The sequence below is a fragment of the Bifidobacterium sp. LH_417 genome (assembly GCF_056357035.1).
This window is the reverse complement of sequence record NZ_JBKEVI010000010.1, coordinates 57672-102570: the sequence shown is the minus strand read 5'-3', so window position 1 is coordinate 102570 and position 44899 is coordinate 57672. Positions and strand designations below refer to the sequence as shown.

The following is a 44899-nucleotide window of genomic DNA, read 5'->3' as shown; positions in this document are numbered from 1 at the left end:
AAACGCGCATGGAGGGGACGCAAGACCCGCCGTCCGTCAGGATGGAAGGCAGACCCCCGCGAAGTGCGAACCAAGCAGCCGGGCGACCGGCGTCAGACTTGGAGCGGACGGCCGCAAGACCGTCCTGCAAACTAGAACAAACTAGCTTGCAACGGCAACCTCCCCCAAACGCGTTGGTTCCGTGCCAAGCTTGGCACGCATATGATGCTGACGGAGCGTTGGCGGCGGAAGCATGCCAGCCTTGGCACGGAACCAACGCGTAAGAGGGGCCATCCGGCACCACCGTGCCAAATTTGGCACGGAATCAACGGCGAGAGCCTTCCAACGAGGGGAGCGTGCCAAGCTTGGCACGGATGCGACGGTAAGACGCCTTTCAACGAAGGAAGCATGCCAGCCTTGGCACGCAAGCAACACAACCGGCACAGAACCAACGGAGACGGCACGGAGCCAACGGACGGGTACGAAACCGACGGAGACGGGTACGAAACCGACAGAGGTGGTACAGAACCGACGATTCCGATCATCACGCCGGTATGGCGCCGCAGCCGGGTCACCCATGTCAAATCAGCGCCGTCAATCCCACCCGTTACGGTATGGCGCCGCAGCCGTATCTCCCGCCGAGCCACCAGACATATCACCCAGTCGTATCACCCGCCGAACCGCCAGCCGTATCGCCCGGAATGAGGTCCCACGGCATACGACGGAAAAGTACGGCGAAGGCGAACAGGATGATGAAGCCGATCATGGAGGTGCGCAGCAGCCCGTTGCCGGCCATCAACGAACCGGATGCGGCGGCGGCCACGGCCGAGGCGCCGTCCGAAGCCAACGCCCCGGAAGCACCATCCGTCCCGGAGACTCCAGAGACTCCAGAGACTCCAGAAACTCCAGAAACCCCGGACATATCCGCCGATCCGGCCGCCACGAACCCGGTGATCGCCATGACCGTCAGCACGCCGAGCACCACCGTGCGCACCGCATAGAACGCCACGCGAAGGCCGCCATGCCGCGGCACCGTCTCGATGGTCATATGCGTGAACATGCCACCGAGCGTGGCTCCGCGGTGCGCGAGCGGCACGAGCAGCTCGAACACGAGGAACGCGAGCGCCGCCGCGGTCGGCGCGATCGCGTTCATCCAGCCGATGCCCACCGTGATGCGCCCGCCGAACAGCGCGAAATCGCCGTTCGCGAGCGGCGTGGCGAGCGCGTGGAACAGCAGCACGACGGCCATCGTGAGCGGGAAGTACGCGGCCACAACGAGCATCATGTCGATGACGAACGTGACGGCGCGGTGCAGCGCTCCCGGCCGCGTATTCACCTCGTCGCGGCCCGGAAGCGCGGCGGCCGGCACCCATGCGCCGAACAGTTTCGCGATGCCGAGGCCGACAATCGCGCCGAGCGTGTTCGTCATCAGATCGTTGACGTCGAACTGGCGGTAGGCGCACGGGTAGAGTCCCCAGAATCCGGTGAGCTGCGATGATTCGATGAACAGCGACATGGCGAACCCGCCGCCGACCACCGCCCACCAGCGCCAGCGCAGCCAGCGGGCGAGCACGAAACCGAGCGGCACGAAGAACACGACGTTCATCACGAGCTGGAGCAGCCCGTAAAGGCCTCCGTACTGGAGGTCCTCGAGGAAGCGCAGCGGGTTGAGCTGCGGCGCGTAGTCGCCCACGTGCGCCGCGCAGAAGGCGTCCGGATCGTCGGGCATCGGGTAGAGCGTGAACGCGATAAGACCGGTGAAGTACAGCACGCTCAGATAGGACGCGCCGACCGACAGCGCGCGCAGGCGATGGTATCGGTGGTAGAGGCCGGCGAGAATCGGCAAGGTGAGTACAAGCGCGACCAGCGGCCACAGCAGCAGCGCGATTGCGAACGACGTGGAGAAATAACCCAAATAGCCAAGCATCGCGCCCCACTATAGCGGTTCCGCTTCCTCGAACGATGGGAACCGCCCGGCCACACGCGCGGGATGACAACGGTTTCACCCCATCGTTATCATGGGCGGCAGCGGCATGATTTCCCGTATGCGAGACGCACAACCGACGCCCACGTGGACCGAGACTGCCGCGACGACAACCGAGACGCGAGGAGCAGTATGAGCGCGAAACGGAATGATTTCAATCACAGGCCCACTATCTATGATGTGGCCGAGCGCGCCGGAACCTCGTATGCGACGGTCTCCCGCTATCTCAACGGGCGCAGCGGCGTGGCCGCGAGCACGGCAAAACGCATCGAGCAGGCGATCAAGGATGTCGACTACACGCCGAGCGCGGCCGCGCGGTCGCTCGCGCAGCAGCGCACGCATCTCATCGCATTGATCATCCACGCGCGGTCCGAGGACATCATCACCGATCCGAACATCATGCAGATCATCGCCAGCGCGAATGCGCGCGTCACGCGTGAGGGATGGCAGATGGTCACGTTGATGAGCGAGAACGACGGCGAGTCACGCGCCAATATCGAACGGCTGGTGTCCGGCGGATTCGCGGACGGCTACCTGCTGTACACGATGGAGGAGGATGACCCGCTTCTCCCGCTGTTCGAACGCCGCTCGATGCACGCGGTGATCTCCGGCACCGGATACCGTCAACAGCCACCGTTCGTGTCGGTGGATGTCGATAACGTCGCCGCGATGAGCGAGCTCATCCGGTACGTGTTGACGGGGGAGACGCACTCCGCCGGCGGTGACGCGGATGATGCGGACACCACGGACACCACCACTGCCGGCGACGCGACGGCGGCATTGCGCCGCACACGCCCCGCCTACATCTGCGGCCCGTTGAACATGCCGGGCGCGCCGGAGCGTCTCGCCGCGTTCCGAGCCGTCACCGGCGAGCTGCTGCCGGACAGCGCCGACTCCCTGCCCGTCCACTACGCGGCGGATTGGAAGACGACGAGCGCCGCCGCGGCCGTCCGCGCATGGGCGGAGGACGGCACGTTGGCGACGCGTGACGCGATCATCTGCGCGAACGATACGCTCGCTTTGGGTGCGATCGAAGAGCTGCACCGGTTGGGGTACGACGTGCCCGGCGACGTGGCGGTGTCCGGGTTCGACAATAGTTCGGCGGCCACATCGATCACGCCGCGACTGACCACGGTGGATCAGCATATGGAGCGTCGCGGATGGGTGATGGCGGGACTGGTCATCGACCAGATCCGCGACACCGACAAGAACGGTGACGGGAACGGTGACGGGAACGCAAGCGCGGATGACGCGGGGAACCCGGATGATGCGGGCGCTGCACCGTCGAAGACCGTGATGCTCGCCACCGATCTGGTAATCCGCGAATCCGCGTGAGCCTCGCGCGTGACAATCACAGACAGTCCGCAACCATCACGGTTCCCTCCGCAACCGTCACGGTTCCCTCCTTGGTTTTGCTCGTTGTTCCGTGACCAACCAAGGAGGGAACCGTGATCACGAAGGAGGCCGGGCCCCGGAGGAATGGGACCCGGCCTGATGTGAAGGAGCTTCAGGAGAAGTCTGGAGGGGGAGCGGCGCCGAGGCACCGCTCCGGTTGGACTGGATGGGCGTGACCGGCGTCAGCCTTGCTTGACGGTGAAGCCCTGATCGCTGCCGTACTTGGCGAGCGCCTTCTGGAAGGCCGCGAGACCCTTCTCCAGCGTGGTGGACTTGTCCGTGTAGGCCTTGCCGACGTAGTCGCCGTAGATGCTGTTGGCTTGGCCGGCGTAGGGGAGGAACTGGAAGGATTCGGTCACCTGGTTGGCGGCCTCCGCGAGGACCTCGTTGTAGGCCTGGTCGCCGAAGTAGGCGCGCACCTCATCGGAGCCCTTGAGGAAGTCGGCGTCCTTGAGCGTGGCCTTGTCGGCCGGGAAGGCGCCGCCGTCGGTGCGGATCTTGATGCCTTCCTTGCTGTGGTTCGCGAAGTCGATGAACTTGAACGCGGCGTCCTGGTTCTTGGAGGCGGCGGTCACGGCCAGCGCGGAGCCGCCGTTCTCGCCGTTGGACGGCTTGGAGGCGTCCCAGTTCGGCTGGAGGGCGACGCGCATGTTGCCCTTGGCTGCCGCGGAGTTGGAGACCAGGTTGGCGGGCATCCACGCGCCTTCGAAGATGGTGGCGATGGTGCCGTCGCCGATGCCGCGGTTCCACTCGTCGGCCCACGTGGCGACCTTCGTGTTGATGAGGTCCTCGTCGATCATCTTCTGCCAGAAGTCGGCGACGGTCTTCACCTGCGGATCGGACGTGAAGTTGATGGTGACGTTCTCGCCCTTGGACTCGTACGGCTTGGCGCCGGCCTGCCACAGGAACGCGGTCATCACCTTGATGTCGCCGGCGTCGGCGGTGATGTAGTAGTCGTCGCCGAGGGCACGGATCTTCTTGGCGTCCTGATAGTACTCGTCCCACGTCTTCGGGGCCTCGGTGATGCCGGCCTTGTCGAACGTGGCCTTGTTGTAGAACATGGCCTGCGGACCGGAGTCCATCGGCAGCGCGTACACGCCGTCGTTGAGGCTCACCGAGTTCCAGGTGCCCGGCGTGTAGAACGTGTCGTAGCCGGAGGTCTTGTCCTTGATGTTCGCAAGCTGGCTCTGCTCGCCGATCACGAACTGCGGGACGGTCATGTATTCGAGCTGGACGACGTCGGGGATGCCGCTGCCGGCCTGAATCGCGTTGTTGAGCGAGGTGACGGTGGTGTCCGCCTTGCCGGTGTTGTTGAACTTGATCGTGATGTTCGGGTACTTCTTCTCGAACGCCTTGATGACCGGCTTGAGCGTGGGCTCCCATGCCCACAGGTTGAGCGTGACGTCGCCGTTCGCGTCGCCCGCGGCGCCTTGGCTCGACGATCCGCCGCATGCGGCCACGGATACGAGCATCGCCGCGGCTCCGACCACCGCCACGGTCTTCTTCAGTGAGAACTTCATGGGTTCCGTCCCTTCCTTGGGTGCTGCCGCACGTCGCTCCATCATCGGCGTGTGACCGGTTACGCTTCGATAGTATACACTGGTGTGTGACCGGTCACAACCTGTGTGTCGTTTCACCGGCGAGACGAACGACGGCCACGAAGGACGGAAGACCTATGACGACGAAGCAGCCACCTACGATGTCCACTATGACAACCGCACCGAAGAAACCCACCATCCGCGACGTGGCACGCCTCGCCGGCGTCTCCTACGGCACGGTCTCGCGCTATCTCAACGGCAACGAGCATGTCTCCCAGGACGCCGCCGAACGCATCGCCGCGGCCATCGAGCAGTCGCACTACACCCCGAACAAGGCCGCCCGCTCGCTCGCGCGACAGCGCACGCAGACCGTGGCGCTCATCATCCAGGTCGAGTCGAACGAGACGATGGTGCAGGCCAGCGTCTCCGAGGCGATGGTCGGCGCCAACCAGGTGCTCGGCGACGCCGGATACCAGATGGTCACCATCATCGCCAATTCCGACGAGTCGACGAGACGCATCACCCAGCTCGTCAACAGCGATTTCGCCGACGGCTACCTGCTGTTCTCGTTGAGCGAGGACGACAGTCTCGCCAACGCGTTCCTGGACGTCCGACGCCCGGTCGTGCGCTCCGAGGCGAGCGACCGCGGCGACCTGCCATACCCGGCCATCGACTTCGCCAACAGGGACGGCCAGCGCGCGATCACACGGTACCTGCTCGACAACGGCAGAACGCGTCTCGCCTACGTGTGCGGACCTGGATACTCGCCTACGTCCGGCAACCGTCTGGACGGCTTCCGGGATGCGGTGGGCGACGCCTACGACGAACGCCGCGTCTACTACGCGGATGATTGGGAGATCACCAGCGGCGAGATGGCGGCTGTGGCGTTCCAGCCGCAACTCGACCGGATCGACGGCATCGTATGCGCCAACGACAGCATCGCCATCGGCGTGATCAACCAGCTCGCCCGGTTCGGGTACACGACTCCCGACGACATCGCCGTCACCGGATTCGACGATTCGCCGCTCGCCCTGCTCGTCAACCCGAAACTCACCACGGTCCGGCAGGATTCGCAGCTGCACGGCCGCGCGATGGCCGAGGCGTTGCTGCACATGCTGCACGGCGCCGCCATCGAGCCTCACCACGTGGAACTCCTCCCCACGTCCATCGTCAAACGTCAGTCCGCCTGACCCCGCCGCCAAACAGCTCCGGATACGACGAAGGCCCGCCGAAGCGGGCCTTGCACGATGCGCTCGATGGCGATCAGTCGTCGCCGAGCGTCACATGAACGCCGCCGACGAGCGAGCTGACGACGTTGTAGATCGCGGCGACCACCACGGCGAGGATCGTGAGCAGCACGATCTCGACGATGGAGAAGATCGTCACGGCGGACAGCACGGTGGGCAGGGAGAACACCTGCGCCAGGTTGAAGCCGTCCGCGTTGAGGCCGGTGGAGGCGACGATCTGCGTGATCTGGTCGAACACGCCGACCGCGTTGAGCAGCAGCCAGACAAGGGCCGCGGCGACGATCTGGATGAGCGCTCCGGCGATGGACATCATGAACGACACCTTCGCCACGCTCCACACGTTGAGACGCGTGAGAGACAGGTTCATACGACGGGCGCGCGGCGTGCCGCGGCGCACGGCCGGACGGACCTTGATGCCGCCGGACGCCTTCGCCTTGGATTCGGCGTGCTCGCGGGCCTGGGATTCGTCGATCAGCGGCTTGTTGGACACGGAACGGGCCACGCGCGGCGCATGCCCGTCCGCCGGGGCGACGGCGGGGGCTTCGGCCGGGGCGGCCTCGCCTTCGGGCCGCTCAGGCAGCTTCACTTCCGGCACGGGCTCCTCGTGCAGCTCTTCTTGGTTGTCGCTCATGTTGCTCCTTCACGATTCGCTGAATCTCTAGAGAGACTAGCAATCTTCGCAGACGATTACGCCTGCTCCGGTTCGTTGTTCACAGTCTCCGCGCCGGTCTCAGCCACGGCGGGGGCTTCGGCGACGGCACCCGTCGCATCCGCGACGGTCTCCGGCTGGTCCTCGTCGTCCTTCTCCTCGTTGCGCGCGATGGAGATGATCTCGTCGCCCTTGTCGGGCTTGGCGAGGGTGACGCCCTGCGTGTTGCGGCCGGTGCGCTTGACCTCGGCCACGGCGGAGCGGATCACCTTGCCGGACTTCATGATGGCGAGCACCTGGTCGTCCTCGGAGACGACGACCGCACCGACCAGCGAGCCGCGGCCCTCGGCCAGCTGGACGGCCTTGATGCCGAGGCCGTTGCGGCCCTGGAGACGGTACTCGGAGATCGCGGAACGCTTGGCGAAGCCCTCGTTCGTGACGACGAGCAGGTCCTTGTCGGTCTCGGAGGGCACCACGTCCATGGCGAGCAGCTCGTCGCCGTCGCGGAACTTCATGCCCTGCACACCGGCGGTCTGGCGGCCCATCGGGCGCAGCTGGCCGTCGTCGGCGGCGAACTTGAGGCTCATGCCGAGCTTGGAGACGAGGATGATGTCGTCCTCGGCGTTGCACAGCGCGGCGCCGATCAGCTCGTCGGCCGCCTCGCCGTTCTCGTCGGCCATGAGGCGCACGGCGATGAGTCCGCCCTGACGCGGCGAATCGTATTCGGACAGCGCGGTCTTCTTCACCTTGCCGGAACGCGTCGCGAGCACCAGGTACTTGGCGACCTCGTAGTTCGGGATGGACAGCACGGCCTGGATGCTCTCGTCAGGGCCGAACTGCAGCAGGTTCGCCACGTGCTGGCCCTTCGAGTCGCGCGAGCCTTCGGGCAGCTCGTACGCCTTGAGGCGGTACACACGGCCCTTGTTCGTGAAGAACAGCAGCCAGTTGTGCGTCGAGGTGAGGAAGAAGTGGTCCACCACGTCGTCCTCGCGCAGCTTGGCGCCCTTGATGCCCTTGCCGCCGCGGTGCTGCGCGCGGTATTCGTCGGCCTTGGTGCGCTTGACGAAGCCGGAGTGCGTGACGGTGACGACCACGTTCTCCTCGGGGATCAGGTCCTCCTCGGTCATGTCGCCGGAGAACGGCAGGATGCGCGTGCGGCGGTCGTCGCCGTACTTGGCGACGATCTCGTCGAGCTCGTCGCCGACGATCTTGCGCTGGCGTTCCGGCTTGGCGAGGATGTCCGCATAGTCGGCGATCTTCCTCATGAGCTCGTTGTGCTCGTCGAGGATCTTCTGCCGTTCGAGGGCGGCGAGACGGCGCAGCTGCATCGCGAGGATCGCGTCGGCCTGCACCTGGTCCACGTCGAGCAGCTCCATCAGGCCGGTGCGCGCGGCGTCGGCGTCGGGGGAGCGGCGGATCAGGGCCACGACCTCGTCGATCATGTCGAGGGCCTTGAGATAGCCCTGCAGGATGTGGTCGCGCTCCTCGGCCTCGCGCTTGAGGTACGCGGTGCGGCGGGCGATCACGTCGAGCTGGTGGGCGACCCAGTGACGCACGAACGCGTCGAGGGAGAGGGTGCGCGGCACGCCGTCGACGAGCGCGAGCATGTTCGCGCCGAACGTCTGCTGCAGCTGGGAGTGCTTGTACAGGTTGTTGAGGACGACCTTCGGCACGGCGTCGCGCTTGAGCACGAGCACGAGGCGCTGGCCGGTGCGGCCGGACGTCTCGTCGCGCATGTCGGCGATGCCCTGGATCTTGCCGTCGCGCACGGCCTCGCGGATGGAGACGACGAGACGGTCCGGGTTCACCTGGTACGGCAGCTCGGTGACGACCAGGCACATGCGGCCCTTGATCTCCTCGGTGTTCACGACGGCGCGCATCGTGATGAGGCCGCGGCCGGTGCGGTACGCCTGCTCGATGCCCTTGTGGCCGAGGATCGTGGCACCGGTGGGGAAGTCGGGGCCCTTGATGCGGGCGATGAGCGCGTCGAGCAGCTCCTCGCGGCTCGCGTCCGGATGGTCGAGCGCCCAGTGCACGCCGTCCGCCACCTCGCGCATGTTGTGCGGCGGGATGTTCGTCGCCATGCCGACGGCGATGCCGGACGAGCCGTTGCACAGCAGGTTCGGGAAGCGCGCGGGCAGCACGGTCGGCTCCTGCGTCTTGCCGTCGTAGTTGGGCACGAAGTCGACGGTCTCCTTGTCGATGTCGCGCACCATCTCCATCGAGAGCGGGGCCATGCGGCACTCGGTGTAACGCATGGCGGCGGCCGGGTCGTCGCCGGGGGAGCCGAAGTTGCCCTGGCCGTCGACGAGCATGTAGCGCATCGACCACGACTGGGCCATACGCACGAGGGTGTCGTAGATCGCGGAGTCGCCGTGCGGGTGGTACTTGCCCATCACGTCGCCGACGACGCGGGAGCACTTGTTGTAGCCGCGGTCGGGGCGGTAGCCGCCGTCGTACATCGCGTAGATCACGCGGCGGTGCACGGGCTTGAGGCCGTCGCGCACGTCCGGCAGGGCGCGGTCCACGATGACGCTCATCGCGTATGCGAGGTAGGACTCGCGCATCTCGACCTGCAGGTCCTTGCGCTGGATGCGTTCGCCGGTCATCAGGCCGTAGTCGGTGTTGTCGGCCTCCTGCGGGCTCAACGGCTCCATCGAGCCGTCGCCGGTCGGCTGGCCGTCGATCTGACCGTCGGCCTGGCCGTCAAGCTGGCCGTCGCCGTTGTTGTTCTCATCTGCCACTTGTCGTTCCTTCTATCGTTCAAGTTCGTTATGCCGCCCCCGCCGGCGGGGGCTCCCGTGAAGCGGGTGGAGTGGTCGCCCGGCGGCTTCCGGGAAACCGCCGGGCGACCACCCTTACGCGTCGATCCAGGCGGCGTTGCGGGCGTTGCGCTGGATGAAGAGGCGGCGGGGTTCGACCTCGTCGCCCATGAGCATCGAGAACGTCTCGTCGGCCGCGGCGGCGTCCTCGATCTGCACCTGCTTGAGCACGCGGTGCTCCGGGTCCATGGTCGTCTCCCACAGCTCCTGGTAGCTCATCTCGCCCAGACCCTTGTAGCGCTGGATGCCTTCGCCCTTCGGCAGCTGGCGTCCCTTCGCCTTGCCTTCGGCGAGCACGCGGTCGCGCTCGGAGTCGGTGTACACGAAGTCGTGCGGGCCCTTGGTCCACTTGAGGCGGTACAGCGGCGGCATGGCCACGTACACGTATCCGGCGGTGATCATCGGGCGCATGTAGCGGAAGAACAGGGTGAGGTTCAGCGTGGCGATGTGCGCGCCGTCCACATCGGCATCGGCCATGATGATGACCTTGTGGTAGCGCACCTTCGACAGGTCGAAGTCCTCGCCGTAGCCGCCGCCGACCGCGGTGATCAGCGATTCGATGGTGTCGGACTTCATCATGCGGTCGAGGCTGGCGCGCTCGGTGTTGAGGATCTTGCCTCGCAGCGGCAGGATGGCCTGCGTGATCGGGTTGCGCCCCTGAATCGCGGAGCCGCCTGCGGAGTCGCCCTCCACGATGAACAGCTCGCACTCCTCCGGGTTCGAGGACTGGCAGTCCTTGAGCTTGTCCGGCATGCCGGCCGACTCGAAGATCGACTTGCGGCGCGTGTTCTCGCGCGCCTTCTTCGCGGCCAGACGTGCGCGGGACGCCTCGATGGCCTTCTGGATGATGTTCTTCGCCTCGCCCGGATGCGCGTCGAACCAGTCGCCGAGCTTGTCGGTCATGACGCGCTGCACGAAGGTCTTCGCCTCGGAGTTGCCGAGCTTGGTCTTCGTCTGGCCTTCGAACTGCGGGGTGGTGAGCTTGACGGACACCACGGCCGTCAGGCCTTCGCGCACGTCGTCGCCGGACAGGTTCTCGTCCTTGTCCTTGAGGATGTTCTTCTCGCGCGCGTAGCGGTTGACGAGCGAGGTGAGCGCCGCGCGGAAGCCCTCCTCGTGCGTGCCGCCCTCGGTGGTGGAGATCGTGTTGGCGAACGTGTGCACGGCCTCGGAGTAGGCGGTGGTCCACTGCATCGCGATCTCGGCGGAGATGCCGAGCTTGAGGTCCTCGGCGTCGAAGTTGATGACCTCGTCCTCGACGGGCGTCGCCTTGCGGGACTTGACGAGGTAGTCGACGTAGTCCTTGATGCCGTTCGCGTACTGGTAGGTGACGCTCTGGTGCAGCTCCTCGGCCACGTTGTCGCCGTCGCCGGCCACCTCGTCGCCCGCCTGGTCGACCTGACGCAGGTCGGTCAGCGAGATCTTGAGGCCCTTGTTGAGGAACGCCATCTGCTGGAAGCGGGAGCGCAGCGTCTCGAAGTCGTAGACGGTGGTCTCGAAGATCGCCGGGTCCGCCCAGAACGTGACGGACGTGCCGGTGGACTCGCCCTCGGCCATCGGCTCGCCCTTGGCGAGGCGGTCGGTCGGGTGCTGGTTGATGTACGTCTGCGTCCAGTGGAAGCCCTGACGGCGCACCTCGACGTCCACGCGCGTGGAGAGCGCGTTGACGACGGAGATGCCGACGCCGTGCAGGCCGCCGGAGACCGCGTAGCCGCCGCCGCCGAACTTGCCGCCGGCGTGCAGCTTGGTCATGACGGTCTCGACGCCGGAGACGCCCTCGCCGGGCACGATGTCGACCGGGATGCCGCGGCCGTCATCGACGACGCGGATGCCGTTGTCCGGCAGGATCGACACCTCGATGTGGCTCGCGTAGCCGGCGAGCGCCTCGTCGACGGAGTTGTCGACGATCTCGTACACGAGGTGGTGCAGGCCGCGCGGACCGGTCGAGCCGATGTACATGCCCGGGCGGATGCGCACCGCCTCGAGGCCTTCGAGCACCTTCAGATCGGAGGCGTCGTAGTGCTCGGGGGTCATCGACTCGTCGAGCTCGCCTTCCTGCAGTTCGGTGGTGTTGATGTGTTCGTCCGCGGCCTTGAGCTGTTCTTCCTTGCTCTCGGCATTGTCCAACGAATCCGCCACAGGGCTTCCTTCCTACATGTTCCCTGCATGTTCTTCACGCGAAGGGTTGTTTCGCGGGCCTATGCCCCAAAATCGCCCGTTAAGGGCCCATGAAGCGTTTCGGCCATACTGCGGGTAATTCTACTCGTTTTCACCGACGAACGCCATAGCGCCCCGTAGAAACGCGTTTACGGCCTATTTGCCGCATTCATGCACGACGTCACCGCCGCCGGGCCCATTTGCGCGTGTAGCCGGCGGCGGGGCCGACCACGCGGATCCGTTCGACCGTCAGTCCCTCCAGATTGCGCCGGATCGTGTCCTCCAGCTGCGGGATCAGGTAGGTGAGCTGCGTCGCCCATACCTGCGATTCGGTGCCGATCGTGAGCACCCCGTCGCGCAGGGCGATCACGTGCGAGTGCTGCGCGATGGCGGGCCCGACGACGCGATCCCAGTGGTTGTTGAGTTCGGAGAGTTTGAGATGCGGGATCCAGTCGCCGTCGCGCGCGATCATGGCTGCGACACCGCCGAGCCGAGCCGGGTCACGCCCGGGTTTGCCGAAGTTCTCCCACGCGGCTTCGGCGCGGGCGGCGCGCGCCTTGCGCGATGACTCGCGTGCCGCGTAGCGCTCGAACACCTGCGCGGGCAGTTCGCGCGGGTCGAGCTTCAGCGTCACGGCGATCGGCGGTTTCATCGCGTCGTCGCCTCCGCCGTCACCGCGACGGCGCCAGCGCCGGCCGCGGCAACCTCCGCCGCGCGCCGCAGTTCGCCCACGTCGATGACGTTCACCGTGCGTCCCGCCGCGCTTGGCGGCATCGCGGGGATGTCGCCCGCTGCGGCGACGGTGATGAGCACCTGGTCCTGATGCATCGCGAAGTCGAGGATCTGTTCGCGCCGCGATTCGTCGAGCTGTGCGAACACATCATCGAGGATGACAATCGGCCTCATGCCGCGCTCCTCGCGGATGACCTCGAACAGGGCCATCTTGAGCGCCAGCGCCATCGTCCACATCTCGCCGTTCGACGCGAACTCGCGCGCCGGCATGCCGTCGAGCGTGACGGCGAGGTCGTCGCGCTGCGGTCCGATGAGGTTCATGCCACGCGCCACCTCGCCCGCGTACAGGCGCTGGAAGTGGGCGGCGATGGCGGGCCGCGGGTCGGCCGCGGCATCGCCGTCGTGGCCGGCGGGCATGTCCGTCGCCTCGGCGAAGGACGGCGCGTAGGCGAGACCTGCCTCGCCGCGCCCGGACGCGAGCCGCGCGTAGATCGCGGCGAACGGGCCGGCGAGACGGGCGACGATGCGCGCACGCACGCGCGTCAGTTCGAGTCCCGCGTCGATGAACTGGCCGGTCCAGAGCTCCAATCCGCTCAGCGTCGCGTCGAACGCGCCCTCGCGGTTCTGCAATTGCTTGAGCAGGGCGGCGCGCTGCCGGGCGATGCGCGTGAACTGCTGAAGCCGTTCCGCATAGCAGGGGACGAGCAGCGCGCCCGCCTGGTCGAGGAAGTTGCGCCGCGTGGCAGGCTCTCCGGCGACGAGGCGCTGGTCGTCGGGCGTGAACGCGACGGACGGCACGTCGCCGACGATGTCACGCAGATAGCGGGAGGGACCAGCGTCGACGCGTGCGCGGTTCGCGCCGCGCGCCGCGATCGTCGCCTCGTAGGTGACGGTACGCGCGTCGTCCGTCACGTTCGCACGGATCGTGGCCTTCGTCGCGCCGCGTTCGACAAGCGGCAACGAGGACGACGTGCGATGACTGGTTCCGGTGGACAGCACCTCGACCGCTTCGACGATATTCGTCTTGCCGAGGCCGTTCGCGCCGTGGAGCACGTTCACGCCGGGCATGAAGTCGACCACCAGCTGCTCCCAGGAGCGGTAGTGGTCGAGCGCGAGGCGGGAGACGTACATGATTGCGGCCTTTCGGTGACGGCGGGGGAGTGGGGCGAAGTGGGGCACACCGGAATGTTAGGTTTTGTGGGTTTTTCGGGACTCTTGCGGGACGGGGAAGGCCGGAGCGCGGGGCTCCGGCCGTGATAGCGGTGATGATATCTGCTGCGGCGGGCGATGTTGTGATACCGGAAGCGATACCAGAATCACCGTCGCATCGAATCAGCTGTTGAAGCGCATCGGAACGAGCAGGTAGCGGTAGTCCATCGACTCGTCGGAGTCGGATTCCTGCTGACCGTTGAATTCGACCGGCTTGACGGCGGTCGTCATCTTCATGCGGATGAATGGTTCGGTGATCGCGCTCAGACCCTCGATGAGGTAGGCCGGGTTGAACGCGACTGTGATGTCGTCGCCGTCCATGTCGATGTCGAGCACTTCGGTGGCCTGCGCCTCGTCGACCGCACCGGCGGAAAGCGTGACTTCCTGGCCGGAGAACACCATGCGGATCGGGGCATTGCGCTCGGCGACCAGCGCGACTCGCTTGATCGCGGCGATCAGCGACTGGCGTTCGACCACCGCCTGAATCGGGTAGTCGTCGGCGAACAGACGATCGACCGCCGGGAACTCGCCGTCGATGAGCTGCGAGGTGGAGGTGCGGCCGGCGTTCTCGAAACCGAGCAGCGACGGGGAGTCCACGTCGAAATCGACGACGACGTTCTGATGCTCGTCGAGCGAACGGGCGATGTCGCGCAGCAGCGAACCGCGGACCAGCGTCGTCGTGTTCACGTCCATGTCGTTCGGCGTCCAGGTGAAGCTGGCGCGCGACAGGCGGAAGCGGTCGGTCGAGGTCATGATCACCTTGTCGCCATCGAACTGCATGCGCACGCCGGTGAGGACCGGGCGGTTCTCCTCGCGGGAGACCGCGACGCATGCCTGGGCGACCGCCTGCACGAAGGTCGGGGCGTCGACCTGGCCGAGTTTGCCCGGGATTCCGGGCAAATCCGGGTATTCGGCTTCGGGCATGAGCTGCAGCGTGAAGGTCGACTTGCCGGAGGTGATCGTCATCGTCGAGCCATCGGTGGCAAGGTAGGTCTTTTCGCCGGGCAGCGACTTGGTGATGTCGGCGAGCAGCTTGCCGAGCACAAGCACCGAGCCGGCCTCGTCGACGCCAGCTTCGATGTGGTGGCGGGCGGAGATCTCGTAGTTGAACGCCGACAGCTGCAGCGTGCCGTCAATCGCCTCGAGACGGATGCCCGCGAGGATCGGATTCGACGGTCGCGCGTCGATGACCCTGGTGGTCCACGCGACGGCGTCGGCCAGCGCTGCGGAATTGATTTCGACCTTCATGGTGCCTGCTTTCGTGTCGTTTTCGTTCGCCATGCGCGATTCTCTCGCACAATGCGTTGTGGCGAACGAATTTCGCGTTTTTCGTGAGCTGGAACTCATTCTAGGCGATGCGCTCCGCGCTGCGCTTCGCTCGCGCGGAAGGTGAGGTTCCCACTATGGTGAGTTAAGAGAAACCGTAAGTAGTAGTCGTAATAAGGCTTGTGGATAGTGTGGAAAACCTCCGGTAAGGGCTTGTGGCGACTTGTTTTGCAGAATGAGGAAAAATGTGGATAACTCATCGAAATATTGTGGATAAATCGGCGAGTTATCCACAGGTTGTCGTTCTCTCTTGAGTTTTCCACATGCGGCGTGCAGTCATCCACGTGTTATCCACATCGAAACCGGCAGTCATCCACCGGTTTTCCACTGGGGTTACCCACATTTGTGAATAAGTATGTGGATAACTTTACCCTAATTTTTTCGGCTTCACGGAGTGTCGCGGGATGATTTCGGCCGGGAGAATCGTTTCTGGCGAACGTTTTCAGTGGAATTTGCGAAGTCGGCTCGCCGGGGTACGTTTTCGTTCGCCATGCGCAATCGAGCCGGCCGAAGGCCGCCGATGCCCCTCGCTTCGCGCCCATGCGGCCGCGCGCCGCGCACCTACGGTGCGAACCACCCCCTCAGTCCGCCTGCGGTGCGAACCGCCCCAGTCCGCCTGCGGCGCGGCGGCCGGCACCCCCCCTCAGTCCGCCTGCGGCGGCCAGCTCCCCCTGAAAGGGGGCGCAAACCCGTCATGCCCCGTCTTTGCTCCCCCTCGTAGGGGGAGCTGGCGGCGGAGCCGACTGAGGGGGTACACCCGCCCTGCCTTGTTTTTGCTCCCCCTGAAAGGGGGCACAAATCGGTCATGCCCCGTTTTTTGCTCCCCCTTTTAGGGGGAGCTGGCGGCGGAGCCGGCTGAGGGGGTAACCCCTACTTCTGCTTGAAGTCGGTGTTGCCCTGCTTCAGCCTTACGGTCAGCTCCATCACGTAGTTGTAGATCTCCTGACGGTCCTGCATGCCGTTCGAGATGCGGTCGCAGGCGTGCATCACCGTCGTATGGTCCTTGCCGCCGAACACCTTGCCGATGTCGACGAGGCTCAGACTGGTCATTTCGCGCGTGAGGTACATGGCGACCTGGCGTGCGATCGCGATGTTCTTCATGCGCGACTTGCCGACGATGTCGTCAAACGACAGGTGGAAGTACTTCGCCACCTGGCTGATGATGTCGGTGGGCTTCACCTCCACGTCGGTGGTGAAGAAATCCTGCAGCGTCTGCTCGGCCATCGTGCGCGTGACCGGCTGGTTGCTCAGCGACGCGACGGCGGTGACACGCGTCAGCGCACCTTCCAGCTCGCGGATGTTCTCCGTGAAGCGTTCGGCGATGAGATCGAGCACATCGTTGGGGATGTTGCTGTGGTTCATCGAGGCCATCATGCGCAGGATCGCGATGCGGGTCTCAAGATCCGGCGGCTTCACGTCGACGGTCAGACCGGAATCGAAGCGAGAGATGAGTCGCGCCTCGAAGCCCTTGAGGTTCTTCGGCGCCACATCGGAGGCGATGACGATGCGCTTGTTCGCCTGATGCAGCGCGTTGAACGTGTGGAAGAACTGCTCCAAGGTGGCTTCCTTGCCGCCCAGGAACTGGATGTCGTCGATGAGCAGGACGTCGACCTCGCGGTACCGCCGGTTGAACTCGGCGATCTGGCCCTGGTTCTGGGTCGTGTTCTGCAGCGCCTCGATGAATTCGTTGGTGAACTCCTCGGAATTCACGTAGCGCACCTTGAGGCTCGGGTCCTTGACGAGCGCGTAGTTGCCGATCGCGTTGAGCAAGTGGGTCTTGCCCAGACCGGAGCCGCCGTAGATACACAGCGGGTTGAAGTCGCGGCCCGACCCCTCGGCCACGGCGAGTGCGACGGTACGGGCGAAACGGTTGGAATCGCCGGGGACGAACGTGTCGAACGTCGCGTTCTTGTTGAGATGCGTCTCCGGATCGCGAGCCACCTTGTTGCGGCTCATCGGGTATCCGGCGGCGGTGGCCACGTCGACCGGGGTCGGCATCGTGGCCGGCACGTTCGGCACCGGGCCGCGCGAGCCGAACGGCTCCTTGCCGAGATCGGCGATCGATGGCGGATTGCTCTCGTCTACCGTCGCGGCTCGCTTCGGCGCCGTCGCGGTCCGACGGGCGGGAGCCGGCTTCGGTGACGTGTGCCGCTTCGGCGCGATCTTGAACGCCGGCGTCATATCCTGGCCGGTGACCATGTTCATCGCGTCGAGCAGCGGCTGGCGCAATTCGTTCTCCAGCGCCTGACGGGTCCCGGCGTTCTCGACGCACAGCACGATGGTCGTGCCGAACACGCCCTCCGGGTACACGCCTTCCAGCCATCCCTTGTCGCGCGGGGAAAGCGAGGAATTGTGCTTGAGCAGCGTCAGCGTGTCGGACCAGATATGGTTGGCCTCGGTCACCGGGTCGCGGGGTTCATCGGCCATGCCGGTCCTCCTTCCACTGCTCGAACGAATAAAGTGCGCACACCATTGTTACTCATAGCTTGGAAGTTATCCACAGGCTTGCGTGTTGCAATCATTGGATTGTGAATAACATTCCTGTAATTTGTGGATAACTCGCGGCTTCGGAACGGCGTCATATGGCGCTTTCGGCGTGTCGCGGCGTGTCGTGTCGGAACGGTGAATTGTGAATGAAATGCACCTGTGTTGACGTTGGGGGAGGGGTGAGGGTAGTTTGGTATAGCTTGACTCACGTGGGAGCCGCGCGTCAGCGTGGCCGAAAGACTTAGGAGCACAACTATGAAGAGGACCTTCCAGCCCAACAACCGCCGTCGTCACATGAAGCACGGCTTCCGTCAGCGCATGCGCACCCGTTCCGGCCGCGCCCTGATCAACCGTCGTCGCGCCAAGGGCCGCAAGACCCTGGCCGCCTGATTCCAGACGGTCGGCGACTGAAGACGGTCGTGGAACGGCTGAAAAGCCATAGCGAATTCGTCGCCGTGCTGAAGCGTCGCCACAAGGTCTCGCGCAACGACATCGTCGTGCACTATCTGGTGCGCGACGATTCGCATACGCGGCACCCGGTGGCCCCCGAGGCGCGGCGCATGGGTCTCGCCGTATCCAAATCGGTCGGGAACGCCGTCACACGCAATACGGTCAAACGTCGTTTCCGCGTGCTTGCGCGCGCGTACGAGGACCGGCTGCCCGAAGGATGCGACATCGTGATGCGCGCCAAGCCGAGTGCGGCCGACGCTCCGTTCGACTCATTGGACGGACAGGTCGCGTCGGCGTTCGCGAAAATCGCCGAACGGATCGATCGGGATATCCGGGAACGGTGATGCGATGAACGGCATGGCCGCCATGATGATCCGCGGAGTGCGCTGGTATCAGCGCACGTTTTCCGTGCATCGTGCGGTGCCGTGCTGCCGGTACTACCCGAGCTGCTCGAACTATGCCATTCAGGCGGTGGCCCGGTACGGCGCGTTGCGCGGCGGGACACTTGCCGTGCTGCGTCTGTTGCGGTGCCGTCCGTGGAGCCGCGGCGGCATCGACGACGTGCCCCGGCGCTTCTCGTTGTTCTATCGTTTCCGATGGTCGAAGGCGCACGAGGAACCTCGATTGACGCCGTTGCCGACTGACGAATGGGGGAATCCCTTACCATGAACCAAAATCAATTCCTGCTGGACAGCGGCTTCTGGGGTTGGCTGTACAAGATCCTGACCCCGGTCGAGTGGCTGATGACGCAGATCATGAAGGTCGTCCATGACTTCTTCGTCATGCTCGGCATGAACCCGATCGGCGTCTCCTGGGTGCTGTCCATCATCGTGCTCGTGCTCGTCGTGCACGCGTGCATCCTGCCGATCTTCTACAAGCAGATGCTGTCGATGCGCAAGATGCAGGCGCTGCAGCCGAAGATGCAGAAGATCCAGAACAAGTACAAGGGCAAGACGGATCAGGCCAGCAAAGAGGCCATGAGCCGTGAGATGATGAAGCTCTATCAGGACAATGACGCGAACCCGGCCGGTTCGTGCCTGCCGATGCTCATCCAGGGCCCGGTGTTCATGTGCATGTTCTATGTGCTGTCCGCCATCCCGTACATCGCGCGCGGCAAGCGCGACGCCCTCGGCGCCTTCGACGTGGAGACCGCGAAGCAGTTCTCCGAGTCCAAGGTGTTCGGCCTGGTGAACACCACCAGCACGTTCGGCAACGGTGATCTGACGGCCAAGATCATCATCGTGGTGTTCGTGGCGCTCATGTGCGCCTGCATGTTCTTCATGCAGTGGATCAACATGAACAAGAACATGAACCCCGCCGCCATGCAGGGGCAGGCGGCCACGATGCAGAAGACCATGCTGTGGATCTTCCCGGTCATGTACATCTTCTCCGGCATCACGATGCCGTTCGCCGTGCTGGTCTACTGGCTGACGAACAACGTGTGCAACCTGCTGCGCACCTTCTGGCAGATGTACGCCTTCCCGACTCCCGGATCGCCCGCGGCCGACGCCAAGGAGATCCGTGACCACGAGAAGGAGAACGCCCGTCGCGCCAAGGCCGGCCAGCTGTCCCTCGAAGAAGAGGCGCTGGAGAAGGCCAAGGTCGAGGCCCAGCAGAAGGAATCGCGCGGCTACCAGCGCCAGCAGCCTCAGCGCAAGAACAAGAACAAAAAGAAATGATGAGTAAGTAAGGCCCGGTGTTCCACGTGAAACGGTGAGACACCGGGCCGAGCTGTCCCGGCTCGCCTGCGCGGCTTGAGCGGACAGCTGGTTTAGACTGTTCCCATAGACCCATGATCGAAGGAGGACCGCATGGCCCAGAATGACGACAAGACGGTGGATCAGCTCAACGACGAAGCTGACATCGCGGCCGACTATCTTGAAGGACTGCTCGACATCGCCGATTACGAAGGCGACATCGAAATGGGCGTGCGCAACGGCCGCCCGATGGTGCAAATCGTTGCCGACGACGACACCGACATCAAGCATCTCATCGGCCGCAACGGGGAAGTGGTCGATGCGCTCCAGCAGCTCACTCGTCTCGCCGTGCAGCAGAAGACCGGCGAACGTTCCCGTCTCATCGTCGATGTCGACGGATTCCTCAAGCGCAAGCGTCAGCGTCTGCATGACATCGCGCTCGATGCCGTCGATGAGGTCAAGGAGACCGGCGAGCCGGTCGACCTCAAGCCGATGAACTCGTTCGAGCGCAAGGTCGTCCATGACGTCGTGCGTGAGGAAGGACTCAAGTCCCGTTCCCATGGCGAAGAGCCGCGTCGTTACGTCACCATCTACCTGCGCGCCAACGCGGACGGTGACGACGAGGAGTGACGGCCGGTAGCCGTTGATCGATTCGATAGACGAGGGGAGAGGTATGGTCGACCAGCTGGATGGTTCGCCGATGCTGCAGGAAGTGCTCGGCGATGCCTTCGAGCCGTTGCGCGCGTTCCACGTGAAACTCGTGGAGGAAGGGGAGCCGCGTGGACTCATCGGACCGCGTGACGTCGACATCATCTGGGAGCGTCATATCCTCAACTCGGCCGCGATCGTGCCGTTCGTGCGTGAGGCGACCGAGGGCGTGCGGTTCAAGACCGTGGCCGATGTCGGTAGTGGCGGAGGATTCCCCGGACTGGTGGCCGCGGCGTGCCTGCCGGATCACGAGTTCACGCTGATCGAGCCGATGGAACGACGGGTCGCTTGGCTCAAGGAATGCCGCGACGCGATAGGTCTGAAGAACGTGAGCGTGTTTCGCGCCCGGTCCGAAGAGGTCATCGACGCGATGCGTCGGGATCGTGACCTGTACCCGTATGCCGTGGTGACCTGCCGCGCCGTCGCCCCGATGACCAAACTGGCAGGGTGGACGCTGCCGTTGCTGAAGTCGCACGGACGTCTTGTCGCGCTTAAGGGAAGGTCGGCCCAGGCGGAGATCGACAAGGCCGCCAAGGAGATCGGCAAGCGGCACGGCGTGAACCCGCGGGTCGTCGAGGCCGAGGTGGGGCCTGGTCTGGAACCCACCCACGTCGTATTGGTCGACAAACGATAGGGGAGCGGGTTTTCCACATTTCCACAGGTCGAACAAAGTTATCCACAATGTCAACTGAACGGTGGCTGTGCTGAAGAACGTTGATATATTAGGGATTTGAAAACAAGGAAATACGTCAGTCCACAGCCAGAGAATCGAGTTATCCACACTTATCCACAATCTTGTGGATAAGTGGACGGTGCTGGATGCGGTCCTCGGATAGGGGTCTGCGCCGGCATGTTGTGTTGTCAAGGAGAGGTCATGGCCGATAATCAGAAGCCGATGGAAACCGCAGAGCAGACCATCACGCGCATCTTCGCGGAAGGGGAGTCGCCGGTCGGTGCGGAGATCGCGCTGGAATCCAACCGTTTCGCCAAGCTGCAGCAGCAGGAGTTCCCGAAGCCGTCCAGGACGCGCCTGATCGCCGTCGCGAACCAGAAGGGCGGCGTCGGCAAGACCACGTCGACGGTGAACCTCGCCGCGGCGCTGGCCGAGCATGGCATGCGCGTCCTCGTCATCGACATGGATCCGCAGGGCAACGCCTCCACGGCGCTCGGCGTGAGCCATGCCTCTGGCGAGCCGTCCGTGTATGACGTGCTCGAAGGTCGTCTCGCGCTGGCCGAAGTCAAGCAGCCGTGTCCCGATTTCAAGAACCTTGACGTCGTCCCCGCCTCCATCGACCTGTCCGGCGCGGAGCTCGAGGTCGCCGACCTGCCGAACCGCAACTCCCTGCTCAAGGAGGCCGTCGACACGTTCCTCGCCGAATCCGAGGAGCATTACGACTACGTGTTCATCGACTGTCCGCCAAGCCTCGGCCTGCTCGTCATCAACGCGATGTGCGCCGTGCACGAGATGCTTATTCCGATCCAGGCCGAGTACTACGCGCTTGAGGGTCTCGGCCAGCTCATCAACACGATCGGTCTGGTGCAGGATCATTTCAACCCGAGCCTGACCGTCTCCACCATGCTCATCACGATGTTCGACCGTCGTACCCTGTTGAGCCGCGAGGTGTACAGCGAAGTGAAGAAGCACTACCCGTCCATCGTGCTCGACACGACGATCCCGCGCACGGTGAAGATCTCGGAGGCGCCGAGCTTCAGCAAGAGCGTCATCGTCTACGACCCGCACGGCATGGGCGCCATCTCCTACGGCGAGGCCGCGCTGGAGATCACCCGCCGTTCAGAAAACGTATTGGAAGCCATCGCGACCAGGATGAAGGAGGCCTGACATGTCATCGAAATCCCGTCTCGGCAAGGGCCTCGGCGCACTGTTCCCCGAGCTGCCTGGGGAGGACACTCCGGAGGAGAAGCCCAAGCACGTCATTCCCCAGCGCAGGAAGCTGGAAGCCAAGCCCGCCGAGGTTGCGCACGAGACCAAGGTGAGTGAGACGGCGCCTGCGTCTGCGCCCAAGCCGGCGTCCAAGCCGAAGAAGCAGCATCGTGCCGCCATGCCGGCGTTGAGTGACATGACGCATCCGAGCGATATGTTCTTCAACGACACCGTCACCGGCGCCGTTGCGGACAAGCCGGTTCAGCAGGCGGACGATTCCCGTCACTCGGTGATTGAGACCGCCGTCGAGGCTGGCCGACAGGTTTCACGTGAAACCACGAAGGAAGACGACCAGGACAAGAAGCCGGAACTGAAGCCGGTCGCCGGCGGCTATCTGGCCGAGCTCAAGCTGTCGGACATCGGTCCGAATACCCATCAGCCGCGTACCGTCTTCGATGAGGATGACCTCAATGAGCTGTCCGCCTCCATCAAAGAGGTCGGCATCCTCCAGCCGATCGTCGTGCGGAAGCGTCCGGCCTCCCAGATCGAAGCGGCACGCAAGGAGCAGGAAGGCCACGAGCCGGCCAACCAGTTCGATGGGCGGATGGACAGTCCGTACGAGCTCATCATGGGCGAACGCCGTTGGCGCGCCTCGCAGCTTGCCGGATTGGAGACCATTCCCGCCATCGTCAAGACGACCGCCGATGACGACATGCTGCGTGACGCCTTGCTGGAGAACCTGCATCGCGTCGCCCTGAATCCACTCGAAGAGGCTGCCGCCTACCAGCAGATGATCGATGAGTTCGGTCTGACGCAGGCGCAGCTCTCCAAGTCGGTCTCCAAGTCGCGCCCGCAGATCGCCAACACGCTGCGACTGCTCAACCTGCCGTCCTCCGTGCAGAAGAAGGTCGCCGCAGGCATCCTCACCGCCGGCCACGCCCGCGCCCTGCTGGGACTCAGCGACCCCGAGGCGATGGACAAGCTCGCCGTCCGCATCATCGCGGAAGGCCTGTCCGTGCGCAGCACCGAGGAAATCGTCGCCATGGCGAACCTCAACGGTGACGAGCCGAAGAAGACGAAGACGCGCAAGAACGATCCGTGGGCCGGTTCCCCGATCAAAAGCCATCTGGAGAACCGCTTCGACACCAAGGTGTCCATCAAGGGCACGCCGAAGCACGGTCGCATCGAAATCGTGTTCTCGTCCCCCGAAGACATGGATCGCATCATCGGCCTCCTCATGCCCGAAGGCGGCGATCAGGCCGAAGCCGACACCTGGCGCTAAAAGACACGCACATCCTCAGCCCTTCGTCAGAGAGTGGCTGAGGATGACCACACCGCCATGCTCCCCTTTTTCAGGGGGGAGCTGCCCGGTTTCATCGGACTGAGCACACCACCATGCTCCCCCTTTCAGGGGGAGCTGTCCGGTTCCATCGGACTGGGCACATCACCATGCTCCCCCTTTCAGGGGGAGCTGTCCGGCTTCACCGGACTGCGCACACCACCATGCTCCCCCTTTCAGGGGGAGCTGTCCGGCTTCGCCGGACTGAGGGGGTTACATGGCGCGTGCGCCATGTCGCACGTCATCGCGTCCCTTGTGCCTTTCCCATACGTTCCTGCATCGTTGATTCGATTCGCTCGCATACGCCGTCGAAGTTTCTGTCCACATCGAGATTGGTGAAGCGAAGCACCTCTATGCCGGCCTGTTCGAATACTTTGGTACGATTCTCGTCGTAATGCCGTTGGGCGGCATCGTAATGTCCACCACCATCCAGCTCGATGACGAGCCCGGCCTTCGCACAATAGAAATCGGTGATGAATCCCAGCAACGGTGCTTGCCTGCGGAAACGTACAGGATGCCGTCGAAGAAATCCGTTCCACAGTTTGAGTTCCCATGGTGTCAGATTGCGACGCATATAGCGCGCGTTCCTGATGTTGGATTCACTGTAGTGCTTCATAGCTCCGAGCGTATACGCGCTTGCAACTAGGGTAGAGGAATGTTGCTTACGGCGTACCTTCCCCCTCAGTCGCGCTTCGCGCGCCAGCTCCCCCTAAAGGGGGCGCAAAAATGAAGGAGCGCACTAAGGGGGCAAGAATGTGAGGAGCGCACTAAGGGGGCGCAGGATGGTGAGGAGTGCAAGAGATTGGATGCGCCGTAGGCGCATTCCGATGTTGCTCCCCCACGGATGTGGGGGAGCTGTCCGGCTTCGCCGGACTGAGGGGGTCTCGGACACATTTCGATGTTGCTTCCCCACATCCTGGGGGAGCTGGCGGTGAAGCCGCCTGAGGGGGTTCGGACACATTTCGATGTTGCTCCCCCACGGATGTGGGGGAGCTGTCCGGCTTTGCCGGACTGAGGGGGCCGAAGACGCTCCGACTTTACTGGGCCAGGTAGGCCTGGGCGTCAAGGGCGGCACGGCATCCCATGCCGGCGGCGCTGATGGCCTGACGGTACGTGCGATCCACGCAGTCACCGGCCGCGAAGATGCCGGGTGTTGACGTGCGCGTGCTTGCGCCATCCACGAGAATGTAGCCGTCATCATCCTTTTCGACCACATCACCGGTGAACGAGGTCGCCGGGGAGTGGCCGATCGCGACGAACACGGCCGCCGTATCCAGTGTGCCGGTCTCGCCGGTCACCGTGTTGCGGATGTCCACCGACGTGACGCTGCCGGTCGCCGTTGCGGCCGCGGGCAGCGTCACGCCGCCCAGCACGTTGCCCAGTTTGAGCGGGATGCCTGCCATATTCGCGCCGGTCGCGACGGAAGCGGTGCCACTCGCCTCGTCCGCGTGAACACCCAGTCCGATGGCTCCCGTATTGCTGTTCAGTCCGATGCCGCCAATCGGCTTGAGGGAGAGGCTCGGCAGCGGCGAAGGTGCCGAAGGCACATCGTTTGCCGCGTCGCCGTCGCCGTCGTCTGCGTCACCGGAATCCTCGTCATCGCCGTGGATGGCGGTGACGACGGTATTGGTGAGGAGTATGAGTTTGTCGTTCGCGCGGGCGCGCTCCACCATGATCGCGGAGGCGCGGAACGTGTCGCGACGGTGGATCAGCGTGACCGACGAGCCGAATCGCGTCAGATACAATGCCTCCTCGAACGCGGAATCACCGCCGCCGACCACGACAATCGGCTTGTCCTTGAAGAAGAATCCGTCGCAGGTCGCACAGTAGGAGACGCCGTGACCGGAGTACCGTTCCTCACCGGGCACGGCCAGCTTGCGGTAGGAGGAGCCGGTGGCGACGATCACCGCGCGGGATTCCAACGCGTCACCGGAATCCAACGTGACACGCTTGAGCGCGCCGTCATCGGACATGCCGATCGACGTGACATCCTCGGAAACGAACTCGGTGCCAAAGCGTTCCGCCTGGGCGCGCATCGCATCCATCAGATCGGGACCGAGAATGCCGTTCGGGAATCCTGGATAGTTCTCCACCTCAGTGGTGTTGACGAGCTGTCCTCCGGGGGCGAGAGCTCCGGTGACGAGCAACGGATGCAGGCCGGCGCGTCCCAGATATATCGCCGCCGTATAGCCGGCTGGGCCTGAACCAATGATGATGACATGATGCACGGTCATAGGAGCAAGCCTAACACCCCTCAGTCGGCTGAGAGCCGACAGCTCCCCCTCAAGGGGAGCAAAGAAGGGGCTGACAAGCCTTCGAGGGAGTGAGGAAGGAGGGGGAAGAGAGAAGGCCGTGAACTCCCCCTCAAGGGGAGTGGAAAGGGGAGGCTATGAGCTGGCTGCTCCCCTAGAGAGGTGGGCAGCCAGCGACGAATCAGCGGAAATAGGCGTCGGTCACGTCGATGAATTCGATGCCGGCCTCATCCGCGGCGCTGCTGTTCGCCCCGGACTGGCTGGAGTCGGATTGGCTGGAGTCATCGGAACCATTGCCGAACGGCACGTCGTCCAGATTCTTCTGCGACGGCCACTCGTTGTTCTTGTTGACGCCCGAATCCGCAGGGTTCGAGCTGCTGTGAGTGAACGTCACGATGGCGAACGCCAATGCGGCGATGATGAGCACGCTGGCGATGATGACGACAGCCACGGTCGTGGTCATCTTGCCGAACAGGCGCTGCTTCGACAGGTTGTCGGAATCATCCAGAGCCGCACCGGCACCGGCCGGCTGCTCCTTCGGCGTGAAGCTCGGCGGCTGCTGCATCGACGCATCCGCCGCCGCGGTGCCGCGCGCATGCGGGGCCGGCGCGAACGCCACCGGCGTGCCGGTGCCGTCGTGCTCGATCGGCGTCATGCCGACGATCGTCGCGTCCATGTCGGGCGAATGCGTGCCGGTTCCGGCAGCGGCACCGCCGGCCGCGGCGGTGCTGGCGGCAGTATCGTTGGCGGCGGCACCAGACGGCGTCGGCAACGCCGGATTCGGCTTGCCAGCCTGCATCTCGCGGCGTGCCGCCGACATATCGATCGCCTCGGTGACCATGTTCGGGTCGACGACCACGGGAATGCGCGTCGTTTCCTCACCGGGGTTCGCGCCGGACGGCATCGTCGGCAATGCTTGCGTCTGGAACGAGAAATCGTGGAACAGATCGTCGTCCGTCGTGGACGGACGCTCGGGCAGGTCGGGCATGCGCATGAGCCGGCTGGCGGCGTCGGCGGACAGACGCCCGGGCTGGTCGCCGACAGTCGGACCAAGCACGTTCGGCGCATAATTGTCGAAATCGGCCTGCATTTCGGCGAACGTCTGCTTGTTCTGCTCCGCCACCACCCGTTCGGCGTGACGGGCCGCCTCGGCTTCGGTGAGCGCACGGTGGATGGTCAGGTCCGGCAGCTTCTCCGTGGTGATCACGGTGCCCGGAAGCTCGGTCAGCTGGTCATCGCTGAAATCGCGTACCTGCGCGGTGGAGATCGAACCCGCCCCGGCGTCGGACGGCAGCGCGATGTCCTGATCGGTCAGTTCGGTGAGCGGCTTGTATTCGCCGAGCAGAGCGGTCAGCTCGCTCAACGTGAGCATCGGCTCGCTGCGGCGGCCGTCCTCCTTGGTGAGTTCCAATCCGCGCGACAGAATCACTCGGAAGTCGCCGGGAATATTACCAAGAGACGTGATGTCGTACGTCGTATCCGGCGAGGAAGGCCTGCGCGTCAGCAGCGCGTAGAGCACGGATGCCAGCTGGCGGATGGCGAGCTGCTCACCCTGAATCGATTCGGGAGCCTTGGTCGGTTCGGCCAGCAGGCCGGACAACGGCGCATCGGCGATCTCGACGCCCTGCACGGACACGCGGATCGTGTCGGTGGACAGACGCGGCGTCTCCAACGCGGTCGCGATGGACGCGGTCTCGCCGATGATCGAACGCATCGCCTCGAAGCTGATTGTGCCGCTCGCCGGACCGTTCAGATATTCGGTGAGGGACAGGCCGCTTTCGATGCGGGTCACGAGCACCGCCGCGTCACCGGACTTGCGGAACTGCAGCACCGGCGTGATGCCGTTCTTGCGGCCGAGCAGCGTGGCCAGCGACGACACGTCCTCCAGTGTGTTCGGATCGGTGAGTACGAACAGCTGGCAATCGTGGGCGAGCACGCGGTCGTTGGCCTTCCAAGCCTGCACACCGGGCTCGTCGCGAAGCAGCGTGACCAGGGTATAGCGGTTGAAAAGCGTGTCTCCCAGCTGAGGCTTCATAGTTTCTTCGACTCCGTAATGCGTAAGCGCTTCGACGCCACCATACGAGTCGATGGCGCTGTTGCCATTCTAATCATGGGGATGGTCGAACGGAAGGCGCCGCATCATCGCCGTGATCATCGGCGGCGATGCACGCGTTTGAGCACGGTGCTCAGCATCGTCGCGAACTCCTCGCAGCGTAGCACGATGAGCATCGACGCATATACGGCCGCCGTGATCACCGTCATCAGCGCGCAGAATCCGAACGCCTGGAACCAGTTGAGACGTTCGAACTGCATCGACGCGCCCAGCAACAGCATGATCGGGTCGGTGAGCAGCCATGCGGCCAGCGCGGCGACGAGCGCGGCGACGAGCGCCTTGAGATACGTGGCCGCGATGCGCCGGCCGTCCAGATGTCCGGCGAAACGGCGGCGCAGCATCATCACCAGCGAAGGGAAGCTCAGCAGGTAGCCGACCGTCATGGCCAATCCCACGCCGGCTGTCCACCAGCGCGGCGGCGCGAACAGCATCACGGCGACTTCGAACACGACCTGGAGGATGCTGACCTGCAACTGGAACAGGAACGGGTGTCGGCCGTCCTCGAACGCGTAGAACGTGCGCTGGATGAGCAGATACGCGCTGGTGAGCGGCAGGCCGAGCGCCAACGCGACCATCGGTCCGGCGATGAGCTTCGCCTCGGGCACGTTCACGCTGGGCAGTAGCGCGATGGTGATCGGCACCGGCATGACGACGATCGCCATCGTGAAGTACATCATCATCACGCCCACGTTGCGCAGGGCGCCGCTGAGGTCCTCGCGGGCCTCGTCGAGGTTTCTGTCGGCGACTGCACGCGAGATCTTCGGGAAGATCGCGGTACCCACCGACACGGCGATCAACGAGTACGGCAGGATGTAGAGCGTGAACGCGTTCTGGTAGGAGCCGTTGCCGGCGATGCCGTACAGGTCGTTTCCGGCGAACGGGGCGCCGTTCGTGATGCGCGCGTTGACGATGTTCGCGAGCTCCTGCACACCCATCACGCCGACGCTCCACGCGGCCACCGGGCCCATCGCCTTGAGTCCGATGCCGCTCACGCCCCATTGCGGACGATAGTGCAGTCCGAGGCGCATCAACGGCACGAACAGGATCACCGCCTGGAACGCGACGCCCAGCGTCCATGTGCCGGCCGTGAGCATCACCTTCTCGGTGGTCCAGAATTCGAGCGGCGCACGGCTCGCCCGGCCGAACAGGATGAGGAACATCGTGAAACCGGCGCAGCTGATCACGTTCGCGCCGACCGAACTCCACGCGTAGGTGACGAAATTGTCCTTCGCGGCGAGAATCTGGCCGAGCACCGTGTACAGCCCGTAGAAGAAGATCTGCGGCATGCACCACAGCGTGAACGCGTTCACCAGCGCGCGTTCCGCCGGCCCCCAGCTCGAGTCGAGGTACAGCATGGTGAGCAGCGGCGTCGCCGCCATCATGAGCAGCGTCATGCCGGCGAGCAGCGCGATCGCCAGCGTGATGAGCTTGTTGAGCCGCTCCTGCGCGTCATGCTCCTTGAGCGTGCGCACGATCTGCGGCACGAGCACCGCGTTGAAGATGCCGCCGGAGATCACGGTGAACAGCACCTGTGGAATCATCGATCCGGTCTGGTAGGCGTTCGCCGCGATGCCGGTCGTGCCGAGGCACGCGGCGAGCAGGATCGTGCGGATCTGGCCGGTGATGCGTGAGGCCATCGTCCCCGATGCCATGATCAGGGAGTTGCGGCCGACGTTGGAACTCATTCGTCGGGGTCCTTCTTGCGGTTGAACTGACGCCACAAGCCGAGCGCGCCGAGCGCGACGGCGAGGCCGATGATGACGAAGCCGGTCTTGTCGCTGATCTTGAGCACGCAGTTGATCGCCGTGTCCTGCGATCCGCCGAACGTGCCGCCGTTGCGGTCCTGCAGCGAGACGTGCGCGGTCGCCGAACCGGAGGTCGCGGCGCGCAGTGAGAACGTGACCTGCGCCTCGCCGCGTGCCGGCACGGTCACCGTGCTGAGACGCGACGTGACGATCTCCGGCGAATCGGTGATCGAGAAGACGCGGATTCTGACCGGATACGGGGTGGTGTTGCTGACGGTCACCGGCATCGTCGCGGTTTCCGAGACCATCGTCACCGTTTCGGACGGGGTGATGGTCACGCCGCCGAGCACGTCGTTGGCGAGCTGCTGCGCGCCGCCTACGGCCGTCATCGACGTGGTCGTGTCGATGCCGGCCGAGCCGCCGTCGGAGGCGAGGGCGTGCAGCGCGAGTTCGGCGTGCGCGGCGAGCAGGCGCGCGACCCAGGCGTCGGCCGTCCCGTCGTCCGCGTCGGAGTCGAGGATGGCGTCGCGGAAGCGCGTGATGTCGCCGCGTCCCGCGGACAGTACGGCGAGCACGTTCGTCACGTTCGACGAGTCCGCCGCGGATATGCCCGAATCGTCGGGCACGATCGCGCTCGCGTCGTCGCCGGTCGCGTAGGGCGTGGCATGCTCCAGCGCGTCGAGGTCGCTGGTCTTGAGCCAGGAGGCCGATTCGACCGCGTTCATGAACATGTCCACGGTGGAGGCGTCCGCGTCGGCGGAGAAGCAGACGAGCAGGTTGCGTTCGTTGTACGGTTGCTCCATCTGGTAGAACGCGCTCTGCGCGACGAAGCGGGCGAGCCGGCCGGCCGTGGTCGTCTCGGCCGTGGCCTTCGTGTTCGTGGCCTTGCCTTTGGCGAGGTTGCTCAATTCACGTTGTTCGACGAGTACGGTCACGTCGCCGGCGTCCGTCGGCACGATCGTGGTGCCCGTATGCACGGTGTCCGTTTCGGATGATTCGAAGTCATGCGTGGAGATGACGGTCGTGTAGCCCTGCCGGCGCGCGGTGGTGAGCGCGTCGATCGTCCACTGGCCCTGACCCTGCCAGGCGACCGCCTGCGAGGTGGCCTTCTGGTCGCCGAGCGCCGCACGGTAGTCGGCGAGGGCGGCGTCCGCGTCCCACGCCTCGTCGGCGATGCCGGCGTTCGTATAGCGTTGCGCGGCGTCGGTCTGCGCGGCGTAGGCGGTGATATCGAAGGCGGATGGCTGCATGATCGCCGTCGTCTGCGGCGGCATCGCCAATGCGTCCAGATACGTGGGATCGGCGATGGTCTGCAATGCCGTGTGCTTCTCGATGGTCTGCTCGAGCGCGTGGTCGAAGCGCGCGTGGTCGCCTTCCAGCACCGCCGCGCCGGTCGACGACGAGGATTTCGACGACGACGAGGACGAGGATTTCGTTCCGGTGGACGTGTCGCCGGAACCGTCGCCGTCGGTGACGAGCGTCGTGAGCGCGTTCGCATCCGCGGTCCAATGGTCGCTGGTCAGCGGCATCGCCATCGTGATGTTCATCGCCGGGGTGTCCGCGTTGTCGAGACCCGCGGACGAGCGTGTCAGGAACGTGCGGACCGTGACGCTCGCGCCATCATGGGTGTACGTGACGAGCAGCGGCTTCGGGCCCCAGTTGAGCATCTGCGTGAGCGCCTGCGAATCCGCGCCTTGGTCGATGGTGACCGTCGCGCTCTGCTTCGGCTGCAACGCGGGCACGGAGACCGAGCCGAGACGCGCCGGCGTGGGAATCGGGCTTTCCGACTGCGCCCACTCCTGCATGTCGGTGCGGGAGGTGAACGTGAACATCGGGTTCGTGTCGAGCGTGACCTTGCCGGCCGTCCACGCGGAGTCGCCGGTGTTCGTGACCGTCGCTTTGAGGCGGAATCCGGACGTGTCGGTGACGACGGCGGTCATCTCGGTCAGCGCGATCGTCTGCGTGTCCGACGAGCCGTCGGTCGTGTCGGATGCGGATCGCGTGGTGCCGGTCGTGGTGCCGGTGGCGTCGTCGCCGTTCGCTGCGGATGCGGTGGCCGGAAGCGCCACGGCACCGGCAACGAACGCCACGGCGAGCAGCAGGCCTACCGCCATGCGCCACCATGCCCGGATGCGTCGTAAGGGGGCGTATTGAATCACTCGTTTGCCTGCCTGTTCAGTTTCCGTGAATAGAGCCATGCGATCTTGCGCTCATTAGGGTAGCTGAGCACATCGTCCAAATCCTTGAAATCCACCCAGATCGCGTCCTCCGCCTCATGGTCGGGATCGCCTTCCACGGTGAGGTCGCCGCCGATCTGCCGCAACGCGAAATGGTGGACGAGCTTGTGTACGCGCTGCGTCGTGCCGGTGAACCAGTAGTCGATCGTCGCGATTGACTCGACCACCTCGCCCAGGATGCCCGTCTCCTCGTGCACTTCACGCACGGCGGTCTGCTGCGGCGTCTCGCCTTTTTCGATATGCCCCTTCGGCAGGCACCATTCGAGATGCCCGCTGCGTGAATGCCGCGCGATGATCGCCACGCGCCCGTGATCGTCGAATACGAGTCCGCCCGCCGAATACTCGCGCACGACCGGCAGCTCCTGCGCATCCAGCGAGGCGAACGTCGTCGGACCGTCGGACGCGCGTTTGCGCGGCATCATGGCGGGTGTCGGCACACGCGGACCCGGAGCCGGCTCGACCGTGACGGACGCCGTGACCGACGTCTCGACGCGCGTGGTGATGCGTTGGCCGCTGGCCGTCGTGTCGGAGCCGGTGACGCGCACGCGGGCGAACACGGTGGCGGGTGTCGGCATCGACATCGGAGTCGATTTCGCCGCCTCCCGCGCGACCATCGAGGCGACCGTCTGCGCCGTGTCGATGGTGCCGGCGGTGTCGATGATGTCGTCCACCGTCGGTGTCGGCGTGGCGGTTCGCACAGCGTCCTGCGGCACCTCCCGCGACACGTCCGACCGCGTGGCCTGCGGTATGGAGATCGGCGCGGGAACCGGCTTCGGACGGGATTGCGACGTGTACATGAGCACGTCCTCGTCACGGCCGTTTTGGGTATGGTTGACCGCGGCATCGTCGGCATGCTCCAGCATGCGCGCAAGGTCCGCGGGCGTAATCATGTATTCCACCTTACTCAAGTCCCTGTGCATGTCGAGTAACGGTATGCTGGTAGCGACAGATACTCAGACAGATGCAAGGTGTCCGAAAGGATTGGCGTGGATTTCGAAGTTTGGCCGGAAGCCATTGAATTGGGTCGCATGTTCGCCGCCGAAGGCTACGAGCTGGCGTTGGTGGGCGGTCCCGTGCGCGATCTGCTGCTGCACCGCCGCAGCCACGACCTCGACTTCTGCACGTCGGCGCGCCCCGAGCAGTTCGAGCCGATCCTGCGCCGCTTCGGCCACGACGGGTTCTGGGACATGGGCCGCAAGTTCGGCACGCTGGGCGCGATGCGCCGCCGCGCGGACGGCACCGAGGTCAAGGTGGAGGTCACCACCTACCGTTCCGATACGTACGATCCGGATTCACGCAAGCCGGAGGTCCAGTACGGCGACACGTTGGAAGGTGACCTGTCGCGCCGCGACTTCACCGTCAACGCGATGGCGCTGCGCGTGCCGGAACTGGAGTTCGTCGATCCGTTCGGCGGCGCCAACGACCTCGCGAAGGGCGTCTTGCGCACGCCGGTCGACCCGCGTCAGTCGTTCGACGATGATCCGCTGCGCATGATGCGCGCCGTGCGGTTCGTCGCCCAGCTCGGCTTCTCCATCGAACCGGAGACCGCCGAGGCGATCAGCGCGATGACCGAACGCATCTCGATCGTGTCCGCCGAACGCGTGCGCGACGAACTCACCAAACTGCTGCTCTCCGATCGGCCGCGCGCCGGCATCGAGGCGCTCGTCGAATCGGGGCTTGCGGACATCGTCCTGCCGGAGATCCCCGCGCTCGAGCTGCAGATCGACGAGCATCACCGTCACAAGGACGTGTTCGAACACACGATGATCGTGCTCGACCGGGCCGTCGCGCTGGAGACCGGCGACGACGGCCCGGTGCCGCGCCCCGACCTGACGCTGCGCCTCGCCGCGATCATGCACGACGTCGGCAAGCCGAAGACGCGTCGGTTCGAGCCGGGGGGCAAGGTGAGCTTCCATCATCACGACGCGGTCGGCGCGAAGCTGACGCGCAAGCGGCTGAAGGCGCTGCGTTTCGACCACCATATCGTCGACGACGTGAGCGAGCTCGTGAATCTGCACCTGCGTTTCCACGGCTACGTGGACGAGCCGTGGACGGATTCCGCGGTGCGCCGCTACGTGAAGGACGCCGGCCACCTGTATGAGCGCCTCAACCGGTTGACCCGCGCCGACGCGACCACGCAGAACCGCCGCAAGGCGCGTATCTTCGCCGAGGCGATGGACGAGATGGAGGCGCGCGTCAAGGAGCTCAAGGAGAAGGAGGACTTCGACGCGATCCGCCCGGATCTGGACGGCAACGAGATCATGTCGATTCTCGGATTGGAGCCCGGCCCGATGGTCGGCCAAGCCTACAAGCACATGCTCGAATACCGCCTCGATAACGGTCCCGTCGACCACGACACCGCCGTGGCAGAGTTGAAGCAATGGGCGAGCCGTTAAGCGGACAGCCCCGGTGGGTGGTTATGGGTTCGAGGTGCCGGGGACGGTGGAGACCGATTCCCGCATTCGTTCCCATCGCTCCGAATCGTTCTCCGTCGAAAAGGACGGGCCTGAAGGTCCCACGGCGTTATGCGACGCGAATCCAGACCGTGGGGAAGCCGTAGGGTGCGTCGACGCTTCGCAACGGTGTGCAGGAATCCGCGCTGTGGGCGGGTGGTGCTCCACAATGACATGCAAGAATCGTGTTGTGGAGCGGTGGCGCTCCACAACACGGCCGTGGGAGGTGTTTCGAGGGAGTTGTGGCGCGTTATGAGGGCCCGTCCGCTCCACGACGCGTGATGGGAACGATACCGTCAGCTGTTGTGGAGCAGTCCCGCTCCACAACAGGGGCGGGAACCGGGATTCCGGGGAATAGTGGCACACTTTACGGTTCGGGAACGCTGAAAACAGGGGTTTTCGCGTGGGTTGTGGCGGGATGCCGCTCCACAACAGGCTTTGCGGCACGTGTTGTGGAGCAGGACCGGCCGGGGCACGGGGATGGGGAGTCGCGCGCCGCACGCGTGCGTCGCGCGCACCTTGAACGACCGGCTTTACACCCGAACCGATCAGCCTTGCATTGGCGGACACATCGGATTCCGGTCCGCGACCACCCTCCGGCGCTGTGCGCCACCTCCCGCCAGCGGGAGGAAGATAAGAAAGCTGCGGACGCATGGCCCGGCACCACTCTACGAGTCCACCTTCCGACGCTACGCGCCCCCTCCGCCGGCGGGAGGTGGAATAACGATCACCCCGCAGTACATTGCGACCTGATCGCCATCCCGCCAGCGGGAGGGAGATGAAACCCACAACCGCACGGGCCATACGGGCCATGATGCGAAGGGCCGATAACGCTTCGGCGGCAAAAGAGTCGGCCCCCTCACAATCGAGGGGGCCGAAGCGGAAAGCGTCAGTTGATTTCTGTGTGCTGGTCGGCTTTCTTCAGGCCGGCCTTCTGCATGGCGTCGACGGTCTTGCAGCCTTCGAAGTCCTTGATCGTGTCGCCGTGCTTCTTGACTTCCTTCTCGGAGTTCAGGTTGTTGAAGGTGGCGCCGATCACCACGTCGACGAGACGATCCTGACGGTCGTCCATGACGAGCACCGCGTCCGGAATGTACTCCTTGACGGTGTACGCCGGGTTGATGGCGTTCACGCCGAAGTAGATGGTCGTGCGCTCCACCTTGGAGCTGACCGTGTACGTGTCGACGGTACGCACGTCGAACTGGCGGTCCTTGAGGGCCTCGCCGACGGCGGCGCCCAGACCAGTGAACTTGGTGCCGTTGCGCACGCGCAGGATCACCGAATTGTTCTCGGCCCACTTCATCGCGGTGCCGTCCTCGTTCTTCGCGGCGCACGGCACGGCCACGCCGTAGTTCGGCTTGGTGACCTGCTTGGCCTGCTGGTCGACCTGGATCACGCCCGTGTAGAACAGCGACGCGACGATGAGCACGACCACGAGAATCGCGCCGGTGATGGAGAACACGATCTTCTGACGGCGTCGCACATACGCCTTGCGTGCTTCACGCTCGTCATACTCTTCGGCCATTCGATTCCCTTTCCTTCACAGTGCCTGACATACGCAGTGCTTGATTTACCTTAGCGTGCAACCGTGACGCTGACCGACGGCACGGCTGGCGCTTCGGCGGCGATGATGCGATCCACCGTCTTCGAGCGTTCCCATGCGGCGATCACATCGCGGCGGATGGACGGCGTGGGCGTGAACGCCACGACGGACGGCCCGGAACCGGAGACGAACGCGTGGCTCGCGCCCGCCGCCAGCGCTTCGCGAATCGCCGCGCCGGAACGCGGATGCAGGCTGACCGCCGCCTTCTGCAGGTGGTTCCGGTCGCCGTCTCCGGCGCCGATCACGTCGAATTCGCCGTACACTTCAGGCGTGCTCAACTGCGCCTGATAGGCACCGACGAGCAGCGACCCCGCGTAGCCTTGTTCGCGCAGTTCTCGCGCCGCATCCGAATCGACGTCGATCGGCTCGATGATCTCGCCGTAGCCGGTGCCGCGCGCGTAGCCGCCGGCCACGCAGAACGGCATATCCGCGCCGAGCGTCGCCGCGACCTCGCGCAGACGGTCCAGCGGCCAGTCGAGTTTCCACAACGCGTTCAGCGCGAGAATCGTCGCCGCCGCATCCGCCGATCCTCCGGCGAGACCGGCGCCGACGGGAATGCGCTTGTCGATCGTCAGCGCGACGTCCGGTTCGCGGTGCGCGGCCTCGGCCATCGCGAACAGGGCGAGTACGGCGTGATTGCGGCGCATGTCAGCCGACGATGACGCGAGGTCGCCGAGATGCTCACCGGCCAGGTCGAGTGAGAATCCCGCGCCCGCCGGTTTCTCCGTGACGGTGACCGTGTCGGTCAGACTGATCGCGCAATAGATCGTGTCGAGTTCGTGACGTCCGCCCCACTCGGCGCGCGAAGGCCCCACTTCGAGCGTGAGATTCGTCTTCGCCGGGCAGTCGACGCTCACTGTCGCGGCATGCGCATCCATGTCACGCCTCCGTTCCGTCGGCCGTGCCGTCGGCTGTCTCGTCGGACATGTCGCCGGACGGCGCGTCGAGACGCATGGCCGCTTCCGCCAACGCGGTGAACTCGCCGATAGTGAGCGTCTCGCCGCGGCGGGTCGGGTCGATGCCGGCCGCCTCGAACGTGCCGGCCGGAACCGTCTTCTTCAACGCGGCGTGCAGGGTCTTGCGCCGCTGCCCGAACGCCGCGTCGACGAGACGGAACGTCTCGCGGCGCAGGGCGTCGGTCGCGGCGGCGTCGTTCGCGCGCGTCCGCGTGAACGCGACGAGCGCGGAGTCGACGTTCGGCGCCGGCCAGAACACGTTACGCCCGATCGTGCCGACGCGCGAAGCCTCGCCGTACCAGGCGAGCTTCACGCTGGGAGTGCCGTAGATCTTGCTGCCGGGAGCGGCGGCAAGACGATCGGCGACCTCCTTCTGCACCATGACGAGGAACGAGTCGAGATTGCCGAAACGTTCCAGCAGCGTGAGGATGATCGGCGTGGCGACGTTGTACGGCAGATTCGCGACGAGCGTGAACGGCTTGCCATCGGCGAAATCAGGCAGATTCGCGGGGGAGACGGTGAGTGCGTCACGGTTGACGACGGCGAACCGGTCCGCGGCCTGAGTCATGAACTCGGCGATCGTGTCCGGCAGTCGCTCGGCCAGCGGCGGATCGATCTCGACGGCCGTCATGTGCGCGCCGGTCTCCAGAATCGCCAGCGTGAGCGATCCGAGACCGGGACCGACCTCCATCACATGGCTGTCCGGGCCGATATGCGCTTCGCGCGCGATGCGGCGCACGGTGCCCGGGTCGATGACGAAGTTCTGACCGAACTTCTTCGTCGGGCTCACGCCCGCCTCGGCGGCGATGCGGCGGATGTCGGCGGCGCCGAGCAGATGGCCGGTGGCCGTCGCCTCCGTCTCGGCGGTTGCGGCGGGTTCGATGGGTTCGGTGGGTTCAGTCGTCACGTCGTTCCATGGTCCTTCCGAATGGGGGTTCACGATGTCTGTCAGTACCAGCCCTGCTGCTCCCAGATGCGCTTGCAGTTGGTGGGCGTGCCGTAGCGCTGGGCGATGTAGCTCAGACCCCAGTCGATCTGCACGGCGCCGTCGTCCTGCCAGCCGGTGCCCATCTTCGAGCCGGGCAGCGCCTGCGGGATGCCGTAGGCGGAGGAATACGGGTTGGCGGCGTTCCAACGCCAGCCGGACTCCTTGTTCCACAGCCAGACGATCGCGTCCCATTCGGCGCCGGTCCAGCCGCGCTGGGCGGCGGCGGCCGCCGCGTAGGTCTGCGCCTGGGAGACGCTCGGGTGCCACAGGCGGCCCGAGCCGGAGCTGGAGCCGGAGTTGTTGGAGCTGCCGCCGGAGTTGCCGCTGTTGCCGGAATTACCCGAGTTACCCGAGTTATTCGAGTTATTCGAGTTGCCGGAGTTTGAGCTGTTGTTGTTGGAGTTGCCGGAATTGTTCGAGTTGCTGCCGGAGTTGCCCGAGTTGCCGGAATTGTTCGAGTTCGAGCTGTTGCCGGAATTCGAGTTGTCGGAGTTTGAATCGTCCTTGTTGTCGGAGTCAGACGAATCGTTCTTGTTCGAGTTGTTCGGCTTCGTGGACTGGTTCGTGCCGGAATCGGCCTTGCCGCTGCCGGTGTCCTTCTTCGGTTCCTCGACCTTCTCCGGTCCGACCGCGATGATCTGGTCGACCGCGGCCTTCGTCGTCGTCTCGCTGGCGAGCGTCTCGCTCTCCGCGACGCCGTCCACGTAGGTCACGTCGTAGACCTGCTGGATCTCGCCGTTCTGCCCCTGCTGGCGGATCTCGGTCTGACCCGATTCGAGCGAGGAGTCGATGATCGTCTGCGTGGAGTACGGCACCGACTTGGTGCGCGTCTCCTGCCCGTGGGTCACGCGCTGGACGCGCAGAATCGTCTCGGAACCGTCCTCTTCGACGCTGACGCGATCCTCCTTGCCCACGTTGATGCCCTTGGAATCGAGGATCGACGCGGCCGGAAGCTTGCCGTTCGGCGCTTCGGACGACTTGCCGTCCGCGATGACAGTGACCGGGCCCTTCTTGTTGATGACCAGGCCGCCGGTCAGCTGGTTGTAGATGTTGTCGATGTCGACGGTGACCTTCGACGCCTGCTTCTCGTTCGCCTTGAAGAATCCGATGAGCTGGTCGGCGCTGTCCGCGACCGTCCAGAACGGAATCTCCTCGCCGTCGACGTTCACGGTGGTCTGGTAGGCGCTGCGCACGGTGACGACCGCGTGGTTCGCGAGCGTGCCGCCCGACGAGGACTGCACGAGATCATGCGTCCTGACGGTGACGTCCTGCTCCTCGAGCAGACGGTCGACGGTCATCGCGTAGGTCTCCACGGTCGTCGTCTTGCCGTTCACCGTCAGCGCCACCGACTTGCGTGCGGAGAACGCGAACGTCGCCGCGCACGCCGCAAGCACCGTCACGACGCATACGGCGACACGGATTCGGCGCAGCATCACGAAACGTTGCGGGGTCCACCGCCGTGCCATGTTCATTACCTCGCTTTCCGCCCGTGACCGATTCGGGCGCACTCGGTGCCCATCGTAGCGCACCATCTGCAAAGAAAAAGAAAAAGGGGGCGGGAGAGAAGGGGAAGTTCCCGCCCCCTATCAATCGGGCCAGGAGATGGTTGGGGGACTCTCCTGCCCGGTCCAGGAAGCCATAATCGGGGGAAGGCTCCTAGACGACTTACCCGTGTTAAGTATTGCTGCGCGCCCCCGGCGCACCACTAGTATACGCCGTTTTCACGCATGACGAGCCTCTTGTCGGGATCGAACCGACGACCTGCCGCTTACAAGGCGGCCGCTCTGGCCATCTGAGCTAAAGAGGCGTGGCATGAGACGGTGTGTCGCATGCGCGAGAGACCAGCATAGCAGTTGTTCGGGATTAACGACAAAGGCTCCCCATCTTCAGGGAGCCCTTGTCGTCGGCTTGCTTGTGGCCTACTCGCCGGTGGTGACGGAGATCGGCTTGCCGGAGGCTCCGATCGAGGGGAGCTGGCCTTCGACTCCCACCTGGTCGTCGGTCAGTCCGAGCGCGGCGACGATGCCCTTGTCGGCGGTCATGCCGGCCGTGCTCAGCTGGTTCATGTCCCAGTACGTGCCGTTGATGCGCACGGTCGGCGTGGTCATCTGGCCCTTGTAGTTGCCGGACACGTTGAACAGCTCGGAACGCTTCGGGTTGTACGTGTCGATCGCGTCCAGCCAGTCCGTGTACTTGTCGACGGAGGCGGCGTTCGCGACCTTCTTGGAGACGCCCGCCTTGATCGCCTGCTGGCGCATCTGGGCGTCGGAGGTCTTCACGCCGGAGTTTTCGGCCGGCTGGAAGTCGTCGGCGTACATGTTCTGGATGAAGCCGAGGATGTGCGAGGGGTCCTTGTCCTGCTCGGCGATGGTGAGCAGCAGGTTCGCGGCGCGTGTCGAGTACTTGTCGGTGCTCCACGCGTCGCCGAACGACATCGGATGCAGTTCGAGGTTGATCTGGCCGGCTTCGACGAGCTTCTCCAGCGTCGTGCCGGCGGCGCGCTCGAAGTTGCCGCATCCGGAGCACATGAAGTCCATGTACACCTCGACGGTCGGCACGTCGTCGAGTTTCTCGCCCACGCCCTGCTGCGAGACGATGATGCCGCCCTTCTCGTCGGCGACGGACGGCTTGTCGGAGACCTCCTGCAGCTTCGCGTACGCCTGATCGACGGTCAGGTTGTCGCCGGAGTTCTGCGAGGCGACGTGCGAGCGCCAGATCGCGATGCCCGCGATGGCGACGAGCACGACGACCACGGCGATCACGATCGCGCCGATGATGGTCTGCTGTCGGCGTTCCTTCGCCGCCTGCTCGGCGCGCGCCTTCGCCGCGGCCTCCTCGGCGGCGCGACGCACGGCACGGGTCTTGCGCTGCTTGGTGTTGTACGAGTTCGTGGCCATGCGAGACGATCCTTTCCCAACCACTGCTGACTGATGCGTGGAACCGGACCCGGTCGGAGTGCATCAAGGACATTTCCGCATGGGCCGGCGGTTCGACGGTCTGAGGTCAGTCTAGCCCACGAATCGACATATGCGCTTCGGCATACGCTTCGAGCCGATTGAATTCTCGGTGAACCGCAGCGGCATGGTCAGCGCCGTGGGCATCGCCGTGGCTACCGTCGCTACCGTCGCTACCGTCGCTACCGTCGCTACCGCAGCTACCGTCGCATCGCGCCGGCGCCGAGACGCAGCATCCCGCTGGCCGGCCAGAGCGTGGTGAGAATCCACGCGATCGCGGCCATGCCGGCCAATGCGATACCCGTGGCGGAGAGCGGGCCGTCGGTCAGCCACGGCAGCTCGTACGGCCACATGCCGTCCGGCAGCGGGGTCATCGCCCACGGCAGCTGCAGCGCGGCGGTCGCGGCGATCATGCCGGCGAGGTCGATGAGCGCGAACTGCACGGACCTGCCGAGCGCGGCGAACAATCCCTTCACCACGTGCCAGGGCAGTTGGACGACACGCAACGCGGAATCCGATCCCCTGCGCACGCCGCCGCGACGGCTTTCGCGTTCGATCTGCGCTTCCGCGCTGTAGCCGACCGTGAACAGCAGCCACATGAGCGCCGCCGCCGCGGCGAGACCGATCAACGGCTGGAACACGGCGGCGATCGCCGGTACGACGGCCATCAGGCACAGGACGGCCACCGCCTGGTCGAGGTAGCGTGCGCGGCGTGCGTCGGCCGTGTTCTGATGCTGCGGCGCGCCCGCGCCGGCTCCCGTGTTCGGGGCGCCATACCGTCCGTCCGGATAGGACGGTTCGTACTGCGGCTGCGGCGGTTCGTACTGCGGCGGCATCGGTTCCAACGGCGGCTGCAGGTACTCCGTGGCCTGCGATTGCACCGGTGGTTGCGGCTGCATCGGCTGCATGTTCTGCACCGGTGGTTGCGGCGGTGCAGGCGGCTGCATGTTCTGCGGCATCACCGCCGTCGCTTCGGGCTGCTGGCGCAGGAACTCCGGCACGTCGCCCTTGGGTTTGGGCTTGGGTGTCACGACGGGAATGTCGCGCGAGGACGTCGGCACGTAGGCGGGAGGCAACGAGGCTCCCGTGCGGTTCGAGGCGTCAGCCACGCGTTGCAGCGGCGACTGCCCTCGATTCGCGTCGCCGCCCGCCTCGCGGGCCGACGCGGCGCGTCCGGTCGCGGTCCGTGGAATCCGGTTCGGATTCACGGCCGTGGGCGGAATCAACGGTTCGATCACCGCATCATCCGGCCCGAGCATGTCACTGGGCAGTGCGACCGTGCACCGGTCCGGCGTCAGCGCCTGCGTCGCGTCGACGCCGTCCGGCTTCGCGCCACGCCACGCGGCGCGTCCGGTCGCTCTCCGCGGCGTCGCAGGCATCACCGACGTGGCGGCCGGCGACTGTCCTGCGCCTCCCGGGCCGAACACGGTCGTCGCCGCGTCGGGGCCTCCATCAAAAGGGTGCATCACCTCGGTCGCGCCGTTCGCGGCGGATCCCGCGGCGTGACCGTCGTCGCCGAAACCGTCGTCCCAGTTCATCGGATTGAGCGCGTCCAGCGCAATCGCGTGGAGCAGCTGGTCGGGCGTGCATCGGCGGCGCGGATCGGGGCTGAGGGCGCTGCGGAACGCGGTGAGCGTGTGCGCGGGCAGGCCGGCGAGATTCGCGTTGCCGCTCGCCTCGCGCTCCAGCACGGCCATCAGCGGTTTCGTGCCGAACACCGGTTCGCCGGTCGCGGCGAAGGCGAGCACGGACGCGACCGACCACCAGTCCGTCGCCTCGCTTGAATCGGCGCCGTCGATGATCTCCGGCGCGATGAAGCCGGGCGTGCCCATCACCAGCCCGGTGCGCGTCACATGGCTTTCGCCCTCGCCCATCGCGATGCCGAAGTCGACGAGCACCGGGCCGGACGCGGAGACCATCACGTTCGTCGGTTTGATGTCACGATGCACGATGCCGGCCGCGTGCACGGCGCGCACCGCCTCGATGAGCTTGCGCGCGAGTCGTTCCAGATCGTCGCCCACGTACTTGCCGTTCGCGGCGACGTCGTCCTTGAGGTTCCGGCCCTCGATGAGCTCGGTGACGATGAACGCGAGGGCGTCGTCGAGCTCCATGTCGACGATGCCGCACACGCCCGGATGATTCACTTTCTTCAACGCGAGGGCCTCGCGGCGCAGACGCTCGCGAGGCGTCACGTTCTCCTTGAGATTCGGGTCCTGCACGGGGCGGCGGGCGGCGTTCCCGGAGGCGTCGCCTCCGTCCACGCCGTCGTCGGCGGCGTTTTCGGCGAGCGAGTCGCGCAGGATCTTCATCGCATACACCTGACCGCCGTCGTCGCATACGCGCCACACCGAACCCATCGCGCCGGAGCCGAGGCGGGAGATGAGGGTATAGCCGCCCACCACTTCGCCCGGTTCCAGATTCAACGCCGTCAAGTCACTCATATCGCCCATCCTATCCTTGGGGCCGCAACGGTGGGTCATATATGGAGGTTTGCGCGCCGCCGACCATGATGCGCGTGCCGGCGCGTGGCCGCACCAGTCATGCAGACGGCACGTGGCCCGTCCTGCTATACTGGTGACTATCACTATGGTGATAGTCGTATAGGAAAGGCGGCGTTGTGGGCGGAACCATCGAACTGTGGCACGGCTCATCGCATGTCATACGGCGGCCGGAGTACGGACTCGGCAAGGAGAACAATGATTACGGCCGCGGCTTCTACTGCACCCGCAGCCGGGATCTCGCCAAGGAGTGGGCATGCGCCTCGCTGGACGACGGCTATGCGAACCATTACGAACTGTCGACGGACGGTCTGGCCTTCCTTGATCTCTCCCAACCGCCCTATACGGTGCTCGACTGGCTGGCGCTGCTCGTCGAGCACCGCCGGTTCCAGCCGAATACGCCCGTCGCTCAACGTGGCATCGCCTACCTGCGCGAGACATTCCTGCCGGATGTCTCGTCGGCGGATGTGATCGTCGGCTATCGTGCGGATGATTCGTATTTCTCGTTCGCCCGGGCGTTCGTCAACAACGCGATCTCGCTCGACCAGTTGTCGGCGGCGATGCGGCTGGGTGAGCTCGGCAAGCAGACCGTGCTGGTCTCGCCGCGCGCGTTCGCGGCGTTGCGGTTCATCGACTGCGAGATCGCCGAAGCGTCGGTATACCACGTGCTGCGCGGCGAACGCGATGCCGCGGCGCGGGAGGCGTATCGTCGCCATCGCGCGGACGACGACATCGACGGGCTGTTCATGCGCGACATCATCCGGGAGAAGGTGACCGACGATGACCTGCGCCTACGATGAGGATTACCTGCCGGACGCGATGGCGAACCTCGCCGGAGCCTTCGACTACGCCGTCAACGACTGCGGACTGCAAGCGGGGCTGTTCGCGGACTTCCTCGCGGTGTCCCGCGTGGGCGCGATGTTCGAGCAGGGGGTGCCCAAGGTCGTGTGCGGCATGTCCGGCGAGGAGCTGGTGCTGGAGGTCATGCATGGATCGGGATGGCTGGGCGTGGCGGATATGCCGCCCGCCTCGATGCGCATGGGGGCCACGCCCGAATACTGGGCCGGCTGGGTGCTCGCGTATTGCCAGTGGGCGAAGGGGATGCGTTTCCGGGATCTGTTCGACGTGATGCCGGTCGACGACGTGCTCGCGTTGTATCCCGTGCTGCACGAAGCCGACGAACGCCGGTTCGTGGACGTGGTCGATGAGCGGATTGCGACTGTGACGGAAGACGAGGGCGCTGGCTCCTCCCGTCTGGCGGTCATCCGCCGACGCGCCGGATTGGGGCAGGCGGAACTCGCCGATCGTGCCGGGGTTTCCTTGCGCTCGGTGCAGATGTACGAGCAGCGGCGCAAGGACATCAACAGGGCATCCGTCACCACGGTGCTCGCGCTGGCACGCGTGCTCGGCTGCCGCGTGGAGGACCTGCTGGAACCGGTCGCATAGCCGTTCATCCCGCATGCGTCGCGGCGACGATACGGCGATACGCGGCGTATACG

The 44899-nt window shown here is 65.1% G+C and carries 34 protein-coding genes and 1 tRNA gene; 13 read left to right on the top strand and 22 right to left on the bottom strand.

Annotation, left to right across the window (positions count from 1 at the left end; translation table 11 throughout):
• Positions 1 to 634 precede the first annotated feature (634 nt).
• Entirely contained in the window at positions 635 to 1906 is a 1272-nt protein-coding gene (locus AC1AYR_RS07455) for a VanZ family protein (protein ID WP_476512153.1), read from the bottom strand.
• 189 nt (positions 1907 to 2095) lie between these two features.
• Here AC1AYR_RS07455 and AC1AYR_RS07450 point away from each other — a divergent pair, with 189 nt between their 5' ends.
• Positions 2096 to 3298 (top strand): LacI family DNA-binding transcriptional regulator, encoded by a 1203-nt coding sequence (locus tag AC1AYR_RS07450; protein WP_476512152.1) that lies wholly within the window; start codon positions 2096 to 2098, stop codon positions 3296 to 3298.
• 242 nt (positions 3299 to 3540) lie between these two features.
• Here the strand turns inward: AC1AYR_RS07450 and AC1AYR_RS07445 are convergent, their stop codons facing one another.
• Positions 3541 to 4878 carry an ABC transporter substrate-binding protein gene (locus AC1AYR_RS07445; RefSeq protein WP_476512151.1) on the bottom strand — a complete coding sequence of 446 codons (1338 nt, stop codon included), beginning with the start codon at positions 4876 to 4878 and terminating at the stop codon, positions 3541 to 3543.
• Between the two features lie 188 nt (positions 4879 to 5066).
• On the opposite strand from AC1AYR_RS07445, the gene AC1AYR_RS07440 reads away from it, so the two are divergent.
• On the top strand, positions 5067 to 6086 hold the full coding sequence (locus AC1AYR_RS07440; RefSeq protein WP_238567584.1) for a LacI family DNA-binding transcriptional regulator: 1020 nt from the start codon (positions 5067 to 5069) through the stop codon (positions 6084 to 6086).
• A gap of 73 nt (positions 6087 to 6159) precedes the next feature.
• Here AC1AYR_RS07440 and AC1AYR_RS07435 read toward each other — a convergent pair whose 3' ends face one another.
• From AC1AYR_RS07435 to dnaA, 7 genes are all read right to left on the bottom strand, one after another.
• Positions 6160 to 6774 carry a DUF3566 domain-containing protein gene (locus AC1AYR_RS07435; RefSeq protein WP_034525637.1) on the bottom strand — a complete coding sequence of 205 codons (615 nt, stop codon included), beginning with the start codon at positions 6772 to 6774 and terminating at the stop codon, positions 6160 to 6162.
• A 56-nt stretch (positions 6775 to 6830) separates the two neighbouring features.
• Positions 6831 to 9536 (bottom strand): DNA gyrase subunit A, encoded by a 2706-nt coding sequence (gyrA, locus tag AC1AYR_RS07430; RefSeq protein ID WP_476512150.1) that lies wholly within the window; start codon positions 9534 to 9536, stop codon positions 6831 to 6833.
• Between the two features lie 114 nt (positions 9537 to 9650).
• Complete coding sequence (gene gyrB / locus AC1AYR_RS07425; protein WP_420796381.1) at positions 9651 to 11753, bottom strand: DNA topoisomerase (ATP-hydrolyzing) subunit B; 2103 nt, start codon at positions 11751 to 11753, stop codon at positions 9651 to 9653.
• Positions 11754 to 11952: 199 nt separating this feature from the next.
• Positions 11953 to 12423, bottom strand: a complete 471-nt coding sequence (locus tag AC1AYR_RS07420) for a DciA family protein (RefSeq protein WP_476512149.1) — start codon at positions 12421 to 12423, stop codon at positions 11953 to 11955.
• Complete coding sequence (gene recF, locus AC1AYR_RS07415) at positions 12420 to 13634, bottom strand: DNA replication/repair protein RecF (RefSeq protein ID WP_476512148.1); 1215 nt, start codon at positions 13632 to 13634, stop codon at positions 12420 to 12422. The genes AC1AYR_RS07420 and recF overlap by 4 nt, the downstream gene beginning before the upstream one ends.
• Before the next feature lie 201 nt (positions 13635 to 13835).
• Positions 13836 to 14960 carry a DNA polymerase III subunit beta gene (gene dnaN, locus AC1AYR_RS07410; protein WP_476512159.1) on the bottom strand — a complete coding sequence of 375 codons (1125 nt, stop codon included), beginning with the start codon at positions 14958 to 14960 and terminating at the stop codon, positions 13836 to 13838.
• A 948-nt stretch (positions 14961 to 15908) separates the two neighbouring features.
• Positions 15909 to 17465: a chromosomal replication initiator protein DnaA gene (gene dnaA / locus AC1AYR_RS07405; protein ID WP_476512147.1), complete on the bottom strand. Its 1557-nt coding sequence runs from the start codon at positions 17463 to 17465 to the stop codon at positions 15909 to 15911.
• 315 nt (positions 17466 to 17780) lie between these two features.
• On the opposite strand from dnaA, the gene rpmH reads away from it, so the two are divergent.
• The 8 genes from rpmH (at position 17781) to AC1AYR_RS07365 (ending at position 23544) form a co-directional block, all read left to right on the top strand.
• Positions 17781 to 17915 carry a 50S ribosomal protein L34 gene (rpmH, locus tag AC1AYR_RS07400; protein WP_034525651.1) on the top strand — a complete coding sequence of 45 codons (135 nt, stop codon included), beginning with the start codon at positions 17781 to 17783 and terminating at the stop codon, positions 17913 to 17915.
• A gap of 29 nt (positions 17916 to 17944) precedes the next feature.
• The gene (gene rnpA / locus AC1AYR_RS07395) at positions 17945 to 18319 is read left to right on the top strand and encodes a ribonuclease P protein component (RefSeq protein WP_476512146.1); all 375 of its coding nucleotides are present in this window, start codon (positions 17945 to 17947) and stop codon (positions 18317 to 18319) included.
• Positions 18320 to 18344: 25 nt separating this feature from the next.
• On the top strand, positions 18345 to 18644 hold the full coding sequence (gene yidD, locus AC1AYR_RS07390) for a membrane protein insertion efficiency factor YidD (protein WP_476512158.1): 300 nt from the start codon (positions 18345 to 18347) through the stop codon (positions 18642 to 18644).
• Positions 18641 to 19654, top strand: coding sequence for a membrane protein insertase YidC (gene yidC / locus AC1AYR_RS07385; RefSeq protein ID WP_476512145.1), 1014 nt, complete (start codon positions 18641 to 18643; stop codon positions 19652 to 19654). Before yidD ends, yidC begins: the two co-directional genes overlap by 4 nt.
• Before the next feature lie 132 nt (positions 19655 to 19786).
• Complete coding sequence (locus AC1AYR_RS07380) at positions 19787 to 20302, top strand: Jag family protein (RefSeq protein ID WP_101622157.1); 516 nt, start codon at positions 19787 to 19789, stop codon at positions 20300 to 20302.
• Positions 20303 to 20345: 43 nt separating this feature from the next.
• Positions 20346 to 21014: a 16S rRNA (guanine(527)-N(7))-methyltransferase RsmG gene (rsmG, locus tag AC1AYR_RS07375; protein ID WP_476512144.1), complete on the top strand. Its 669-nt coding sequence runs from the start codon at positions 20346 to 20348 to the stop codon at positions 21012 to 21014.
• Between the two features lie 261 nt (positions 21015 to 21275).
• Positions 21276 to 22220, top strand: a complete 945-nt coding sequence (locus tag AC1AYR_RS07370; protein ID WP_476512157.1) for a ParA family protein — start codon at positions 21276 to 21278, stop codon at positions 22218 to 22220.
• 1 nt (position 22221) lies between these two features.
• Positions 22222 to 23544 carry a ParB/RepB/Spo0J family partition protein gene (locus AC1AYR_RS07365; protein ID WP_476512143.1) on the top strand — a complete coding sequence of 441 codons (1323 nt, stop codon included), beginning with the start codon at positions 22222 to 22224 and terminating at the stop codon, positions 23542 to 23544.
• A 298-nt stretch (positions 23545 to 23842) separates the two neighbouring features.
• On the opposite strand, the gene AC1AYR_RS07360 is transcribed toward AC1AYR_RS07365, so the two are convergent.
• The 6 genes from AC1AYR_RS07360 to AC1AYR_RS07335 form a co-directional block, all read right to left on the bottom strand.
• Positions 23843 to 24217 carry an endonuclease domain-containing protein gene (locus AC1AYR_RS07360; protein ID WP_476512142.1) on the bottom strand — a complete coding sequence of 125 codons (375 nt, stop codon included), beginning with the start codon at positions 24215 to 24217 and terminating at the stop codon, positions 23843 to 23845.
• Between the two features lie 421 nt (positions 24218 to 24638).
• The gene (locus tag AC1AYR_RS07355; protein ID WP_476512141.1) at positions 24639 to 25835 is read right to left on the bottom strand and encodes an NAD(P)/FAD-dependent oxidoreductase; all 1197 of its coding nucleotides are present in this window, start codon (positions 25833 to 25835) and stop codon (positions 24639 to 24641) included.
• A gap of 199 nt (positions 25836 to 26034) precedes the next feature.
• Positions 26035 to 27888, bottom strand: coding sequence for a protein kinase family protein (locus AC1AYR_RS07350; protein WP_476512140.1), 1854 nt, complete (start codon positions 27886 to 27888; stop codon positions 26035 to 26037).
• Positions 27889 to 28004: 116 nt separating this feature from the next.
• Positions 28005 to 29651, bottom strand: a complete 1647-nt coding sequence (gene murJ, locus AC1AYR_RS07345; RefSeq protein ID WP_476512139.1) for a murein biosynthesis integral membrane protein MurJ — start codon at positions 29649 to 29651, stop codon at positions 28005 to 28007.
• On the bottom strand, positions 29648 to 31825 hold the full coding sequence (locus tag AC1AYR_RS07340; protein WP_476512138.1) for a DUF6049 family protein: 2178 nt from the start codon (positions 31823 to 31825) through the stop codon (positions 29648 to 29650). Before AC1AYR_RS07340 ends, murJ begins: the two co-directional genes overlap by 4 nt.
• A 41-nt stretch (positions 31826 to 31866) precedes the next feature.
• On the bottom strand, positions 31867 to 32838 hold the full coding sequence (locus AC1AYR_RS07335) for an NUDIX hydrolase (protein WP_476512137.1): 972 nt from the start codon (positions 32836 to 32838) through the stop codon (positions 31867 to 31869).
• A 96-nt stretch (positions 32839 to 32934) separates the two neighbouring features.
• Here AC1AYR_RS07335 and AC1AYR_RS07330 point away from each other — a divergent pair, with 96 nt between their 5' ends.
• The gene (locus AC1AYR_RS07330; RefSeq protein WP_476512136.1) at positions 32935 to 34344 is read left to right on the top strand and encodes a CCA tRNA nucleotidyltransferase; all 1410 of its coding nucleotides are present in this window, start codon (positions 32935 to 32937) and stop codon (positions 34342 to 34344) included.
• Positions 34345 to 35290: 946 nt separating this feature from the next.
• Here AC1AYR_RS07330 and AC1AYR_RS07325 read toward each other — a convergent pair.
• The 7 genes from AC1AYR_RS07325 to AC1AYR_RS07295 form a co-directional block, all read right to left on the bottom strand.
• Positions 35291 to 35926, bottom strand: a complete 636-nt coding sequence (locus AC1AYR_RS07325; protein WP_476512135.1) for a LytR C-terminal domain-containing protein — start codon at positions 35924 to 35926, stop codon at positions 35291 to 35293.
• 50 nt (positions 35927 to 35976) lie between these two features.
• Positions 35977 to 36882 (bottom strand): 4-(cytidine 5'-diphospho)-2-C-methyl-D-erythritol kinase, encoded by a 906-nt coding sequence (locus AC1AYR_RS07320; protein WP_476512134.1) that lies wholly within the window; start codon positions 36880 to 36882, stop codon positions 35977 to 35979.
• A gap of 1 nt (position 36883) precedes the next feature.
• Entirely contained in the window at positions 36884 to 37843 is a 960-nt protein-coding gene (gene rsmA, locus AC1AYR_RS07315; RefSeq protein WP_476512156.1) for a 16S rRNA (adenine(1518)-N(6)/adenine(1519)-N(6))-dimethyltransferase RsmA, read from the bottom strand.
• Between the two features lie 65 nt (positions 37844 to 37908).
• Positions 37909 to 39420: an aggregation-promoting factor C-terminal-like domain-containing protein gene (locus AC1AYR_RS07310; RefSeq protein ID WP_476512133.1), complete on the bottom strand. Its 1512-nt coding sequence runs from the start codon at positions 39418 to 39420 to the stop codon at positions 37909 to 37911.
• 261 nt (positions 39421 to 39681) lie between these two features.
• Positions 39682 to 39755, bottom strand: a tRNA-Thr gene (locus tag AC1AYR_RS07305).
• Positions 39756 to 39867: 112 nt separating this feature from the next.
• A complete protein-coding gene (locus AC1AYR_RS07300) occupies positions 39868 to 40845 on the bottom strand; it encodes a DsbA family protein (protein ID WP_476512132.1) in 978 nt (325 codons plus the stop codon).
• A gap of 257 nt (positions 40846 to 41102) precedes the next feature.
• Complete coding sequence (locus AC1AYR_RS07295) at positions 41103 to 43352, bottom strand: serine/threonine-protein kinase (protein ID WP_476512131.1); 2250 nt, start codon at positions 43350 to 43352, stop codon at positions 41103 to 41105.
• Positions 43353 to 43519: 167 nt separating this feature from the next.
• On the opposite strand from AC1AYR_RS07295, the gene AC1AYR_RS07290 reads away from it, so the two are divergent.
• Both AC1AYR_RS07290 and AC1AYR_RS07285 read left to right on the top strand, forming a co-directional pair.
• Positions 43520 to 44200 carry a DUF3990 domain-containing protein gene (locus tag AC1AYR_RS07290; RefSeq protein ID WP_476512130.1) on the top strand — a complete coding sequence of 227 codons (681 nt, stop codon included), beginning with the start codon at positions 43520 to 43522 and terminating at the stop codon, positions 44198 to 44200.
• A complete protein-coding gene (locus AC1AYR_RS07285) occupies positions 44181 to 44846 on the top strand; it encodes a helix-turn-helix transcriptional regulator (RefSeq protein ID WP_476512129.1) in 666 nt (221 codons plus the stop codon). Before AC1AYR_RS07290 ends, AC1AYR_RS07285 begins: the two co-directional genes overlap by 20 nt.
• Positions 44847 to 44899 lie beyond the last annotated feature (53 nt).

What these genes read in the sequence shown, in the direction of transcription:
- AC1AYR_RS07440 (WP_238567584.1), top strand. Translation starts at nt 5,067, where the DNA reads ATGACAACCGCACCGAAGAAACCCACCATCCGCGACGTGGCACGCCTC.
- AC1AYR_RS07365 (WP_476512143.1), top strand. Translation starts at nt 22,222, where the DNA reads ATGTCATCGAAATCCCGTCTCGGCAAGGGCCTCGGCGCACTGTTCCCC.
- AC1AYR_RS07320 (WP_476512134.1), bottom strand. Translation starts at nt 36,882, where the DNA reads ATGGATGCGCATGCCGCGACAGTGAGCGTCGACTGCCCGGCGAAGACG.
- AC1AYR_RS07285 (WP_476512129.1), top strand. Translation starts at nt 44,181, where the DNA reads ATGACCTGCGCCTACGATGAGGATTACCTGCCGGACGCGATGGCGAAC.
- AC1AYR_RS07380 (WP_101622157.1), top strand. Translation starts at nt 19,787, where the DNA reads ATGGCCCAGAATGACGACAAGACGGTGGATCAGCTCAACGACGAAGCT.
- AC1AYR_RS07340 (WP_476512138.1), bottom strand. Translation starts at nt 31,825, where the DNA reads ATGGCGGTAGGCCTGCTGCTCGCCGTGGCGTTCGTTGCCGGTGCCGTG.
- rpmH (WP_034525651.1), top strand. Translation starts at nt 17,781, where the DNA reads ATGAAGAGGACCTTCCAGCCCAACAACCGCCGTCGTCACATGAAGCAC.
- yidC (WP_476512145.1), top strand. Translation starts at nt 18,641, where the DNA reads ATGAACCAAAATCAATTCCTGCTGGACAGCGGCTTCTGGGGTTGGCTG.
- rsmG (WP_476512144.1), top strand. Translation starts at nt 20,346, where the DNA reads ATGGTCGACCAGCTGGATGGTTCGCCGATGCTGCAGGAAGTGCTCGGC.
- AC1AYR_RS07450 (WP_476512152.1), top strand. Translation starts at nt 2,096, where the DNA reads ATGAGCGCGAAACGGAATGATTTCAATCACAGGCCCACTATCTATGAT.
- dnaA (WP_476512147.1), bottom strand. Translation starts at nt 17,465, where the DNA reads ATGGCCGATGAACCCCGCGACCCGGTGACCGAGGCCAACCATATCTGG.
- AC1AYR_RS07335 (WP_476512137.1), bottom strand. Translation starts at nt 32,838, where the DNA reads ATGATTACGCCCGCGGACCTTGCGCGCATGCTGGAGCATGCCGACGAT.
- yidD (WP_476512158.1), top strand. Translation starts at nt 18,345, where the DNA reads ATGATCCGCGGAGTGCGCTGGTATCAGCGCACGTTTTCCGTGCATCGT.
- AC1AYR_RS07420 (WP_476512149.1), bottom strand. Translation starts at nt 12,423, where the DNA reads ATGAAACCGCCGATCGCCGTGACGCTGAAGCTCGACCCGCGCGAACTG.
- AC1AYR_RS07360 (WP_476512142.1), bottom strand. Translation starts at nt 24,217, where the DNA reads ATGAAGCACTACAGTGAATCCAACATCAGGAACGCGCGCTATATGCGT.
- AC1AYR_RS07325 (WP_476512135.1), bottom strand. Translation starts at nt 35,926, where the DNA reads ATGGCCGAAGAGTATGACGAGCGTGAAGCACGCAAGGCGTATGTGCGA.
- AC1AYR_RS07455 (WP_476512153.1), bottom strand. Translation starts at nt 1,906, where the DNA reads ATGCTTGGCTATTTGGGTTATTTCTCCACGTCGTTCGCAATCGCGCTG.
- dnaN (WP_476512159.1), bottom strand. Translation starts at nt 14,960, where the DNA reads ATGAAGGTCGAAATCAATTCCGCAGCGCTGGCCGACGCCGTCGCGTGG.
- AC1AYR_RS07445 (WP_476512151.1), bottom strand. Translation starts at nt 4,878, where the DNA reads ATGAAGTTCTCACTGAAGAAGACCGTGGCGGTGGTCGGAGCCGCGGCG.
- AC1AYR_RS07300 (WP_476512132.1), bottom strand. Translation starts at nt 40,845, where the DNA reads ATGGCCACGAACTCGTACAACACCAAGCAGCGCAAGACCCGTGCCGTG.
- AC1AYR_RS07355 (WP_476512141.1), bottom strand. Translation starts at nt 25,835, where the DNA reads ATGACCGTGCATCATGTCATCATCATTGGTTCAGGCCCAGCCGGCTAT.
- AC1AYR_RS07435 (WP_034525637.1), bottom strand. Translation starts at nt 6,774, where the DNA reads ATGAGCGACAACCAAGAAGAGCTGCACGAGGAGCCCGTGCCGGAAGTG.
- recF (WP_476512148.1), bottom strand. Translation starts at nt 13,634, where the DNA reads ATGTACGTCTCCCGCCTCGCGCTCGACCACTACCGCTCCTGGGAGCAG.
- murJ (WP_476512139.1), bottom strand. Translation starts at nt 29,651, where the DNA reads ATGAGTTCCAACGTCGGCCGCAACTCCCTGATCATGGCATCGGGGACG.
- AC1AYR_RS07310 (WP_476512133.1), bottom strand. Translation starts at nt 39,420, where the DNA reads ATGAACATGGCACGGCGGTGGACCCCGCAACGTTTCGTGATGCTGCGC.
- AC1AYR_RS07295 (WP_476512131.1), bottom strand. Translation starts at nt 43,352, where the DNA reads ATGGGCGATATGAGTGACTTGACGGCGTTGAATCTGGAACCGGGCGAA.
- AC1AYR_RS07370 (WP_476512157.1), top strand. Translation starts at nt 21,276, where the DNA reads ATGGAAACCGCAGAGCAGACCATCACGCGCATCTTCGCGGAAGGGGAG.
- AC1AYR_RS07350 (WP_476512140.1), bottom strand. Translation starts at nt 27,888, where the DNA reads ATGAAGCCTCAGCTGGGAGACACGCTTTTCAACCGCTATACCCTGGTC.